Source organism: Streptomyces sp. NPDC096132, from assembly GCF_044763345.1.
GTDB lineage: Bacteria > Actinomycetota > Actinomycetes > Streptomycetales > Streptomycetaceae > Streptomyces.
In genome coordinates this window covers 168,632-225,058 of the sequence record NZ_JBIWGA010000017.1, presented here as the reverse complement: position 1 = coordinate 225,058, position 56,427 = coordinate 168,632, and the positions used below count along the sequence as shown (strand labels likewise).

The following is a 56,427-nucleotide window of genomic DNA, read 5'->3' as shown; positions in this document are numbered from 1 at the left end:
GGTCGCCACCACGGTCATCGAGGTCGGCGTCAACGTCCCCAACGCGACGGCGATGGTCATCATGGACGCCGACCGCTTCGGCGTCTCCCAGCTCCACCAGCTCCGCGGCCGAGTGGGCCGCGGCTCGGCGGCCGGCCTCTGCCTCCTGGTCACCGAGATGCCCGAGGCCAGTGCCGCCCGCCAGCGCCTCAACGCCGTCGCCTCCACCCTCGACGGCTTCGAACTCTCCCGCATCGACCTCGAACAACGCCGCGAGGGAGACGTCCTCGGCCAGGCCCAGTCGGGCGCCCGCACCTCGCTCCGCGTCCTGGCCGTGATCGAGGACGAGGAGGTCATCGCGGAGGCGAGGGAGGAGGCGGTGGAGGTGGTGACGGCGGATCCGGAGCTGACGGGACTTCCCGGCCTACGGACGGCACTGGACGCCTTGTTGGATGACGAGAGGGAGCAGTACCTGGAAAAGGGGTGAAGTGGCCCTACCCAGGGGCGCGGGGAACTGCGCGACCAGCCACACTGAACCTTAAAGCCGCCCACGACCAAGGACTGATGATGACCCGCGTGATCGCCGGCGCAGCCGGCGGACGCCGACTGGCCGTCCCGCCAGGGACCGGCACCCGCCCGACATCGGACCGCGCCCGCGAGGGCCTTTTCTCCACCTGGCAGTCCCTCCTCGGCGGCCCCCTCGACGGCGAACGCGTCCTCGACCTCTACGCCGGCTCGGGAGCGGTCGGCCTGGAGGCCCTCTCCCGAGGCGCGAGCCACACCCTCCTCGTGGAGGCCGACGCGAGAGCCGCCCGCGTCATCCGCGAGAACGTGAGAAACCTCGCCCTCCCCGGCGCCGAGGTCCGCGCGGGCAAGGCCCACCAAGTGATCCAGACGGCGCCGCCAAAGCCGTACGACCTCGTCTTCCTCGACCCCCCTTACGCCGTCACGGACGACGATCTTCGCGAGATTCTCCTCACACTCCGCTCGGGGGGCTGGCTCGCGCCCGAGGCGCTCGTCACCGTGGAGCGCAGCACCAGAGGCGGGGAGTTCCACTGGCCGGACGGCTTCGAAGCGCTCCGGGCCCGTCGCTACGGCGAGGGAACGTTTTGGTACGGTCGCGCCGCCTCTACGTGCGAAGACGCACGATGACCGGACCGGAGAGCGAGGGATCACAAGTGCGCCGCGCCGTCTGTCCCGGGTCGTTCGACCCGATCACCAACGGACACCTCGACATCATTTCCCGCGCCTCCCGTCTGTACGACGAGGTCTATGTCGCGGTCATGATCAACAAGTCCAAGAAGGGCCTGTTCGAGATCGACGAGCGGATCGACCTGATCCGCCAGGTCACCGCCGAGTACGGCAACGTACGGGTCGAGGCCTTCCACGGCCTCCTCGTCGACTTCTGCAAGCAGCGCGAGATCCCCGCCATCGTCAAGGGCCTGCGCGCGGTCAGCGACTTCGACTACGAGCTGCAGATGGCCCAGATGAACAACGGGCTGTCCGGGGTCGAGACGCTCTTCGTGCCCACCAACCCCACGTACAGCTTCCTGTCCTCCTCCCTGGTCAAGGAGGTGGCGACCTGGGGCGGCGACGTCTCCCACCTGGTCCCGCCGGTCGTTCTGGAGGCGCTCAACAAGCGCCTGCGCAAGGACTGATGGGGCTACAGTCGTCCCGTCCGTCTCCAACACAGCTGTAGAGAGTGGCGAGCAACCGGTGGACGTACAGATGAAGCTCGACGAGATCGTCACGGCGGTCTCCAGTGCCCGGTCGATGCCCATGTCGGCCTCGTGCGTGGTCAACCGCGCCGACCTGCTCGCCCTGCTGGAAGAGGTGCGCTCGGCCCTGCCCGACTCCCTCGCCCAGGCGCAGGAGCTGATCGGCGGCCGTGAGCAGATGGTCGAGCAGGCCCGCCAGGAGGCCGAGCGGATCATCTCCACCGCGCACGCCGAGCGCGGCTCCCTGATCTCCGACACCGAGATCGCCCGCCGCTCCCAGGCCGAGGCCGACCGCATCCTCGCCGAGGCCCGCAAGGAGGCCGAGGACATCCGCGCCGAGGCCGACGACTACGTCGACTCCAAGCTCGCCAACTTCGAGGTCGTCCTCACCAAGACCATCGGCTCCGTCGGCCGCGGCCGCGAGAAGCTCCTCGGCACCGGCCCCGGTGTGGACGAGCAGGGCTACGAGGACGAGGACGCCCCCGAGCGCAGCCACGACCCCGAGACCCTGCGCCGCGACGCCGACGCCTACGTCGACACCAAGCTGGGCGCCTTCGAGGCGGTGCTCACCAAGACACTGGAGGCCGTCGGCAAGGGCCGGCAGAAGCTGCACGGCCGGATCGCCACCGACGACCTCGGCGCCCTCGCCGAGGACACCACGACCTACCAGCACTCCTCCGACGCCGACTACCTCGCCGACCTGGCCGCCCTCGCCGAGCAGGACAGCACGGCCCCGGCCGCCGTCGGACAGAGGACGCCGCAGCCGTCGTACGAGGAACAGCCGGTCGGCTACGGCTACCCGCAGCAGGACGGGTACGGCTACGACCAGACGTACGCGCAGCAGGACCAGTACGGCTACCAGCAGGCGGACCCCTACGCCGTGGCGTCCTACCAGGGCTACGACACCCAGCAGACCGCCTACGACCCGCACCAGCAGTCCCAGCAGTCCCACCAGTCCCAGCAGTCCTATGCCCTCGACGAGACCAGCCTCTTCGACACGGGCATGATCACCCCGGAGCAGCTGCGCGCCTACGAACAGGGTCGCGGTCTCTAGAACCACCCGGATTGGGCTGTGGGCGAAAGCTCCAGTATCCTGGCTCTTCGGTCGCGCGTACGTCCGCGATCACCGCTGCCCGGAACACCGAAGGGCGGCGGCCCAAGAGCTCGGAAGATCGAAAGCAGGAATGGCCCTGAACGCCCGCCTCGACCACCGCAACCCTCTCGTGTTCGACACACACGAGCTGGGGCGGCGTCCTGGCGCGCTGCAGCGCCTGACCCGCGAGATCGACGCCCCCAGGGACTTCGGTATCCAGGGAGTCGTCGGAGTGCCGGAAGGCGCCCCCGTGGAGCTCGAACTCCGCCTCGAGTCGGTCATGGAAGGGGTGCTCGTCACAGGCACCGCCCGTGCACGGGCCGAGGGGGAGTGCGTAAGGTGTCTGGAGCCGCTCGGGCTTGATCTCGAAGCGGACTTCCAGGAGATGTTCTCGTACCCTGACGCCGACGACCGGGGCCGCCCCAAGGCGGAACCGGCCGACGACGCCGAGGAAGACGAGGACAGGCTCTTCATCGAGGACGGCCTGTTCGACCTCGAACCCGTGCTGCGCGATGCGGTGGTGCTCGCACTGCCGATGCAGCCGGTGTGCCAGGACGACTGCCCCGGCCTGTGCTCCCAGTGCGGAGCCCGGCTGGCGGACGACCCGGACCACCACCACGACGCCACCGACATCCGTTGGGCGGCACTGCAGGGACTCGCCGGTTCACTCGGAGACGGCGAGAAGGACGAGATGAGCGGCGCCGAAGCGGAAGCGGGCGTCGACGAGAAGCAGGAGAAGTAGCCGTGGCTGTTCCGAAGCGGAAGATGTCGCGCAGCAACACGCGCCACCGCCGGTCGCAGTGGAAGGCTGCGGTCCCCACCCTGGTTGCGTGCGAGCGCTGCCACGAGCCCAAGCAGCAGCACATCGCGTGCCCGTCTTGCGGCACCTACAACAAGCGCCAGGTCCTCGAGGTCTGAGCGGCTGGTGAGAGGCTCCATGTCTGACGCCAAGGCGGACTCGACCGCCAAGAAAAAGGCGGACACCACGGCCTCGTCCCACACGCTTCTGGAAGGGCGGCTCGGCTACCAGCTCGAGTCCGCCCTTCTGGTGCGTGCGCTGACCCACCGTTCCTACGCGTACGAGAACGGCGGTCTGCCGACGAACGAGCGGCTGGAGTTCCTCGGGGACTCCGTGCTCGGCCTCGTCGTCACGGACACGCTGTACCGCACCCACCCCGATCTGCCCGAGGGCCAACTGGCCAAGCTGCGGGCCGCGGTGGTCAACTCACGTGCGCTGGCGGAGGTCGGTCGTGGCCTCGACCTGGGCTCCTTCATCCGGCTGGGCCGCGGTGAAGAGGGCACGGGCGGCCGGGACAAGGCGTCCATCCTCGCCGACACCCTCGAAGCGGTGATCGGCGCGGTCTATCTCGACCAGGGCCTCGACGCGGCCTCCGAACTGGTGCACCGCCTGTTCGACCCGCTGATCGAGAAGTCCTCGAACCTCGGTGCCGGCCTGGACTGGAAGACCAGCCTCCAGGAGCTCACCGCGACCGAAGGCCTCGGCGTGCCCGAGTACCTGGTCACGGAGACCGGCCCCGACCACGAGAAGACCTTCACTGCTGCCGCCCGCGTCGGAGGCGTCTCGTACGGCACCGGCACCGGCCGCAGCAAGAAGGAGGCGGAGCAGCAGGCCGCCGAGTCCGCGTGGCGGTCCATCCGGGCCGCGGCGGACGAGCGCGCCAAGGCGGCGAAGGCGGCGCACGACGCCGCGGCCGCCGAAGCCGGCGCGGACCCCGAGTCCGCCTCCGCCTGATCGGAACACGACAGTACGACGCCCGCCCTTCGCCGTCCGAGGGGCGGGCGCCGCGTATCCGGGGGATCCCATGCCCGAGTTGCCCGAGGTCGAGGTCGTCCGGCGCGGTCTGGAGCGATGGGTCGCCCATCGCACGGTAGCCGACGCCGAGGTGCTGCACCCGCGTGCCGTACGGCGTCATCTCGCGGGTGCCGACGACTTCGCGCACCGGCTCAAGGGCCACCGCATCGGCACCCCCAGCCGCCGCGGCAAGTACCTCTGGCTGCCGCTGGAGGACACCGGCCAGGCGATCCTGGCCCACCTCGGGATGAGCGGCCAGTTGCTGGTCCAGCCGCAGGGCTCACCCGACGAGAAGCATCTGCGCATCCGGGTGCGCTTCGCCGACGCGCTCGCCACCGAACTCCGCTTCGTCGACCAGCGCACCTTCGGCGGCCTCTCGCTGCACGACACCACCCCCGACGGTCTGCCGGACGTCATCGGGCACATCGCCCGTGACCCCCTCGACCCCCTGTTCGACGACGAGGCCTTCCACCAGGCCCTGCGCCGCAAGCGCACCACCATCAAGCGGGCCCTGCTCGACCAGTCGCTGATCAGCGGCGTCGGCAACATCTACGCGGACGAGGCCCTGTGGCGCTCCCGCCTGCACTACGACCGACCGACGGGCGGCTTCACCCGGCCCCGCACCTTCGAACTCCTCGGACACGTCCGGGACGTGATGAACGCGGCCCTCGCCGTCGGCGGCACCAGCTTCGACAGCCTGTACGTCAACGTCAACGGCGAGTCGGGCTATTTCGACCGGTCCCTGGACGCGTACGGCCGTGAGGGCCTGCCCTGCAAGCGGTGCGGCACGCCGATGCGCCGGCGGGCGTGGATGAACCGGTCCAGCTACTTCTGCCCGAGGTGTCAGAGGGCGCCGCGCGTCCCGTCGTAGCGCTCGCGGGCGGTCAGGACGTCGTCCATGCGGCCCTCCACACAGTGGATGAGGGCCAGCAGCCGCTCGGCGACCTCCCGACCCAGCGGGGTCAGTTCGTAGTCCACGCGCGGCGGGTTGGTCGGCTGCGCGTCCCGGTGCACCAGTCCGTCGCGCTCCAGCGCGTGCAGCGTCTGGGACAGCATCTTCTCGCTCACGCCGTCGACCCGGCGGCGCAGCTCGTTGAAGCGCAGCGAGCCCTCGTACAGCGCCCCGAGCGTCAGGCCGCCCCACCGGCCCGTGACGTGCTCCAGCGTGCCGCGCGAGGGACAGGCCTTGGCGAACACGTTGTACGGGAGGTCCATGTCCTCCGTGCGCTCCTGCGTGCTGGTCATGCCGACAGCGTACGCGAAGGCAGCGCTAACCGACAGGTTGCACTAACCAAAAGTTAGTGCTTTCCTTTCGTCATCGCCGGTGAGCTGCGCTCCCGTGTGCGGCTCCCGTATCTCACCTTTCCCGAGGAGTACCTCCGTGACGACCCCTGTTCTCTCCATCGCCTACCACTCCGGCTACGGCCACACCGTCGTCCTCGCCGAGGCGGTCCGCGCCGGTGCCGTCGAGGCCGGTGCCGAGGTGCATCTGATCAAGGTCGACGAGATCACCGAGGAGCAGTGGGCGGTGCTCGACGGCTCGGACGCGATCGTGTTCGGCTCGCCCACGTACATGGGTACGGCGTCCAGTGCCTTTCACGCTTTCGCGGAGGCGACCTCCGCGCGCTGGGCCACCCAGACGTGGAAGGACAAGCTGGCGGCGGGCTTCACCAACTCCGGCTCCAAGAGCGGCGACAAGCTGCACACCCTGCAGTTCTTCCAGATCCTGGCCGCGCAGCTGGGCATGCACTGGGTCAACCTCGGGCTGCTGCCCGGCTGGAACAGCTCCACCGCCTCCGAGACCGACCTCAACCGCCTCGGTGTGTTCCTCGGCGCGGCCGCGCAGACCAACGTCGACGAGGGCGCCGAGGCCGTCCACAAGGCCGACGTTGCCACGGCCGAGCACCTGGGCCGACGGGTCGCCGAGACCGCGAAGGTCTTCCTGACCGGCCGGGCCCAGGCTGCATGATCGTTTCTGCGTACGCTCTTCCGGTCGGGGGCTAGTACCCGAAGTCCTGCGTCCACCAGGGTCCGCCGGACCCGAAGTGGACGCCTACGCCCAGCGTCTTGAAGTCGCAGTTCAGTATGTTCGCCTTGTGGCCGGGGCTGTTCATCCAGGCCTCCATGACGGCGGCCGCGTCGGCCTGGCCGCGGGCTATGTTCTCGCCGCCGAGGCTGGATATCCCGGCCTTCTCGGCCCGGTCCCACGGGGTCAGTCCGTCCGGGTCGGTGTGGTCGAAGAAGCCCCGCGCCGCCATGTCGTCGCTGAACTTCTCGGCCAGGTCCGACAGCGCGCTGTTCGCGGCGACCGCACTGCAGCCGACCTTGGCCCGCTCCTCGTTGACGAGCTTGAGCACCTCGGCCGCGGCCTGCGCCTCGGCCGAGACCGTCACCGCGGACTCGGACTTCTGCGGCGCCCTGGTGGCCGCCTTCGACTTGGACGGGGTGGTCTTCGGCTTCTCCGACGGCGTGACCTCGGGCTTCTTGGTCGCCGTCTTGCTCGGCGAGGCCGAGGCCGAGGCCTTGGAGGACGACTCGCTGGGCGAGGCCGACGGCGAGGTGGAGCGGCCGCCGTCGCGACTGGCCGACGTGCTGGAGCGGCCGGTGTCGGCGGAGCCCGACGTGCCGCCCTGCTCGGAGTTCGAGTTGTTCGGGGTGTCGGCGGCCTGCACGTTGTCGCCGGGGCCGGTGCTGCCGCCGAGCTTGTAGCTCTCGAGGCCGGGCACCACCCCGGTGGCCACCGCGACGGTGCCGAGGGCGACCGCCGCGGAGACGCCGAGCAGACCCGTCTTCACCGGGGTCGCGGCCCTCTTCTTGCGACGGCGGCGGCCCGAGCCCGGGCGTGCGGCACCGCCGTCGGGCGTGAAGCCATCGGCCGCGAACACCGTGGTGTCGGCGTATTCGCCGTCCGTCGAGTACAGGTACTCCTGGCTTCTCGCCACGGTGTCGGCGTAGGCCTCCGGGTTCAGGTACGGCGCGATGCCGAGCGTGTCCGGGCCGTCGGAGTACGAACCCCGAGGGTCGTGGCTTTCCGTGTACGAGCCGTGCGTCTGTGTGACCCCCGTGGCGCGGCCCGTGGCGGCGCGGCCGGCGGCGGAGCGTCGGTGGCGTCCCATGTCCTTGCCTTCCTCGTCCATCGGTCAACCCGTCTCATATGACCTTGGGAGTAACCCAGCTCACACGATCGAGTGAGTTTCATATGAGAATCATTGGGTGGGGACGGTACCGCATGCCGCTGGGGGCGGAAGTGCCTCGAGGGATTTTGCCGGGTTAGGTTGCACCCATGAGCGAGGATGTACGGCTGGTCGCCTGGGTGCGCGGACGCGTCCAGGGCGTGGGATTCCGCTGGTTCACGCGGGCCAAGGCGCTGGAGATCGGCGGCCTGAGTGGCTTTGCTCTCAATTTGGCCGACGGTCGGGTCCAGGTCGTCGCGGAGGGTGCCCGTGAGGGCTGTGAGGGTCTGCTGGACTGGCTCGCGGGTGACGACACGCCCGGGCGCGTGGACGGAGTCACAGAGATATGGGACACACCCCGCGGCGGATACGACGGCTTCGCGATCCGCTGAGCCTTCCGCGCCAAGGGGCCCCGCGCAACCGGAGGGTCGTGCCACCGGCATGTGCCCACAGCAGAAATGAGCAGGTGGTTGCCAAGAATCGCTTGCAGTGGCAAGCTCCGCACGCAAGGATGATCGCCACGCCCCGAGGGTCCCGCAGGAGTCGCAGCGCCGCCGTCACGGCCGCGCGCGAGCGGGTTGCCCGCCAATACGGGGCGTGATCGTGTTGACCGTCAAACTTTTTGGTGAGACGCTGAAAGCACCCCGCGCACCTAGCTGTTTGGCATGGATGAACGGCAGCACGAACAAGATCCAGTCAAGTACCGCGGGTGCGAATCCCTCACGACCCACACCGCTTCGGTCGGTCACTCAGTGTGGAGGACCATCCATCATGGCAAAGGCGCTTCTCGGTTACGTCGGCGGCTCCGACCCGCGACTCCTCGCCGAGATGCGACGGCTCCAGCAGCGCGTCCAGGATCTGGAATCCGAGCTCGGACGAATCCAGGCCGAGAACGACGCGCTCACGGCTGCCGCTTCTCACGACAGGTTCATGGAGAGCATCGACGCACACCAGGCGGAGCCTGCGCTCACCTGATCGCTGCACCGCTCCACGACAGCAAACGCAGTGGTTGGGCGACTCGTTTCAACCGCGTCGGACCGCTAAGTTGTCAGAAGTTGCAAGGGACGCTTCGGCGTCCCTTCTTTCTTTCCCCCGCGCTCCCGTGCCCGTCCCCGCCAGTCCTCCACCCCACCCTTCAGTCTTCTTAACGTGTGGTGTGCCCTGCGCGTTCATGGGTGAAACCGCGGGTTCATGGAGTGAGACACCCCCGGAAGGTAGAGTCCAGCGCCGTGCACCTCAAGGCCCTGACCCTCCGCGGGTTCAAGTCGTTCGCCTCGGCGACCACACTCCGGTTCGAGCCGGGCATCACGTGTGTCGTCGGGCCCAACGGCTCGGGCAAGTCCAATGTCGTGGACGCGCTCAGCTGGGTCATGGGCGAGCAGGGCGCCAAGTCGCTGCGCGGCGGCAAGATGGAGGACGTCATCTTCGCCGGCACCACCGGCCGCCCGCCGCTCGGCCGCGCCGAGGTGTCCCTCACCATCGACAACTCCGACGGGGCCCTGCCCATCGAGTACGCCGAGGTCACCATCACGCGGATCATGTTCCGCAACGGCGGCAGCGAGTATCAGATCAACGGCGACACCTGCCGCCTCCTCGACATCCAGGACCTCCTCTCCGACTCCGGCATCGGCCGCGAGATGCACGTCATCGTCGGCCAGGGCCAACTCGACTCCGTCCTGCACGCCGACCCGATGGGCCGCCGCGCCTTCATCGAGGAGGCGGCCGGCGTCCTGAAGCACCGCAAGCGCAAGGAGAAGGCGCTCCGCAAGCTGGACGCGATGCAGGCCAACCTCGCGCGCGTGCAGGACCTCACCGACGAGCTGCGCAGACAGCTGAAGCCGCTGGGCCGTCAGGCCGCCGTCGCCCGGAGGGCCGCCGTCATCCAGGCCGACCTGCGCGACGCCCGCCTGCGCCTGCTCGCCGACGATCTCGTACGGCTCCGGGAGGCGCTCCAGGCCGAGGTGGCCGACGAGGCCGCGCTCAAGGAACGCAAGGAGGCCGCCGAACAGGAGCTGAGGAAGGCCCTCCAGCGCGAGGGGCTCCTGGAGGACGAGGTCCGCCGGCTCGCCCCGCGCCTCCAGCGCGCCCAGCAGACCTGGTACGAGCTGTCCCAGCTCGCCGAACGCGTCCGCGGCACCATCTCCCTCGCCGACGCGCGCGTGAAGAGCGCCACCTCCGCGCCCCCGGAGGAGCGGCGCGGCCGCGACCCCGAGGACATGGAGCGCGAGGCCGCCCGCATCCGCGAGCAGGAGGCCGAACTGGAGGCCGCCCTCGAAGCGGCCCAGCACGCCCTCGACGACACCGTCGCCCACCGCGCCGACCTGGAGCGCGAACTCGCCGTCGAGGAACGGCGCCTGAAGGACGTCGCCCGGGCCATCGCCGACCGCCGCGAGGGCCTCGCCCGGCTGAACGGCCAGGTCAACGCGGCCCGCTCGCGCGCCGCCTCCGCCCAGGCCGAGATCGACCGGCTGGCGACGGCGAGGGACGAGGCCCAGGAACGGGCGTTCGCGGCGCAGGAGGAGTACGAGGCCCTCAAGGCGGAGGTCGACGGCCTCGACGCGGGCGACGCGGAGCTGGCCGAGCGGCACGAGGCGGCGAAGCGGCAGCTCACCGAGGCCGAGGCCGCCCTCACCGCCGCCCGCGAGGCGGCCACCGCGGCGGAACGCGACCGCGCGGCGACCAAGGCCCGGCACGGGGCCTTGGCGCTGGGGCTGCGCCGCAAGGACGGGACGGGGGCACTGCTCGAGGCCACGGACCGTCTCACCGGTCTGCTGGGCCCGGCGGCAGAGTTGCTCACGGTGACCCCCGGCTACGAGGTACCGCTGGCCGCCGCTTTCGGCGCCGCCGCCGACGCGATCGCTGTGACGACCCCGGCTGCGGCGGCTGAGGCTCTCCGCTTGCTGCGCAAGCAGGACGCCGGGCGGGCGGCCCTGCTGCTGGCGGGGGCACCAGAGGCGCCCGACACGGGCGCGGGGCAGCATCACTATGCGGCTCCGCCGCGGGGCGCGACCAGCCACAATGCACCCGCAGACGACCGACGACCTCTCGCGGCAGACCTCGTCCGCGGCCCCGCCGACCTGATGCCCGCCGTACACCGCCTCCTGCACGGCATCGTCGTCGTCGGCACCCTGGAGGACGCCGAGGAGCTGGTCTACCGGCACCCCGAACTGACCGCCGTAACCGCCGAAGGCGACCTGCTCGGAGCGCACTTCGCCCACGGTGGCTCAGCCGGCGCACCCAGCCTCCTCGAAGTACAGGCGTCCGTCGACGAGGCCGCCGCCGAGCTGGAAGAGCTGGCGGTCCGCTGCGAGGACCTGACCGAGGCACAGCACGCCGCCGGCGAGCGGCGCAAGGAGTGCGCCGCGTTCGTCGAGGAACTGGGGGAGCGGCGCCGGGCCGCCGACCGGGAGAAGTCGGCCGTGGCCCAGCAGCTCGGACGGCTCGCGGGGCAGGCGCGCGGTGCCGCCGGGGAGGCCGAGCGGTCCACCGCGGCGGCGGCACGGGCGCAGGACGCCCTCGACAAGGCCCTGGAGGAGGTCGAGGAACTCGCCGAACGGCTGGCCGTCGCCGAGGAGATGCCGGTCGAGGAGGAACCCGACACCTCGGTGCGGGACCGGCTCGCCGCCGACGGGGCCAACGCACGCCAGACCGAGATGGAGGCCCGCCTCCAGGTCCGTACGCACGAGGAGCGGGTCAAGGGGCTGGCCGGGCGGGCCGACTCGCTGGACCGGGCCGCGCGGGCCGAACGTGAGGCACGCGCGCGTGCCGAGCAGCGGCGGGCCCGGCTGCGGCACGAGGCCGCCGTCGCCGAGGCCGTCGCCTCCGGTGCGCGGCAGCTGCTCACGCACGTCGAGGTGTCCCTGGGGCGGGCCGGCGAGGAGCGCGTCGCCGCCGAGGCCGCCAAGGCCCGCCGTGAGCAGGAGCTGGCCGCCGCCCGCACCGCCGGGCGCGATCTCAAGGCCGAGCTCGACAAGCTGACGGACTCGGTCCACCGCGGTGAGGTCCTCGGCGCCGAGAAGCGGATGCGGATCGAGCAGCTGGAGACGAAGGCGCTGGAGGAGCTGGGCGTGGAGCCGGAGGGGCTCGTCTCCGAGTACGGCCCCCATCAGCTCGTACCGCCTTCCCCGCCCGCCGAGGGCGAGGTGCTGCCGGAGGACCCGGAGCACCCCCGCAACCAGCCGGTGCCGTTCCGGCGCGCCGAGCAGGAGAAGCGGCTGAAGGCCGCCGAGCGGGCGTACCAGCAGCTCGGCAAGGTGAACCCGCTGGCGCTGGAGGAGTTCGCCGCGCTGGAGGAGCGCCACAAGTTCCTCAGTGAGCAGCTGGAGGACCTGAAGAAGACCCGCGCCGACCTGCTTCAGGTGGTGAAGGAGGTCGACGAGCGCGTCGAGCAGGTCTTCACCGAGGCGTACCGGGACACGGCGAGGGAGTTCGAGGGCGTCTTCAGCCGGCTCTTCCCGGGTGGCGAGGGGCGGCTGATCCTCACCGACCCCGACAACATGCTCACCACGGGTGTGGACGTCGAGGCCCGGCCGCCGGGCAAGAAGGTCAAGCGGCTCAGCCTGCTCTCGGGTGGTGAGCGGTCGCTGACCGCCGTGGCCATGCTGGTGTCGATCTTCAAGGCCCGGCCCAGCCCGTTCTACGTCATGGACGAGGTCGAGGCCGCCCTCGACGACACCAACCTGCAGCGGCTGATCCGCATCATGCAGGAGCTGCAGGAGTCCTCGCAGCTGATCGTGATTACGCACCAGAAGCGGACCATGGAGGTCGCCGACGCGCTGTACGGCGTGTCCATGCAGGGCGACGGTGTGTCCAAGGTGATCAGCCAGCGGCTGCGGTAGGCAGCGCCCGGCGCTTATTCGCGCCCGCCTTATTCCTTCAATCCTTGAACTCAATCTCCTCAGTCATGCCTGTTTTCTCACATCACCCCACCTAGTGCTTTCGGAACTTGAAGGCATAGGGTCTCCATCGTTGTTCTTGCCTTCAGGCAGCGTTGCCGATGGCCTTAGGAGTTGAACGTGACGAGCACAGCACAGGCACAGAAGTCAGGAGCCGGTACGGCTCATCCCGATCATCTCGGGCACGTCATCTTCATCGCGGCGGCAGCGGCGATGGGCGGATTCCTCTTCGGCTACGACAGCTCCGTGATCAACGGCGCCGTCGAGGCCATCCGGGACCGCTACGACATCGGCTCCGCGGCCCTCGCCCAGGTCATCGCCATCGCCCTGATCGGCTGCGCCATCGGCGCCGCGACCGCCGGCCGCATCGCCGACCGCATCGGCCGCATCCGGGTCATGCAGATCGCCGCCGTGCTGTTCACGGTCAGCGCCGTCGGCTCGGCACTGCCCTTCTCCCTGTGGGACTTCGCCCTCTGGCGTGTCGTCGGAGGCTTCGCCATCGGCATGGCCTCCGTCATCGGCCCCGCCTACATCGCCGAGGTCGCCCCGCCCGCCTACCGCGGCCGGCTCGGCTCCTTCCAGCAGGCCGCGATCGTCATCGGCATCGCGATCTCGCAGCTGGTCAACTGGGGCCTGCTCAACGCCGCCGGCGGCGACCAGCGCGGTGAGCTCATGGGCCTGGAGGCCTGGCAGGTCATGCTCGGCGTGATGGTCGTCCCGGCCGTCCTCTACGGTCTGCTGTCCTTCGCCATCCCCGAGTCCCCGCGCTTCCTGATCTCCGTCGGCAAGCGGGAACGCGCCCGCGAGATCCTCGCCGAGGTCGAGGGCGAGAGCACCGACCTCGACGCCCGCGTCACCGAGATCGAGCGCGCCATGAACAGCGAGCACAAGTCCACCTTCAAGGACCTGCTCGGCGGCGGCTTCTTCTTCAAGCCGATCGTCTGGATCGGCATCGGCCTGTCGGTCTTCCAGCAGTTCGTCGGTATCAACGTCGCCTTCTACTACTCCTCGACGCTGTGGCAGTCGGTCGGCGTCGACCCGACGGAGTCGTTCTTCTACTCCTTCACCACGTCGATCATCAACATCGTCGGCACCGTGATCGCCATGATCTTCGTGGACCGCGTCGGCCGCCGGCCGCTCGCGATCATCGGCTCGGTCGGCATGGTCGTCGGCCTCGCCCTGGAGGCCTGGGCCTTCTCCTTCGACCTGGTCGACGGCAAGCTGCCGGCCGCCCAGGGCTGGACCGCCCTGATCGCGGCCCATGTCTTCGTCCTCTTCTTCGCCCTGTCCTGGGGTGTGGTCGTCTGGGTCATGCTCGGCGAGATGTTCCCGAACAAGATCCGCGCCGCCGCCCTCGGCGTGGCCGCCTCCGCGCAGTGGATCGCCAACTGGGCCATCACCGCGAGCTTCCCGTCCCTGGCCGACTGGAACCTCTCCGTGACGTACGTGATCTACACCGTCTCCGCCGCGCTCTCCATCCCGTTCGTCCTCAAGTACGTCAAGGAGACGAAGGGCAAGGCCCTGGAGGAGATGGGCTGACCGCCCGCGAACCCCGCGCCAGTCCCGGGAGTACGCCCCCGAGCCCGGGGAGAAGGGCCCGACCCCGCTGCCCCTCTCCCCGAACCCTGCCCCCGCCCCCGGCCCGGCCACCCCGGACCGGGGGCGGCGGCGTGCCACGGACGTCCGGCCGGCGCACACCTCCGCGGCTCAGCCCTCCAGCGCCGGCAGCACCCGCTCCGCGAACAGCCGCAGGCTCCGCCAGCCCTCCTCCACCGGCATGCCGCCCACCAGGGGATGCAGGACGAGGTTGTCGAGGTCCTGGGTCGCACACTCGTCCGGGGTGAGGATCCGGTAGACGCCCTCCGCCCGCAGTTCCTCGACCGTCGCCGCTGCCGAGCGGACCGCCGAGCGGATCTCGCCGGACTGCCAGGAGGCGTACGTCCGGGCCTCGTGCAGGAAGTGGTCGCCGTACCGCGCCCACGCCCGGTCCGGGTCCTCCGCGATGTGCAGCAACGGCGTCTCGGCCGTCGGCATCATCGTCCAGCCCTCCGTCCCGTACTCCACGAGCCGCTCCTTGTAATACGACTCCAGCTCCGGCAGGTACGCGCTCGGGAAGAACGGCAGTCCGAGCCGGGCGGCCCGGCGGGCGGCCGCCTTCGAGGAGCCGCCGACCAGAAGGAGGGGGTGCGGATCGGACGCCGGGCGCGGGGTGACCCGTACGGTACGGCCGCGGTACTCGAACTCCTCCCCGGTCCACGCCTTCAGCAGGGTCTCCAGCAGCTCGTCCTGGAGGCGGCCGCGCCGCTTCCAGTCGACGCCGGCGCGGGCGTACTCCTCGGGCCGGTAGCCGATCCCGGCGACCGTGAGCAGCCGGCCGCCGCTGAGCAGGTCCAGGACCGCGATGTCCTCGGCCAGCCGCAGCGGGTCGTGCAGCGGGCCGATCACCGCCGAGACGGTGACCGCCAGCCGCCGGGTCGCCCCCAGCACCGCGCCCGCGAAGGCGAACGGCGACGGCAGCCAGTTGTTCTCGACCCCGTGGTGCTCCTCGGTCTGCACGGTGGTCACCCCGTGCTCGTCGGCATACGCGGCCATCTCCAGCGCGGCCCGGTAGCGCTCGCCCAGCTCGGCGGGGGAGGCGCCGGGGGCGACGAGATTGAAACGGACGACGGTGACGGGCATGGGGGACCCCCTTCGGCGGATGTGGGAGGACCGTAGCTGACGGGCCGTCAGGTAACCAGGGGCGCGGAGACACCCGCCCCGGGGAGCCGGGCCCTCGCCGGGGGAGGGATGGATACTGGACGGGTTATGGAAACCGTCATCCTTGCTGTAGTCATCGCCGTGGTCGTGCTCGCGGTGCTCGGTGGGCTCGTCGTCGGCAGTCGGCGCAAGAAGCCGCTGCCCCCGCCGCCCCCCGCAGCGCCCGACATCACCGCGCCTCCGGCCGAGCCGCACGTCGGCGACGAGGCCGAGACGCCGCGCGACGAACCGCGCCGCACGATCGAGGAGGTGGATCTTCCCGACGGCGGCTCGACCGGAGTCGCGGTCGAGGAGCCGCCCGTCGTCGAGGCTCCCGAGATCGAGATCCCGGAGCCCACCGCAGGCCGCCTGGTGCGCCTGCGTGCCCGTCTCTCCCGCTCCCAGAACGCGCTCGGCAAGGGCCTGCTCACGCTGCTCTCGCGCGAGCACCTCGACGAGGACACCTGGGAGGAGGTCGAGGACACCCTGCTCACCGCCGACGTCGGCGTGGCGCCCACCCAGGAGCTGGTGGAGCGGCTGCGTGAGCGCGTCAGGGTGCTCGGCACCCGCACCCCCGCGGAGCTGCGCGGACTGCTGCGCGAGGAGCTGCTCAAGCTGGTCGGCACCGATGTCGACCGCACGGTGAAGACCGAGCCCGAGGACCGCAAGCCCGGCATCGTGATGGTCGTCGGCGTCAACGGCACCGGCAAGACCACCACCACCGGCAAGCTGGCGCGCGTGCTCGTGGCCGACGGGCGGACCGTCGTCCTGGGTGCCGCCGACACCTTCCGTGCCGCCGCCGCCGACCAGCTGCAGACCTGGGGCGAGCGGGTCGGCGCCCATACCGTGCGCGGCCCGGAGGCCGGTGACCCCGCCTCCGTCGCCTTCGACGCGGTGAAGGAGGGCAAGGAACTGGGCGTCGACGTGGTGCTCATCGACACCGCCGGGCGGCTCCACACCAAGACCGGGCTCATGGACGAGCTGGGGAAGGTCAAGCGGGTCGTCGAGAAGCACGCCCCGCTCGACGAGGTGCTGCTCGTCCTCGACGCCACCACGGGGCAGAACGGTCTGGTCCAGGCCCGGGTCTTCGCCGAGGTCGTCGACATCAGCGGCATCGTGCTGACCAAGCTCGACGGCACCGCCAAGGGCGGCATCGTCGTCGCCGTCCAGCGGGAGCTCGGCGTCCCGGTCAAGCTCGTCGGACTCGGCGAGGGCGCGGACGACCTGGCCCCGTTCGAGCCGGAGGCGTTCGTTGACGCCCTTATCGGAGAGTGATCCAGCTTCCGCGTCCGGGATCCGGATCCGGAGAAGCGCCCGCCCCCAGGTGCAGTCGGGGCGGGCGCTTCGCTGTGTACGTCGATGAAAGGTGCCGGGCAGGCCCTACGCGCGCGACCGGTGGGCCACGTAGGCCAGCGTCCCCAGCAGCAGCCGGGCCTCCGGCGGGCGGGTCGCCGAGTCCAGGGCCGGCGGGCGCAGCCAGTGGACCGGGCCCAGGCCGCCGCGGTCGGAGGGCGGCGCCGTGACGAACGTACCCGGGCCGAGGCCGCGCAGGTCGAGGGCTGCCGGGTCGTCCCAGCCCATGCGGTAGAGCAGGTCGGTCAGCTCGGCGGCCGCGCCGGGGGCGACGAAGAACTGGGTACGGCCCTCGGGGGTGGCGGTGACCGGGCCGAGGGGGAGGCCCATGCGCTCCAGCCGGACCAGGGCGCGGCGCCCGGCCGGTTCGGCCACCTCGATCACGTCGAACGCGCGCCCGACCGGCAGCATCACCGCGGCGCCCGGGAACTCCGCCCAGGCCCTGGTCGCGTCGTCGAGGGTGGCGCCGGCGGGGACGCGCGGGGCGAACCCCAGGGGATGCGCGCCGGGTGCGCGGCAGTCCGCGCGTCCGCAGGAGCAGACGCCGGCCGCGGCCCGGGCGCCCGGTACGACGTCCCAGCCCCACAGTCCCGTGAACTCGGCGACGGCGGTGCACTCGGACGAGCGACCGCGCCTGCGCGCGCCGGAGCGGATCTCGCGAATGCCGCCGATCGTGAAGCCCATGCCCCCTCCAACGGGTTCGACGCGCCGATGGTTACGTAACGGACGCATGTCGTAACTCTGCGTGCTTTCGCTGCCCGTCGTCCGCCTGTTCCAGGCGGCGTCCGGAAGCGCGCCGGGTGGTGTGATCGGCTGTGTGCGCCCCTGAGTGCTTCGCTCCGCTCACTCCCGGCCGTCCGGTGTCAAGTGAATCGCGTGCGAGCCGTCGCGAGTTCATTCGAAGGGGTGGCGAATGGTGGCGTTTCCGGGATCGCCGTGGCTGGAGCCGTGATCGTAGGATTACTTTGAGTGTGCGGGTCCTGGAGGCACATGCACTTGCGGGTATGCCGGAGGCAAGTCGACTTTCCGTTCGAGGGGTGACAACTACCGGACGAGGGGCCGTATTTACCGGCATTCTGATAAGGCTTGGCGCACTCAGTGACAAGTGGTCTCAGGGATGGGGGCGTTCCAGTGAGCGGCAACGACGGAAGCGGGAGCAACGCTGCGAGTGCGGACAAGCGCCCCAACGAGCTGCTCACCTCGTGGTTCGTGCGCAGCGGCTGGTCGAAGGGTGAACTGGCCCGTCAAGTCAACCGTCGTGCACGCCAGTTGGGCGCCAACCACATCTCCACGGACACCTCGCGCGTGCGTCGCTGGCTGGACGGCGAGAACCCCCGCGAGCCCATCCCCAGGATCCTGTCCGAGCTGTTCTCCGAGCGGTTCGGCTGTGTCGTCTCCGTCGAGGACCTCGGTCTGCGCGCCACGCGCCAGGCACCCTCGGCGACCGGTGTCGACCTGCCCTGGACGGGTCCGCAGACGGTGGCCCTGCTCAGCGAGTTCTCGCGCAGCGACCTGATGCTGGCGCGGCGCGGCTTCCTCGGAACCTCGCTGGCCCTGTCCGCGGGCCCGTCCCTCATCGAGCCGATGCAGCGCTGGCTCGTCCCCACGCCGCCCGCCCCGCTCCCGGAACCGGAGTCCTTCCCCACCAGCCGGGCCCGCGGCCGGCTCTCCAAGCCCGAGCTGGACCTGCTGGAGTCCACCACGGTGATGTTCCGGCAGTGGGACGCCCAGTGCGGCGGCGGACTGCGCCGCAAGGCCGTCGTCGGCCAGCTGCACGAGGTGACGGACCTCCTCCAGGAACCCCAGCCCGAGGCGACCTCCAGGAAGCTGTTCAAGGTCGCCGCCGAGCTGGCCGAGCTCGCCGGCTGGATGTCGTACGACGTGGGGCTCCAGCCGACCGCCCAGAAGTACTTCGTCCTCGCCCTGCACGCCGCCAAGGAGGCCGGTGACCGGCCGCTCGGCTCGTACATCCTCTCCAGCATGAGCCGCCAGATGATCCACCTCGGGCGGCCCGAGGACGCCCTGGAGCTCATCCATCTCGCGCAGTACGGCAGCCGCGACTGCGCGAGCCCGCGCACCCAGTCCATGCTGTATGCGATGGAGGCCCGCGCCTACGCCAACATGGGACAGCCCGGGCGGTGCAAGCGGGCCGTGCGGATGGCCGAGGACACCTTCGCCGACGCCGACGAGTGGGACGAGCCCGACCCCGACTGGATCCGCTTCTTCTCCGAGGCCGAGCTGTACGGCGAGAACAGCCACTCCTTCCGCGACCTCGCCTATGTCGCCGGCCGCAGCCCCACCTACGCCTCGCTCGCCGAGCCCCTGATGCACAAGGCCGTCCAGCTGTTCGCGGGCGACGGCGACCACCAGCGCTCGTACGTGCTGAACCTGATCGGCATGGCCACCGTCCACCTGCTGCGCCAGGAGCCCGGGCAGAGCGCCCAGCTCGCCGCGCAGGCCATGAAGGAGGCGAAGAAGGTCCGCTCCGAGCGCGTCAACACTCGTATTCGAAAGACCGTCGACACCGCCGTCCGGGACTTCGGGGACCTCTCCGAGGTCGTGGACCTCACCGAGCGGCTCGCCATGGAGCTGCCGGAGACGGCCGCAGCCGTCTGAACGACCTTGATCCACAGCTGAACCACCGAGAAAACCCTGAACCCCGGCCGCGGCCGGCCCTCCCGAAGTGCCCGACTCGGCTCCCCCATGCCAGGTCATCGGAAGGCCGCCCGCGGCCGGTTTTCCTTCCTCCAGTGAAGGTTGCGCCACGATAACGATCCGCTCCGCGCACATCAGGCAGTTCACCGAGGCGTAACGCACGAGGCGCCTTCGTCACGGCGGCGAAACAACGAGGGGCTTCCACCGAAACGGCGCTGCGTCAATCTCATGGCGCATAACCGGCCCACCCCTCATTTCCGCTTCTGGCTTCGCCCGCACGGGGCCGTACCAATCGACGAGGAGACGCCGATGGCATCAGCCGCCATCACGCTTGCCGCGGAGGCACCCAAGCTGTCGTCCGCGAACACAGGCTTCATGCTCATCTGTTCCGCCCTGGTGCTGATCATGACCCCGGGCCTCGCCTTCTTCTACGGAGGCATGGTCCGCGTCAAGAGCACGCTGAACATGCTGATGATGAGCTTCATCAGCATCGGGATCGTCACCATCCTGTGGGTGCTGTACGGCTTCTCGCTCGCCTTCGGTACCGACTCCGGCAGCGTCATCGGCTGGAACTCCGACTGGGTCGGTCTCAGCAACATCGGCCTGACGGAGCTGTGGGACGGATACACCATCCCGATCTTCGTCTTCATGGTCTTCCAGATGATGTTCGCCATCATCACGCCCGCCCTGATCAGCGGCGCGCTGGCCGACCGCGTGAAGTTCTCCGCCTGGGCGCTGTTCGTCGCCCTGTGGGCCACGGTCGTCTACTTCCCGGTCGCGCACTGGGTCTGGGGCGCCGGCGGCTGGGCCTTCGAGCTCGGTGTCATCGACTTCGCCGGTGGTACGGCGGTCCACATCAACGCCGGTGCCGCGGCCCTCGGCGTGATCCTGGTCATCGGCAAGCGCGTCGGCTTCAAGAAGGACCCGATGCGCCCGCACAGCCTCCCGCTGGTCATGCTCGGCGCCGGTCTGCTGTGGTTCGGCTGGTTCGGCTTCAACGCCGGTTCGTGGCTCGGCAACGACGACGGCGTCGGCGCGCTGATGTTCGTCAACACGCAGGTCGCCACCGCCGCCGCCATGCTGGCCTGGCTCGTCTACGAGAAGATCCGCCACGGCGCGTTCACCACGCTGGGCGCCGCCTCCGGCGCGGTCGCGGGCCTCGTCGCCATCACCCCCTCGGGTGGTGCGGTCTCCCCGCTCGGCGCGATCGCCGTCGGCGCCATCGCCGGTCTGCTGTGCGCCATGGCCGTCGGCCTGAAGTACAAGTTCGGCTACGACGACTCCCTCGACGTCGTCGGTGTCCACCTGGTCGGCGGTGTCGTCGGCTCCCTGCTGATCGGCTTCTTCGCCACCGGCAAGGGCCAGTCCACGGCGACCGGTGTCTTCTACGGCGACCACTCCTTCGACCAGCTGTGGAAGCAGTGCGCCGGTGTCTTCGCGGTCCTCGCCTACTCGCTGGTGGCCTCCGCGATCCTCGCCTTCCTCCTCGACAAGACCATCGGTATGCGGGTCTCCGAGGACGACGAGGTGGCCGGCATCGACCAGGCCGAGCACGCCGAGACCGCATACGACTTCAGCGGTGCCGGCGGTGGCGCCGCCCGTACGACCGCCGTGCCGGCCGCCGTCGGCGCCGACAGCAAGAAGGTGGACGCATGAAGCTCATCACCGCCGTCGTGAAGCCCCACCGGCTCGACGAGATCAAGGAGGCCCTGCAGGCCTTCGGGGTGCACGGTCTGACGGTCACCGAGGCGAGCGGCTACGGTCGTCAGCGGGGACACACCGAGGTCTACCGCGGCGCCGAGTACACGGTCGACCTGGTCCCCAAGATCCGCATCGAGGTGCTGGCCGAGGACGACGACGCCGAACAGCTGATCGACGTCATCGTCAAGGCGGCCCGCACCGGCAAGATCGGTGACGGCAAGGTCTGGTCCCTCCCGGTCGAGACGGCCGTACGGGTCCGCACCGGCGAGCGCGGCCCGGACGCGCTCTGACCGCAGAACAGAACAGGAGTCGCTGGGTGACGAGCACCAACGTGCGAAAAGAAGCAGAGGACTCGGGACCCAGCGGCTACGCGGCGGCCCGGCTGCGCCTCCTCACCGAGGGGGCGCGGTCCGGGCCGCCGCGCCGTGCGGCCCTCTCCGAGCTGACCGACGACTGGCTCACCGGACTGTTCGCCGCCGGCACCGAGGACATGAAGGGCGTCTCGCTGGTCGCCGTCGGCGGCTACGGCCGCGGCGAACTCTCCCCGCGCAGCGACCTCGACCTCCTGCTGCTGCACGACGGCAGTGACAGCAAGGCGGTCGCCGCCCTCGCCGACCGCCTCTGGTACCCCGTCTGGGACCTGGGCCTCGCCCTCGACCACTCGGTCCGCACCCCGGCGGAGGCCCGCAAGACCGCCGGGGAGGACCTGAAGGTCCAGCTCGGCCTGCTGGACGCCCGCCATCTCGCCGGCGATCTCGGCCTCACCGCCGGACTGCGCACCGCCGTCCTCGCCGACTGGCGCAACCAGGCGCCCAAGCGCCTGCCCGAACTCCAGGAACTGTGCGCCGAGCGCGCCGAGCGCCAGGGCGAGCTGCAGTACCTGCTGGAACCCGACCTCAAGGAGGCCCGCGGCGGCCTCAGGGACGCCACCGCCCTGCGTGCCGTGGCCGCCTCCTGGCTGGCCGACGCGCCCCGCGAGGGCCTCGACGACGCCCGCCGCCGGCTCCTCGACGTGCGGGACGCGCTGCACCTGACCACCGGCCGCGCGACCGACCGGCTGGCCCTTCAGGAACAGGATCAGGTCGCGGCCGAGCTGGGACTCCTCGACGCCGACACGCTGCTGCGGCAGGTGTACGAGGCGGCGCGCGTCATCTCGTACGCGAGCGATGTCACCTGGCGCGAAGTGGGGCGCGTGCTGCGGTCGCGCGCCGTACGGCCGCGTCTGCGCGCCATGCTCGGCGGCGGGAAGCCCGTGCCCGAGCGCTCTCCGCTCGCCGAAGGCGTGGTGGAGCAGGACGGCGAGGTGGTGCTCGCCCGCGCCGCACGCCCCGAACGCGACCCCGTGCTCCCCCTGCGTGCCGCGGCCGCCGCCGCCCAGGCCGGCCTCCCGCTCTCCCTGCACGCCGTCCGGCACCTCGCCGGCACCGCCCGCCCCCTGCCCACGCCCTGGCCCGCCGAGGCCCGGGAACAGCTGGTCACCCTGCTCGGCTCGGGCCGGCCCACCATCGAGGTGTGGGAGGCGCTGGAGGCCGAGGGTCTGATCACCCGGCTGCTGCCCGACTGGGAGCGGGTGCGCTGCCGGCCGCAGCGCAACGCCGTGCACATCTGGACCGTCGACCGGCACCTCATCGAGACCGCCGTCCGCGCCTCCGAGTTCACCCGCCGGGTCAGCCGCCCCGACCTCCTGCTGGTCGCCGCTCTGCTGCACGACATCGGCAAGGGCTGGCCCGGCGACCACTCCGTGGCGGGCGAGATCATCGCCAAGGACGTGGCCGCCCGCATCGGCTTCGACCGCGCGGACGTGGCGGTGCTCTCCGCCCTCGTACGGCACCACCTGCTGCTCGTCGAGACGGCGACCCGCCGCGACCTGGAGGACCCGGCCACGGTCCGCTCGGTCGCCGACGCCGTCGGCTCGCAGAGCACCCTGGAGTTGCTGCACGCGCTCACCGAGGCGGACGCGCTGGCCACCGGGCCCGCCGCCTGGTCCTCCTGGCGGGGTTCGCTCGTGGCGGACCTGGTCAAGCGGGTCGGGGCGGTCCTCGCCGGCGACGAGCCCGACGAGCCCGCCGCCGCCGCGCCCACCGCCGAACAGGAACGCCTCGCCATCGAGGCGGTCGCCACCGGCAGCCCGGTGCTCGCCCTGCGTGCCCAGACCGAGGCGCCCGCCGAATCGGCGGGGGAGCAGCCGCCCGGCGACCCCGAACCGCTCGGCGTGGAGCTGCTCATCGCCGTACCGGACCAGGCGGGCGTGCTGCCCGCGGTGGCCGGCGTGCTCGCCATGCACCGCCTGACCGTCCGCACCGCCGAGCTGCGCGCGCTGGACCTGCCCGACGGCGTCGACGGCTCCGTCCTGCTGCTGAACTGGCGGGTCGCCGCCGAGTACGGCTCGCTGCCCCAGGCGGCCCGGCTGCGCGCCGACCTCGTGCGCGCTCTCGACGGCTCCCTGGACATCGCCGGACGGCTCGCCGAGCGCGACGCTGCCTATCCTCGGCGCCGGGGCGTGGTCGCGCCCCCGCCGCGTGTGACGGTCGCCCCGGCGGCCTCCCGGCACGCCACCGTCATCGAGGTGCGCGCCCAGGACGCGCCGGGGCTGCTGTTCCGGATCGGCGCGGCCCTGGAGGACGCGGGGGTGCGGGTGCGCAGCATGCACGTCTCCACGCTCGGCGCCAACGCGGTCGACGCCTTCTACGTCACCGGCGCGGAGGGCTCACCGCTGCCGGCCGACGAGGCGGCGGCCGTCTCGCGCAAGCTGGAGGAGACCCTGCGGGGCTGATCCCGACGACGGGCGGGACCGGGTCTTGGCGACGACCGTGACCCGGTCTTGCCCGGCCGGGATACCCTTGAAGACGCTCACACCGCTCCCGACCCCGAGGACCGACGCCGCCGTGTTCGATACTCTCTCCGATCGCCTCTCAGCGACTTTCAAGAACCTGCGCGGCAAGGGACGGCTCTCCGAGGCGGACATCGACGCCACCGCGCGCGAGATCCGCATCGCCCTCCTCGAGGCCGACGTGGCCCTGCCGGTCGTCCGCACGTTCATCAAGAACGTCAAGGAGCGCGCCCTCGGTGCCGAGGTCTCCAAGGCGCTGAACCCCGCCCAGCAGGTCCTCAAGATCGTCAACGACGAGCTCGTCACGATCCTCGGCGGCGAGACCCGGCGTCTGCGCTTCGCCAAGCAGCCGCCCACCGTGATCATGCTGGCGGGTCTGCAGGGTGCCGGTAAGACCACCCTCGCGGGCAAGCTCGGCCACTGGCTCAAGGAGCAGGGCCACTCGCCGCTCCTGGTCGCCGCCGACCTTCAGCGCCCGAACGCCGTCAACCAGCTCAGCGTGGTCGCCGAGCGCGCGGGCGTGGCCGTCTTCGCGCCGGAGCCGGGCAACGGCGTCGGTGACCCGGTCAAGGTCGCCAAGGACTCCATCGAGCACGCCAAGTCCAAGGTCCACGACATCGTGATCGTGGACACGGCCGGCCGCCTGGGCATCGACCAGGAGATGATGCAGCAGGCCGCGGACATCCGGGACGCGGTCTCGCCGGACGAGATCCTCTTCGTCGTCGACGCGATGATCGGTCAGGACGCGGTCAACACCGCCGAGGCCTTCCGCGACGGCGTCGGCTTCGACGGCGTGGTCCTCTCCAAGCTCGACGGTGACGCCCGCGGTGGTGCGGCCCTGTCGATCCGCCAGATCACCGGCAAGCCGATCATGTTCGCGTCGAACGGCGAGAAGCTCGACGACTTCGACGCGTTCCACCCCGACCGGATGGCCTCCCGCATCCTCGACATGGGTGACCTGCTCACCCTGATCGAGCAGGCGGAGAAGACGTTCAGCCAGGAAGAGGCCCAGAAGATGGCCTCCAAGCTGGCGTCGAAGAAGGGCCAGGACTTCACCCTGGACGACTTCCTGTCCCAGATGGAACAGGTCAGGAAGATGGGGTCGATCTCCAAGCTCCTCGGCATGCTGCCGGGCATGGGGCAGATCAAGGACCAGATCAACAACCTCGACGAGCGGGACGTCGACCGCACGGCCGCCATCATCAAGTCGATGACCCCGGCCGAGCGCCAGGACCCCACGATCATCAACGGCTCGCGCCGCGCCCGTATCGCCAAGGGTTCCGGTGTCGAGGTCAGCGCCGTGAAGGGCCTGGTCGAGCGGTTCTTCGAGGCCCGCAAGATGATGTCCCGGATGGCCCAGGGCGGCGGCATGCCCGGCATGCCGGGGATCCCGGGCATGGGCGGCGGCCCCGGCCGGCAGAAGAAGCAGCCCAAGCAGGCCAAGGGCAAGCAGCGCTCCGGCAACCCGATGAAGCGCAAGCAGCAGGAGCTGGAGGCGGCCCAGCGCCGCGAGGCCGGGGCCCAGGGCGGCGCCTTCGGGCTGCCGCAGCAGGGCGGCCAGGAGTTCGAGCTGCCGGACGAGTTCAAGAAGTTCATGGGCTGACGCCCTCGCGGACACGTCACTGAGGGCGCCCTTCCCCACGGGAGGGCGCCCTCAGCGCATGCCGAGGTCCGGTGTCTGCCGTAACGTCCAGATATGAGCAATGCCGCTCCGCCGCGCAGGGCCCCCGACCAGCCATGGCGTACCGAGGGCACCCCGGACGACGGACCACGGCCCCCCGGTGGTCCCACCGGCCGCGGCAGAAGGCCACGGGGCCGGTGGTGGGGCCTCGCCGTCACCGCGGTGATCGTCTTCCTGCTGGTCTACGTCGGGCTGAACTACCTCGGCCAGGGCAACGAGCCGACGATCTCGTACACGGAGTTCAGCCGGCAGGTCGACGAGGGCAACGTCGACAAGATCTACTCCAAGGGCGACGCGATCCAGGGCCAGCTCAAACAGGCCCGGGACGACCCCGACGACGGGGGCCAGTACACCAAGTTCAAGACACAGCGCCCCGCCTTCGCGGACGACGACCTCTGGCAGACCCTGGACCGCCAGGACGTCACGGTGACCGCGCAGCCGGTCGTGCAGCAGCGCAGCCTGCTGTCCAACCTGCTGCTGTCGCTGGTACCGATCGTGCTGCTGGTCGCCGTGTGGATCTTCTTCGCCCGGCGGATGGGCGGCGGTCTGGGCGGTGCGGGCGGCATGCTCGGCCGCAAGGCACCGCCCAAGCCGGTGGAGCTGCGGCCCGGCACCGAGCGCACGACCTTCGCCGACGTGGCCGGTATCGACGAGGTCAAGGGCGAACTGGACGACGTCGTCGACTTCCTGGAACACCCGGACGTCTACCGCAGGATGGGCGCGAAGATGCCCCGCGGCGTGCTGCTGGCGGGCTCGCCCGGCACCGGCAAGACCCTGCTGGCGCGCGCGGTGGCCGGCGAGGCGGGCGTGCCCTTCTTCTCCGCCTCCGCGTCCGAGTTCATCGAGATGATCGTCGGCGTCGGCGCCTCCCGCGTCCGGGAGCTGTTCGCCGAGGCGCGCAAGGTGGCGCCGTCGATCATCTTCATCGACGAGATCGACACCATCGGGCGCGTCCGCAGCGGCGGTGCCTCGGTGAGCGGCCACGACGAGCGCGAGCAGACCCTGAACCAGATCCTCACCGAGATGGACGGCTTCTCCGGGTCGGAGGGCGTCATCGTCATAGCGGCGACGAACCGCGCCGACATCCTGGACCCGGCGCTGACCCGGCCCGGCCGCTTCGACCGGGTGGTCAACGTCTCCCCGCCCGACCGCGGCGGACGCGAGGCGATCCTGCGCATCCACACCCGCCAGATCCCGCTCGCCCAGGACGTGGACCTCACCCAGGTGGCCCGCACGACCCCGGGCATGACCGGTGCGGATCTGGCCAATCTCGCCAACGAGGCCGCGCTGCTCGCGGTCAAGCGCAAACAGCAGTACGTGACGCAGTCCCATCTGTCGGAAGCCCTGGAGAAGGTGCAGCTCGGCGCCGAACGCACCCTCGTGATGCCCGAGGAGGACCGCCGGCGCACCGCCTACCACGAGAGCGGCCACGCCCTCCTCGGCATGCTGCAGCCGGGCGCCGACCCCGTCCGCAAGGTCACCATCGTGCCGCGCGGCCGCGCGCTCGGGGTGACCATGTCGACCCCCGAGGTGGAGCGGTACGCGCACTCCGAGGAGTACCTGCGCGGCCGCATCATCGGCGCCCTCGGCGGGATGGCGGCCGAGCAGGTGATCTACGGGGTCGTCACGACCGGCGCGGAGAACGACCTCGAACAGGTCACCAACATCGCGCGCGGGATGGTCGCCAGGTGGGGCATGAGCCCACGCGTGGGCCGCCTCTCCGCCCTGCCCAGCGACGCCCAGCAGGCCTACGGTCTCGCGGCCGCCCCGGCGACGCTCGACGTCATCGACCACGAGATGCGCCGCATCGTCGACGAGTGCTACGAGGAGGCGTGCCACAAACTCCGCGACCACCGCGGCCGGCTGGACGCCCTGGCCGAGGCGCTGCTGGAGCACGAGACCCTGGAGGAGGCGGACGCGTACCGCATCGCGGGGATCACGCGCCTGACGAAGGACACGGACGCCTAGCGGGAGCCCTGGCGAGTCCGGGCGATCAGGTACCGGAAGACGTTCGGCATCCAGACCGTGCCGTCCCGTCGGCGGTAGGGGTGCAGCGCCTCCGTGAGCTCCTTGTCGACCTGCTCCTGGTCGGTCGCCGCGATCGCCGCGTCGAACAGACCCGTGGCCAGCAGGCCCCGGACGGCGCTGTCCACCCCGGCGTACCCGAAGGGGCAGGCCACCCGCCCGGATCCGTCCGGCGCGAGGCCCGCCCGCTGGGCGGCCTCCTCCAGGTCGTCGCGCAGCGCGGGACGCAGCCGGCCCATGCCGCGCGGGGGACCGTCGGGGCCGGTGGCCCGCGGGGGACCGGCGAGGCCGGTGGCGGGCGAGTGACCGTCGGGGCCGGTTGCGGGTGAGTGACCGACGGGGCCGGTGGCGGGCGAGTGACCGTCGAGGCCGGTGGCGGGTGAGTGACCGTCGGGACCGGTGGCGTGCGGGGGATCGTCCGCACCGGTGGCACGCGCCACGCCGTCCGGTCCGGCCACGGCCCGCACCACGTCCCAGGTCGCACAGCGCTCCGGCGGACCCCAGCCGACGAGCACCACGGGCGCCCCCCGCTCGGCGAGCGGAGTAGCCGCCGCGAGCAGGCCGACCAGCCCCTCGGCGTCGCCCGCGAGACAGCCGATCGGCTCGAAGGCGGTCACCAGGGTGTACGCGGGCGTCTTCGCGCCGGCCGCGCCCTCGGGCGACCTGTCGGTCAGCCGGATGTCCTCACGCGCGTGTGCCTCCCCCGCCCCGGGCAGCAGCCGCTCGCGTGCGAGGGCCAGCCGCTGGGGGGAGGACGGCTCGACACCGGTGACGGCCGCCCCTCTGGAGACCGCCATCAGCAGGGCGAGCCCGGAGCCGCAGCCGAGGCCGAGGAGCCGCGTGCGGGGGCCCACTTCCAGCCGCTCGTAGACGGCCTCGTAGAGCGGAACCAGCATCCGTTCCTGGATCTCGGACCAGTCACGCGCGCGTGCACCCAGATCCGCGCGGGGCACCGGCCCCGCGTGCGGAAGGTGCTGTCGCACGAGCACAGGTGTCATGAATTAGCGCCCCATTCCGCCGAGAATTTGCCGCAGTACCGATCAGGTGGCCCCCGTGCAGTGCGCCTCGCACTTCCCCCGTATGCCAGGTAACTCCCCCTCTGCGGCCGCGTCCAGGGGTCTCGGGCCCCTGCTTGTGGACTCGCTGTGGGAGTGGCGAGAATTCACATTCCGGCAACTTGGGCCCGTACCATCGCGCCATGACCAAGGCACCCGTTCTCACCCCGCGGGCGGACGACTTCCCCCGCTGGTACCAGGATCTGATCAACAAGGCAGAACTGGCCGACAACGGTCCGGTGCGCGGCACCATGGTCATCCGACCGTACGGGTACGGGCTGTGGGAGCGGATGCAGGCCGAGATGGACGCCCGCATCAAGGAAGCCGGCGCCCAGAACGCCTACTTCCCGCTGTTCATCCCCCAGGCCTATCTGACCCGGGAGGCCGAGCACGTCGAGGGTTTCGCCCCCGAGCTCGCGGTCGTCACCCACGGCGGCGGCAAGCAGCTCGAGGAGCCGGTCGTGGTCCGCCCGACCTCCGAGACGATCATCAACGACTACTTCTCGAAGTGGGTGCAGAGCTACCGCGACCTTCCCCTGCTGATCAACCAGTGGGCGAACGTGGTCCGTTGGGAGATGCGCCCGCGCGTGTTCCTGCGCACCAGCGAGTTCCTGTGGCAGGAGGGCCACACGGCCCACGCCACCTACGAGGACGCCCGCGCGTACGCGGCCCGCATCCACCGCGACGTGTACGGCGACTTCATGGTCAATGTGCTCGGCATCGACGTCGTGCTCGGCCGCAAGACCCCGAAGGAGCGCTTCGCGGGGGCCGTCAACACCCTCACCCTCGAAGGCATGATGGGCGACGGCAAGGCCCTGCAGCTGGGCACGAGCCACGAACTCGGCCAGAACTTCGCCAAGGCGTTCCACACCCAGTACCTGTCCAAGGACAGCAAGCAGGAGTTCGTCTGGCAGACCTCGTGGGGCGTCTCGACCCGCATGGTCGGGGGTCTGATCATGTCCCACGGCGACGACAACGGTCTGCGCGTGCCGCCGAGACTCGCGCACGTCCAGGTCGTCGTCATGGCCATCAAGGGCGACGAGGCCGTGGCGAAGGTCCGCGAGCTGGGCGACCGTCTGAAGGCCGCCGGCGTCCGCGTCCACGTGGACGACCGCGTCGACACCCCGTTCGGCCGCCGTGCCGTGGACTGGGAGCTCAAGGGCGTGCCGGTGCGCATCGAGATCGGCCCCCGTGACCTGGAGAACGGCACCGCGATGGTGGCCCGGCGGATCCGCGGCGGCAAGGAGGCCACGCGGATCGACGCGCTGGCCGACCTGCTGCCGACGGTGCTCGAGGAGGACCAGGCGCAGCTGCTGCGCGAGTCCCGCGAGCGCCGCCTGGCCCGTACCACCGAGGTGTCGACCGTCGACGAGGCCGCGGAGGTCGCGATGGCCGGCGGCTGGGCCCGCATTCCCTGGGCGACCCTCGGCGAGGAGGGCGAGGCCCGGCTCGCCGAGCACGCCGTGACCGTACGCTGTCTCGTCGCCGAGGACGGGTCGGTGCCGGACGACGGGGACGCGCCGGGTAACGTCGCGGTCGTCGCGCGCGCTTACTGATACAGCGCCCTTCCGGCGGACAGAGCGACCGAAACGCCTCTTGCGCCCCGCCGTACTCCTGTTCCCCGGCGCGCGGACACGGGGTACGCGCCGGGGCGTACGGCGAACTACGCACCACCTTGGGGTGAGCTGTGAGGCTTCTCCGCAGATCAGCGCACCCGCCCTCGTCAGGACGCATCAGCGGCAACTGACGGGTACGTGCAAATTATTTGGGATGCCCCGGAATAGGAACACAGCGGCACCCCCGCTCGTTGTCATTACGTGAGCACGACACAGACACCACCTGTTCTCGCCGCAGAGCTGGCGCAGGCGTGGGCCGACATTCAGCGGTACCACCCCGAGCTGCCGGACCTTGCCGCGCCAGAGTCCCTGATCGGGGAGTCGTCGTCCGCCTGCGGTCACGAGCTCTCCTTCGAGCGACTGCTCCATGAGGCAGTCCATGGCATCGCCGCCGCCCGCGGCGTACGCGACACCTCCCGTGCCGGCCGCTACCACAACCGCCGATTCCTCGCCATCGCCGAGGAGCTGGGCCTGGACCACCCCGAGGAACCGCACCCGAGCAGCGGCTTCTCGCTGGTCACGCTCAACCCCGAGGCCAAGCGCCGCTACCGCCCGACGATCGAGCGCCTCCAGCGGGCCCTCAAGGCCCACACGGCGGCCACCTCCGCCGACAACACCACCCGCACCTTCCGCGGTCCCGCCGCCCGCCACGGCTCCTCCGGCGGCGGCGTCCGGGTGAAGGCGGTCTGCGACTGCGGTCGCAACGTCCGGGTGGTCCCGTCGGTCCTGGCCCAGGCCCCGATCGTGTGCGGCGGCTGCGGCAAGCCGTTCCGCATCCCGGAGATCGCGGGCGCGGCGTAACGACGAAGGCCCAGCACCGGCATCTCGTGGCTGCCGGTCGAGGGCGAGGGCGGGGTGCCGGCCGGCACCCCGCCGGCGCCGGGCCGCGCACCCGACGGACGCCCCCCGCGGCGCCGGGTGCGTTTCAGGCATGCCCGGCGCACACCCCACCCCTCGGCCAAAGCCGACCGCACGGGTGTGGCACAATGGCTAGCTGTACTCGACAGCCGCACAGGACCCCTCTCTCCTCCGGCTGACGCGTCCATCGGGCACTCGGGTACCGCAACCCCACGCGGCAATCTCGCCGTGCCCAACCACGTCAAAACCAGGAGAATCCACTCCCGTGGCAGTCAAGATCAAGCTGAAGCGTCTGGGCAAGATCCGTTCGCCTCACTACCGCATCGTCGTCGCCGACTCCCGCACCCGCCGTGACGGCCGTGCGATCGAGGAGATCGGCAAGTACCACCCGACCTACAACCCGTCGGTCATCGAGGTGGACGCCGACCGCGTGGCGTACTGGCTGGGTGTCGGCGCGCAGCCGACCGAGCCCGTGCTCGCCATCCTGAAGAAGACCGGCGACTGGCAGAAGTTCAAGGGCGAGCCCGCCCCGGCTCCGCTGCTCGTTGCCGAGCCGAAGAAGGCGCGCCCGTCGTTCGAGGCCCTCGGGGGCGACGACGCGGGCAAGGGTGAGGCGATCACCCAGAAGAAGAAGGCCGAGAAGAAGGACGAGGCTGCCGCCGAGTCCGAGTCGACCGAGGCCTGAGCATGCTCGAGGAGGCTCTCGAGCACCTCGTGAAGGGCATCGTCGACAACCCTGACGATGTGCAGGTCGCCTCGCGCAACCTGCGGCGCGGGCAGGTGCTCGAGGTCCGGGTCCACCCGGACGACCTCGGCAAGGTGATCGGCCGCAACGGCCGCACCGCACGCGCTCTGCGCACCGTCGTGGGCGCCATCGGCGGCCGCGGTATCCGTGTCGACCTCGTCGACGTGGACCACGTCCGCTGACGCTGAACACAGCACCGGCTCGGGCCGGGGAGGGCCACTGGGCCGTCCCCGGCCCGTAGTCGTATGAACGGAGACCTACAGAAGTGCAGCTGGTAGTCGCTCGCGTCGGCCGCGCCCACGGCATCAAGGGCGAGGTCACCGTGGAGGTACGTACCGACGAGCCCGAGCTCAGGCTCGCCCCCGGTGCCGTCCTGGCCACCGACCCGGCCTCCGCCGGACCGCTCACCATCGAGACCGGTCGCGTCCACAGCGGCCGTCTCCTCCTGCGCTTCGAGGGCGTGCGCGACCGCAACGCCGCCGAGGCCCTGCGCAACACCCTCCTCATCGCCGAGGTCGACCCCGACGAACTGCCGGAGGAGGAGGACGAGTACTACGACCACCAGCTGATCGACCTCGACGTGGTCACCAAGGACGGCGCGGAGGTCGGCCGGATCACCGAGATCTCGCACCTCCCCTCCCAGGACCTCTTCATCGTCGAGCGGCCGGACGGGAGCGAGGTGATGATCCCCTTCGTCGAGGAGATCGTCACCGAGATCGACCTGAAGGAGCAGCGGGCGGTCATCGACCCGCCGCCCGGTCTCATCGACGACCGCGCCGAGATCGACTCCAGCGGGGACGACTCGTAATGCGCCTCGACGTCGTCACGATCTTCCCCGAGTACCTCGACCCGCTGAACGTCTCCCTCGTCGGCAAGGCACGCGCGCGTGGGCAGCTCGACGTGCGGGTGCACGACCTGCGGGAGTGGACCTACGACCGGCACAACACGGTCGACGACACGCCCTACGGCGGCGGCCCGGGCATGGTCATGAAGACCGACCCCTGGGGCGACGCCCTGGACTCGATCCTCGCCGACGGCTACGAGACCGGCGCGACGCGGCCCGCGCTCATCGTGCCGACCCCCAGCGGCCGCCCGTTCACCCAGGAACTCGCCGTCGAGCTCTCCGAGCAGCCGTGGCTGATCTTCACCCCGGCCCGCTACGAGGGCATCGACCGGCGGGTCGTCGACGAGTACGCCACCCGGATCCCGGTCCACGAGGTCTCCATCGGCGACTACGTCCTCGCCGGCGGCGAGGCGGCCGTCCTCGTCATCACGGAGGCCGTGGCCCGTCTGCTGCCCGGTGTGCTCGGCAACGCCGAGTCCCACCGCGACGACTCCTTCGCGCCCGGCGCCATGGCGAGCCTCCTCGAGGGACCCGTCTACACCAAGCCGCCCGCCTGGCGCGGCCGGGAGATCCCGGATGTCCTGCTCAGCGGCCACCACGGCAAGATCGCCCGCTGGCGGCGCGACGAGGCCCTGCGCCGGACGACGGCCCACCGGCCCGACCTGATCGAGCGCTGCGCACCCGCGGCCTTCGACAAGAAGGACCGCGAGATGCTCTCCATCCTGGGCTGGGCACCCGATCCGGAGGGCGAGCCGTACGGCCGATTTTGGCGCAGGACCGACGGCATGGAAGAATAGACCGCTGTTGTGCGCCGTCCGGCGTGCGCCCCTGCCACAGGGGGACACGACGCCCGCCCCGACGGGCACAGCAGACCTTCTCGGAAACCTAGTTCCCGCCGATGACCTGTGGCATGGGCGAAGAAAGCAGACGAAATGTCTCACCTTCTCGACTCCGTCGACGCCGCGTCGCTGCGCAGCGACGTCCCGGCCTTCCGCCCGGGTGACACCGTCAACGTCCACGTCCGCGTCATCGAGGGCAACCGCTCCCGTGTGCAGCAGTTCAAGGGCGTGGTGATCCGCCGCCAGGGCGCCGGTGTCCGCGAGACCTTCACGGTCCGCAAGGTCTCGTTCTCCGTCGGCGTCGAGCGCACCTTCCCGGTGCACACCCCGATCGTCGAGAAGATCGAGCTCGTCACCCGCGGTGACGTGCGTCGCGCCAAGCTGTACTACCTCCGTGAGCTGCGCGGCAAGGCCGCGAAGATCAAGGAGAAGCGCGACAACTGAGCTCCCTCAGTGGATCCACTGCTGATCCACTGAGAGCACTCGGGAGATCCACAGAGGGGGCGGATAGCATCTCCCCCCGATGGACACCGAAGCTCAGCCGACGACAGAGCGCGACCGCTCCTCCCACCCTGATCCTGGGGCTGCGGAGGGCCGGTCGCGTTTCTCGTTGACGGCGTGGATCACACGGTGGCTGCCGGGGGGCCGGATCAGCCTGACCCTGCTGATCTGCCTGGTGTTTTTGCTGCTCCTCAACGCTTTCGTGGTTCAACCATTCCAGATTCCCAGCGGATCCATGGAAAACGGATTGAGGATCGGCGACCGCGTTCTCGTAAATAAGTTGGCGTACCGTTTCGGTGCCGAGCCGCGGCGCGGCGATGTCGTCGTGTTCGACGGCACCGAGTACTTCGGGAACTCCGACTACGTCAAACGCGTCGTGGGGGTAGGCGGAGACCACGTGGTCTGCTGCGACAAGGAGGGGAGGATCCGGGTGAACGGCCGGTCGGTCGACGAGTCGACGTTCCTGTATCCAGGCGACAGCCCGTCCACGGTGGACTTCGACGTGACGGTGCCCGAGGGCACTCTGTTCGTCCTCGGCGACCACCGCAGCGCCTCCAGCGACTCGCGCGACCACCTCGGCTCACCGGGCGGCGGCATGATCCCCGTGGACCGGGTGATCGGCCGCGCCGACTGGATCGTATGGCCGTACGGGCACCTCGCCCGGCTGTCCCGCCCGAGTGCCTACGCGCGCGTGCCCGCCGCGGAGGGCGCCCATGGGTAACCGAGGCAAACCGCGCGGCGTGCCCACCTCCGCCGTGGACCAGCTCCTGCCCACCGGCGCCCGGCGGGCCGCCAGCCCGTCCGGCGGCCGCACCCGCGCGGAGCGGCGCAAGCTCCAGCGCAAGGTCAAGCGCAAGCGCAGGCGGTCGGCCGTCCGCGAGATACCGCTCCTGGTCGGTGTCGCCGTCCTGATAGCCCTGGTCCTGAAGACCTTCCTGGTGCAGGCCTTCGTGATCCCGTCCGGGTCGATGGAGCAGACGATCCGCATCGGCGACCGCGTCCTGGTGGACAAGTTCACCCCGTGGTTCGGCTCGAAGCCGCAGCGCGGGGACGTCGTCGTGTTCAAGGATCCCGGCGGCTGGCTCAACGACGAGCAGACGACGACGAAGAAGGAGGACCCCGTCGTCGTCAAGCAGATCAAGGAAGGGCTCACCTTCATCGGTCTGCTGCCGTCCGACAACGAGAAGGACCTCATCAAGCGTGTCGTCGGCGTGGGCGGCGACCACGTCAAGTGCTGTGACACGCAAGGGCGAGTCACCGTCAACGGCGTTCCCCTGGAAGAGGGAAGTTATCTCTATCCCGGGAACTCCCCCTCCGACGCCGCGTTCGACATCACCGTCCCCCAGGGCCGGCTGTGGGTGATGGGCGACCACCGGGCCAACTCCGCGGACTCCCGCTCCCACCAGAACACGGACTACGGGGGCACCGTCTCCGAGGACGAGGTGGTCGGCCGGGCCATGGTGATCGCTTGGCCCCTCGGCCACTGGGTACGCCTCAAGGAACCGCAAACTTTCTCTTCGGTGACCGGCTCGACCGCCACGGCGACTTCGTCCGCCCAGCCGTCGCATAGGGTTGCTCCGGACGATCCGAACGGAACGATCCGACAGCTCCCGACCCCTGCGGAACTCCCGCTCGTTATGGGAGTGGTGGGCCTGCGTCGTGCATGGGGCAGGCGGCGGCACGGAGTAAGGAGTTGGCGTGGGGGATGTGGCGGTTGGCGCACGGTCCGGGCACGACGGCGAGGAGCACCGCGGACGCCCCGTGGACACCGCCGACCCGGCTGGGGACGGCGCCGTGACCTCCGGGAATGACCCGGCGGCGGGCGGCGAGGGCCCGCCGGCGGACGAGCCCCCCAGGGGCGGCGGTGACGGTCCGGGCGGCCGGAACCCGAACGCGAAGAAGCCGCGCTCCTTCTGGAAGGAACTGCCGATCCTGATCGGCATCGCGCTCGTCCTCGCGCTGCTGATCAAGACCTTCCTGGTGCAGGCCTTCTCGATCCCGTCCGCGTCGATGGAGAACACCCTCAAGGAGGGCGACCGGGTCCTCGTCGACAAGCTGACCCCGTGGTTCGGCTCCGAGCCCGAGCGCGGCGAGGTCGTCGTCTTCCACGACCCGGACAACTGGCTGGCCGGCGAGGCCACCACCGACCCGAACGCCGTGCAGACCTTCCTCAGCTGGATCGGCCTGATGCCGTCCGCCGAGGAGAAGGACCTGATCAAGCGGGTCGTCGGCGTCGGCGGCGACACCGTTTCCTGCAAGGGCACGGGCCCGCTGACGGTCAACGGCAAGGCGCTGGACGAGCCGTACGTGTACCCGGGGAACACCCCGTGCAGCCAGGACGACCAGGGCGGCCAGTTCACGGTGAAGGTCCCCAAGGGCTACATCTGGGTCATGGGCGACCACCGCCAGAACTCGCGGGACTCCCGCTACAACCAGTCGGACAAGAACCACGGCATGGTGCCCGTCGACCAGGTCGTCGGCCGCGCCATCGTCAAGGCCTGGCCGATCAACCGCTGGGGCACGCTGCCGGTGCCGGACACCTTCGACCAGTCCGGCCTGAACAACCAGTCGGCGGCCGCCACGGCCCTGACGGTCGCCCCGGAGGGCCTCGCGGTCGCCGGAGTCGTCCCGGTGGTCCTGTGGCGCCGTCGGCGCGCGGCGGTGTCCGAGAACCGCTGACTTCGCGCCCCGCGTCCGTAAACCCTTTCCCAAGCTTCTGACCATGGCGGGGGAAGAAGGGCTGACCCGATTCGGTACCGCCGGGTAGGGTGCGGACCCATGGGCGGCGAGAGCACGACACGTACGGCCCCGCGCAGCGGCGGTGGCACCAGCAGTGGCCCGGTGGGCAGCCGGACCGGACAGCGTCTGTCCGGACTGGTCGTCGCACTGGGCCTTGTGCTGTTCCTCGGCGGATTCGCCTGGGCGGCCCTGGTCTACCGGCCGTACACGGTGCCCACCAGCTCCATGAGCCCGACGATCGAGGGCGGATCCCGGGTGCTGGCCCAGAAGGTCGACGGCGACGACGTGCGCCGCGGTGACGTCGTCGTGTTCAGCGACAAGGAGTGGGTGGAGAACGCGCTGGTGGTCAAGCGCGTGGTCGCGGTCGGCGGCGACACGGTCTCCTGCTGCACCGACGGCAAGCTGACCGTCAACGGCAAGCAGATCGAGGAACCGTATCTGGCCGAGGGCAGCTCGGCCGAGATCACCGACTTCGGGACGGTGAAGGTTCCCGAGGGCCGGCTCTTCCTGCTCGGCGACGAGCGGCAGGGCTCCCTGGACTCCACCGCCCACCTCACGGACGCGGCCCAGGGCACGGTGGCACGCAGCGCCGTCCGGGCCCGCGTGGACGCCGTCGTCTTTCCGTGGGGCGGTCTGCTCAAGAGCCCCACGGGCTTCGAGACGCTCGGCGCCGTGTCGCAGCCCGGTCCGCTGCGTACGATCCTGTGGATGATCGTCGGCGGGACCGTGCTGATCCTCGGCGGCGCCGCGTACGGCCCCGTCGCCAAGCGGACCTCCGGCCGCCGCGACCGCACCCGGCCGGAGCCCGCCGGTGCCCGCTGAGACGACGGACGCGGCCGCCGACACGTACGAGGGCGGGCTGCGCAAGGTCGCCCGGGTCGTCCTCCTCGATCCCGGGGACCGCATCCTCCTCCTGCACGGCCATGAGCCGGACGATCCGGCCGACGACTGGTGGTTCACGCCCGGCGGCGGGGTGGAGGGCGACGAGACCCGTGAAGAGGCCGCCCTGCGGGAACTCGTCGAGGAGACCGGCATCACCGACGTCGAGCTCGGCCCGGTCCTGTGGCGGCGGATGTGCTCCTTCCCGTTCGCGGGCCGCCGCTGGGACCAGGACGAGTGGTACTACCTGGCCCGTACGACCGTGACGGCGACCCGGGCCACCGCGCTCACCGAGCTGGAGCGGCGCAGTGTCGCCGGAGCGCGCTGGTGGACGTGTCAGGAACTGACCCGGGCGCATGAGACGGTGTATCCGACCAGACTCGCCGAGCTGCTGGGCAGGCTGCTTGACGAAGGTCCCCCGGCCAGACCCGTAACCCTTGACACGGAAATCGTCTAGAGGCTCACGGGACTGGCGCACAATGGGGGGATCGCACGGCTGAAGGGGAACATGCCATGAGCGCCGAGGACCTCGAGAAGTACGAGACCGAGATGGAGCTGAAGCTCTACCGGGAGTACCGCGATGTCGTCGGTCTGTTCAAATATGTGATCGAGACCGAGCGTCGTTTCTATCTGACCAACGACTACGAGATGCAGGTGCACTCGGTCCAGGGCGAGGTGTTCTTCGAGGTTTCGATGGCGGACGCCTGGGTGTGGGACATGTACCGGCCGGCGCGGTTCGTGAAGCAGGTACGGGTGCTCACGTTCAAGGACGTGAACATTGAGGAGCTGAACAAGAGCGATCTGGAGCTGCCGGGCAGCTGAGCGGCTCTCGCTCGTGTGGGTGACGGAGTTGTCCACAAGCGGTGAGTCGCGCACCAAGATCCTTTTGGTGGTGGCGGATGCGTGAGCGTGGGTGCCGGAGGTGGTGCCCACATGAGCACGAACACGGATCTGGCGCGAGGCGCACTCGGCAAGTACGGCGAGGACCTGGCCGCGCGGCGGCTGGCCGAGGCCGGGATGACGGTCCTGGAGCGCAACTGGCGCTGCGGCAGGACCGGTGAGATCGACATCGTGGCGCGGGACGGGGACGTCCTGGTCGTCTGCGAGGTCAAGACCCGCCGGGGCGGTGGATTCCAGCACCCCATGGCGGCGGTGACGCCCGAGAAGGCGGAGCGCCTGCGGGGCCTCGCCGAGCGATGGGTCCAGACACACGGAGGAGCCCCGCCGGGCGGTGTCCGCATCGACCTGATCGGCGTCCTCCTGCCCCGCCGCGGGGCGCCCGTCGTGGAGCACGTGCGGGGGGTGGCCTGAGATGGGGTTCGCGCGTACGTGTTCGGTGGCGCTGGTGGGCGTCGAGGGCGTCGTCGTCGAGGTCCAGGCGGACCTGGAGCCCGGGGTCGCGGCGTTCACGCTGGTGGGGCTCCCGGACAAGAGTCTGAGCGAGAGCCGGGACCGGGTGCGGGCGGCGGTGGTGAACTCGGGCGGCGAGTGGCCGCAGAAGAAACTCACCGTCGGACTCAGCCCGGCGTCGGTGCCGAAGGCGGGCAGCGGCTTCGACCTGGCCGTCGCCTGTGCCGTGCTCGGCGCGGCGGAACGGATCGACCCCAGGGTCCTCGCCGACATCGTGATGATCGGGGAGCTGGGGCTGGACGGACGGGTGCGCCCGGTCCGGGGCATCCTGCCCGCCGTCCTGGCCGCGGCGGACGCCGGCTATGAACAGGTCGTCGTCCCCGAGTGCGCGGCGGCCGAGGCCTCGTTGGTGCCGGGTGTCTCCGTGCTCGGGGTACGCAGTCTGCGGCAGCTGATCGCGGTCCTCGCGGACGAGCCGGTGCCCGAGGAGGAACCCGACGACCTGGGCCGCCCGGACCCGCTCCTGGCCGGTCTGCGCATGCCCGGCACGGGCGCGGCCACCGGCATGCACAGCGTCGGCGCCACGCAGCACGAACAGGGGCACGACCTCGCGGACGTGGTGGGGCAGCGCTCGGCGCGCACGGCGGTCGAGGTGGCCGCGGCCGGCGGACACCACCTCTTCCTGCAGGGGCCACCGGGGGCGGGCAAGACCATGCTCGCGGAGCGGCTGCCCGCCGTCCTGCCCCGGCTGACCAGGGAGGAGTCACTGGAGGTCACGGCGGTGCACTCGGTGTCCGGACTCCTGCCGCCGGGCAAGCCCCTGATCGACGTCCCCCCGTACTGCGCCCCGCACCACTCGGCCACCATGCAGGCCCTGGTCGGCGGCGGCCCTGGCATTGCGCGGCCCGGTGCCGTCTCGCTGGCCCACCGAGGCGTGCTCTTCCTGGACGAGACCCCGGAATTCAGCAGCCACGCTCTCGACGCCCTGCGCCAGCCTCTGGAGGCGGGCCATGTGGTGATCGCGCGGAGTGCGGGCGTGGTGCGCTTCCCGGCGCGCTTCCTGATGGTGCTGGCGGCCAACCCCTGCCCGTGCGGCCGCTTCTCGCAGCGGGACACCCTGTGCGAGTGCCCTCCCTCGGCGATTCGCCGCTACCAGGCCCGGCTCTCCGGGCCCCTGCTCGACCGGGTGGATCTGCGCGTCGAGGTGGACCCGGTGGGGCGGCAGGAACTCGCGCATCGCGGGCCGGGCGGTGAGTCCACGGCCGTGGTCGCCGACCGGGTCCGAGCCGCTCGGGAGCGCGCCGCGGCGCGGCTGGCGGGTACCCCGTGGCGGACGAACAGCGAAGTGCCGGGACGGGAGCTGCGCAACCGCTGGCACGCGGCGACCGGCGCGATGGACGAGGCCGAGCGGAACCTGGAGCGGGGAGTGCTCACCGCCCGTGGGCTCGATCGCGTCCTGAGGGTCGCCTGGACCGTCGCCGACCTCGTCGGCCACGACCGGCCCGACGTGACCGACGTCGCCCTGGCCCTGCAACTGCGCACCGGCGTGCCGCGCGGGGTGCCGATGGCGCTCGGGGCCCTGACGTGAACGGCACGGGCGAGCCGCACCCCGGCCGGCTCGCCCGAGTGCTTCTCACCCGGGCCATCGAGCCCGGGGACGAGGTCGGTGGGCGGTGGGTGCGGGAGTGGGGGGATCTGGAGGTGGCGCGGCGGTTGCGGGAGGGCGGGGAGCCGCCGGCCGGGGTGACGGCGCGGCGGTGGGAGGGGCTCAGGGCGCGGGCCGCGGGGGCCGAGCCGGAGCGGGATCTGGAGGTGGCCGAGGCAGCCGGGGTGCGGTTCGTGTGTCCCGGGGACGCGGAGTGGCCGCGCACGCTGGACGACCTCGGGGACGGCCGGCCGCTCGGGCTGTGGGTGCGGGGGCGGCCCAGCCTGCGGATGTGGGCGCTGCGGTCGGTCGCCGTCGTCGGCGCCCGCGCCTGCACCGAGTACGGCGCCCACATGGCCGCGACGCTGGCGGCAGGCCTCGCCGAGCGGGGCTGGGTGGTCGTGTCCGGCGGGGCGTACGGGGTGGACGGCGCCGCCCATCGGGGCGCCCTCGGCGCCGGCGGCGCCACCGTCGCCGTCCTGGCCTGCGGGGTCGACCGGCCCTACCCGCGCGGCCACACCGAGTTGATCAACAGGATCGCCGACCAGGGGCTGGTGGTGGGGGAGCTGCCGCCGGGGGATCATCCGACGCCGAGCAGGTTCATCCTGCGCAACAGAGTGATCGCCGCGCTGACCCGGGGCACGGTGGTGGTCGAGGCCGCCCACCGCAGCGGCTCACTGGTCACCGCGCGGGCGGCTCAGCGCCTGGGCCGGCACACCATGGGAGTACCGGGGCCGGCCACCAGCGCCCTGTCCGCCGGGGTGCACGAGCTGCTGCGCGGGGAGGCCGAACTGGTCACGGACGCCGCGGAGGTCGTCGAGCTGGTCGGTGACATGGGTGAGCTGGCCCCCGACAAGCGCGGCCCGGTGCTCCCGCGCGACCTGCTGGAACCGGGCGCCCGCCGCGTCCTGGCCGCGCTCCCCGGCCGCCGCCCGGCCCGCGCCGACGAGATCGCCCGCGGCGCAGGGACCACGCCGGACGACGCGATCGCGCGACTGTACGAACTTAGAGCACTTGGTTACGTCGAACGACTCGGCGACGGCTGGAAGTTGACACGCCAGGCGATCGTCTCCGTTCGAGGGGGCCGAGGCCCGTGCTGACCGAGCGTGTTCGGCCGTCCGGGGGAACGCCGATGTCCTTGGGAATTCCCGTAGTTGACCCCCTCCGGCGGTCACCCAGAGCGACCGCCGTGCCCCGGTGGGGCGCTCAGCGGAACGTATCTGCGTACAAGTGCCGACACGCCCTTCGCGCACCGCAACACTCCAGTCACGCTACGCTCACGAGGATTCCGGTACAGAACGGCAGCAGCGCGACTTCAGACCAGCAGGTCACCCAGGAACACCCGACTCCACGTACTTCACGGCAGAACGGCACAAGGCGACGAATGCCCCAGCACACCTCCGGGTCCGACCGGGCGGCGGTCCCCCCAGCCGCCCGCGACGGTGGCAGCGTGCGGCCGCCCGCTCCCTCGACGCTCGACGAGCTGTGGCGGTCGTACAAGGAGACGGGGGACGAGCGGCTGCGGGAGCAGCTGATCCTGCACTACTCGCCGCTGGTGAAGTACGTGGCCGGCCGGGTGAGCGTCGGTCTGCCGCCGAACGTGGAGCAGGCCGACTTCGTCTCCTCGGGGATCTTCGGGCTGATCGACGCGATCGAGAAGTTCGACGTCGACCGGGAGATCAAGTTCGAGACGTACGCCATCACCCGCATCCGGGGCGCGATGATCGACGAGCTGCGGGCACTGGACTGGATCCCGCGGTCCGTGCGGCAGAAGGCGCGCAACGTGGAGCGGGCCTACGCGACGCTGGAGGCGCGGCTGCGGCGGACCCCGTCGGAGTGCGAGGTGGCAGCCGAGATGGGCATCGCCGTCGAGGAGCTGCACGCGGTGTTCAGCCAGCTGTCGCTGGCCAACGTGGTCGCGCTGGAGGAGCTGCTGCACGTCGGGGACGAGGGCGGCGACGGGCTCAGCTTCATGGACACCCTGGAGGACACCGCCGCGGACAACCCCGTGGAGGTGGCCGAGGACCGCGAGCTGCGGCGGTTCCTGGCGCGGGCGATCAACACGCTGCCCGACCGGGAGAAGACCGTCGTCACGCTCTACTACTACGAGGGGCTGACCCTCGCCGAGATCGGGAACGTGCTGGGCGTGACCGAGAGCCGGGTCAGCCAGATCCACACCAAGTCCGTGCTGCAGCTGCGGGCGAAACTGGCGGGCTTCGGGCGTTGACCTGGCCGGACGGAAGTTCGGCGGCGGCAGTACGGGCGCAGTCACTCCCGCCGGGGGTGCGGCGTCCGTACAGTGGTCGACGTGCCAAGGATTCGAGCGGCCTCCGTGGCCGAGCACCGGTCGATGCAGCGTGCCGCCCTGCTGGACGCGGCACGCTCCCTGTTGTCCGAGGGTGGGACGGAGGCGCTGACCTTCCCCGCGCTCGCCGAGCGGACGGGGCTCGCGCGGTCGTCCGTGTACGAGTACTTCCGATCGCGGGGCGCCGTGGTCGAGGAGCTGTGCGAGGTCGACTTCCCCGTGTGGGCGGCCGAGGTCGAGGCGGCGATGGCCGCGGCGGAGGGGGCGGAGGCCAAGGTCGAGGCCTATGTGCGGCGGCAGCTGGCGTTGGTCGGGGACCGGCGGCATCGGGCCGTCGTGGCGATCTCGGCGAGTGAGCTGGACGCGGGGGCTCGGGAGAAGATCCGGGCGGCGCACGGCGGGCTGGTCGCGATGATCGTGGCGGCGCTGGGGGAGATGGGCCACGCGGAGCCCCGGCTCGCGGCGATGTTGGTGCAGGGGGTTGTGGACTCCGCTGTGCGGAGGATCGAGCTGGGGGCGGCGGAGGAGCCGGCGGTGATCACCGAGGCCGCGGTTTCGATGGTGCTACGGGGGGTTCTGGGCTGAGGTCGGGGCGGCTGGGCGGGGTGGGTGTCACTCGCCCGCGCTTGCGGGGTGCCTCCCCCACTCTCGGCTTCGCTCGAGCGGTGGGACCCCCATCGCCCACCCGTGCCGCCCCAGCGGCACGACTGCCCGCAGCCATGCGAGGGGGAGCAGACGGGACGGACCCCTCCGCAGCAGCCATGGCGGCAGTAGGTCCAGCGGATTCAGGTAGGTCTTGCCTCGCCGCAGGCCCCAGTGCACGCATGCCGTCGTGCAGTGGGTTCCCGTCGGCTCCACCGTGCCGATGATCTCGCCTGCGGCGACCTCCTCGCCTTTGGGGACCGAGGCTCGTACGGGTTCGTAGGTCGTTCTGAGATCCGTGCCGCTCAGTTCCACGGAGATCACCCCTCTGCCGGCCACCCTGCCCGCGTACGACACCCGGCCCGCCGCCACCGCTCGTACCGGTGTGCCGGTCGGCGCCGCCAGGTCGACTCCCCGGTGGCCTCGGGAGTAGGTCGTCGCCGGGGGTTCCCAGCCGCGCAGCACCGTCGGACGGGTACCCACCGGCCAGGTCCGGGCGATCGCCGGAACCGGAGGCGGAGGCGGTGTCCCCGGCGGGGGCGGGGGATCCGCCCGGGCCGCCGTCGTCGTCAGGGCGATCAACAGGAGCATCGGCAGGCACATGCGGCGTGTCGCGGTCATGGGAGAACCGTCGGGCAGCGGGGGTGATCTCGGCCGGAGGCTGTGGACAACCCTCCGGTTGTGGAGAGCGGCGTCACCCGGTGCCTCCCGGGTCCCGTACACTTCTTCTGGCGATCCGGGTCACCGGGTCGACTTCGCACGCCCCGGTATCGGGAGCCGGCCCAGGCCGGTCGACCGGTATCCGCGCCCCTCGGTCCTTCGTGGCTCGGCGCACCGCGGGCGTCAGGCGCGGGAGCCGTCCGGCACCCGCGGCACAACCGAGAAAATCAAGGAGAACGGCCATGGCCGTCGTCACGATGCGGGAGCTGCTGGAGAGCGGCGTCCACTTCGGTCACCAGACCCGTCGCTGGAACCCGAAGATGAAGCGCTTCATCTTCACCGAGCGCAACGGCATCTACATCATCGACCTGCTCCAGTCGCTGTCGTACATCGACCGCGCCTACGAGTTCGTCAAGGAGACCGTCGCCCACGGCGGCACGGTCATGTTCGTCGGCACGAAGAAGCAGGCGCAGGAGGCCATCGCCGAGCAGGCCACCCGCGTCGGCATGCCCTACGTCAACCAGCGCTGGCTGGGCGGCATGCTCACCAACTTCTCGACCGTCTACAAGCGTCTGCAGCGCCTCAAGGAGCTCGAGCAGATCGACTTCGAGGACGTCGCCGCGTCCGGTCTGACCAAGAAGGAGCTTCTCGTGCTCTCGCGCGAGAAGGCCAAGCTGGAGAAGACCCTCGGTGGTATCCGTGAGATGTCCAAGGTTCCCAGCGCCGTCTGGATCGTGGACACCAAGAAGGAGCACATCGCGGTCGGCGAGGCCCGGAAGCTGAACATCCCGGTCGTCGCCATCCTCGACACGAACTGCGACCCCGACGAGGTCGACTACAAGATCCCGGGCAACGACGACGCGATCCGCTCCGTCACCCTGCTCACCCGCGTGATCGCCGACGCCGTCGCCGAGGGCCTCATCGCCCGTTCCGGCGTCGCCACCGGTGACAAGGGTGACAAGGGCGCGGGCGAGCCGCTCGCCGCGTGGGAGCGCGACCTGCTCGAGGGCGAGAAGAAGGCCGAGGAGGCCCCGGCCGCTGCTGAGGCCCCCGCCGCTGAGGCCCCCGCTGCCGAGACGCCCGCTGCCGAGGCTCCCGCCGAGGAGGCCGCTGAGGCCCCCGCCGAGGCTCCGGCCGCGGACGCCGAGCAGGCCTGACCGTCCCAGCGTCACGGGTGACGGCGGGGGCGGCGACATGAAGTCCGCCCCCGCCGTTCACCCGTAGGTCGGCACAGAGTCGGAGAGCTACCGCCAACTGGAGTTCCCCAGACCGTGCAGATCTTCGATCTTCCAGACTTCGAGAAAGATTCACAGACTCATGGCGAACTACACCGCCGCCGACGTCAAGAAGCTCCGTGAGCTCACGGGCGCCGGCATGATGGACTGCAAGAAGGCGCTGGACGAGGCCGAGGGCAACGTCGAGAAGGCTGTCGAGGCGCTCCGCATCAAGGGCCAGAAGGGCGTCGCCAAGCGCGAGGGCCGCTCCGCCGAGAACGGCGCCGTGGTCGCGATCATCGCCGACGACAACGCCTCCGGTGTCCTGGTCGAGCTGAAGTGCGAGACGGACTTCGTCGCCAAGGGTGACAAGTTCCAGGGCGTGGCCAAGGCCATCGCCGAGCACGTCGCCAAGACCTCCCCGGCCGACCTCGAGGCGCTGCTCGCCTCCGAGATCGAGGCCGGCAAGACCGTCCAGGCGTTCGTGGACGAGGCCAACGCCAACCTCGGCGAGAAGATCGTCCTGGACCGCTTCGCGCAGTTCGACGACGGCTTCGTCTCCGCGTACCTGCACCGCACGATGCCCGACCTGCCCCCGCAGATCGGTGTCCTCGTCGAGCTGGACAAGCCGAACGCCGATGTCGCCAAGGGCGTCGCCCAGCACATCGCCGCCTTCGCGCCGAAGTACCTCTCCAAGGAGGACGTGCCGGCCGAGGTCGTCGAGTCCGAGCGCCGCATCGCCGAGGAGACCACCCGCGCCGAGGGCAAGCCCGAGGCCGCGATCGGCAAGATCGTCGAGGGTCGTCTCAACGGCTTCTTCAAGGACGCGACGCTGCTCGGCCAGCCGTACGCGCTCGACAACAAGAAGTCCGTCCAGAAGGTCCTGGACGAGGCCGGTGTCACCCTGAAGCGCTTCTCGCGCATCAAGGTCGGCATCTGAGTCCGTACCGCGATCGACGCGCGACCCCTATAGGGTCGACGTGAGTCGTCCGCGTACGCCGTCACGCACGCGTGACGGACGACAGCAGATCTGACGAGGAGGCCATTGCCGCGTATGGGTTGCCCACGACACCCCACCGGCAATGGCCTTCTTCGTATGTGCACCACGTGAAAGAGGCGGGATCTCCCATGACCACCAAGCCCCAGAAGAGCGACGACGGCAAAGTACACGGCCGGTTTATGCTGAAGCTGTCCGGCGAGGCATTCTCCGGTGGCGGGGGCCTGGGTGTGGACCCCGACGTGGTGCACAAGATCGCCCGCGAGATCGCGGCCGTGGTACGGGACGGCGCGCAGATCGCGGTCGTCATCGGCGGCGGCAACTTCTTCCGCGGCGCCGAACTCCAGGTGCGCGGCATGGACCGGGCCCGCTCCGACTACATGGGCATGCTCGGCACCGTCATGAACTGCCTCGCCCTCCAGGACTTCCTGGAGAAGGAGGGCATCGACAGCCGGGTGCAGACCGCCATCACCATGGGGCAGGTCGCCGAGCCGTACATTCCGCTGCGCGCCGTGCGGCACCTGGAGAAGGGCCGAGTGGTCATCTTCGGCGCCGGTATGGGCATGCCGTACTTCTCCACCGACACCACCGCCGCCCAGCGCGCCCTGGAGATCGACGCCGAGGCCCTGCTGATGGGCAAGAACGGGGTCGACGGGGTTTACGACTCCGACCCCAAGACCAACCCCGAGGCCGTCAAGTTCGACGCCCTCGGCTACGGCGAGGTCATCACACGCGACCTCAAGGTCGCCGATGCCACCGCCATCACGCTGTGCCGTGACAACAAGCTCCCGATCCTCGTCTTCGAGCTTCTGACAGAGGGCAATATCGCTCGTGCCGTCAAGGGTGAGAAGATCGGCACGCTGGTGGGTGAGCAGGGCGGCCGGGCCTGACCGGTGAACCCCGGTCCGTACGACAACACCTGACCGGGGGACGGACCCTGGTCGGAGGATGGACAATGTCCTGCCGGTCGGGAACCGTGCAGGAAGAAGACGCGACGCAGCCGGCCGCCGCCACCGACAGTGAACCGCAGCCGGGCCTTACTCAAGACACGCAGGAGCAAGTGGTGATCGAAGAGACCCTCCTCGAGGCCGAGGAGAAGATGGAGAAGGCCGTCGTGGTCGCCAAGGAGGACTTCGCCGCGATTCGCACCGGCCGTGCGCACCCGGCGATGTTCAACAAGATCGTGGCCGACTACTACGGCGCGCCGACGCCGATCAACCAGCTGGCTTCGTTCTCCGTGCCGGAGCCGCGCATGGCGGTCGTGACCCCGTTCGACAAGACGGCGCTGCGCAACATCGAGCAGGCCATCCGTGACTCCGACCTGGGCGTCAACCCCAGCAACGACGGCAACATCATCCGGGTGGTGTTCCCCGAGCTGACCGAGGAGCGCCGCCGCGACTACATCAAGGTCGCCAAGGGCAAGGCCGAGGACTCCAAGGTGTCCATCCGTTCCGTGCGCCGCAAGGCCAAGGACGCGATCGACAAGCTCGTGAAGGACGGCGAGGTCGGCGAGGACGAGGGCCGCCGTGCGGAGAAGGAGCTCGACGACACCACCGCGAAGTACGTCGCCCAGGTGGACGAGCTCCTGAAGCACAAGGAAGCGGAGCTGCTCGAGGTCTGATGAACGACTCTTCCTGGGGCTCTCCGCCTCAAGCCGGGGCACACGGTTCACGAACCGGGGCACAGCCCGCGTACTGGGGACCCGTCGACCAGGGGCCTGTCCAGGGGGCTGCCCCGGCGGGTTCCGCGTACGATGCGCCTGAGGCGCAGCAGACTCGCCCCATGCCCATCGTCCCCGACGGACCCGCACACGGCGGAAACCAGGATGACGACCCGGGGGCCGCTCGGACGGGCGGCCCCCTGTTCCGAGACGAGACGTACCCCTCCGGGACGCCGGACGGGACGTCGTACCGGCCCGGGACACCGGACGGGACGTCGTACCGCCCAGGTACGCCCGACGAGGCGTTCCGTGCGGAGACGTTCCGCCACGAGACCCCGTCGGCACAGCCCCACGCGGCGGTGCCGCAGAATCCGGAATCCATGCCCGACGCCCCACAGCCCGCGCCCGCCCCGCAGAAGAAGAGCGCGGGCCGAGACCTGGGCGCGGCCATAGGCGTCGCGGTCGGGCTCGGTGTGGTGATCGTCGCGTCGCTGTTCATCGTCAAGGCCGTGTTCGTCGGCGTGATAGCGGTCGCCGTCGTTGTGGGTCTGTGGGAGCTGACCAGCAGGCTGCAGGAGCGCAAGGAGATCAAGGCACCGCTCGTGCCGCTCGCGCTCGGCGGCGCCGCGATGGTCGTCGCCGGATACGTCCGGGGGCCCGAGGGCGCCTGGGTCGCCATGGCCCTGACCGCGCTGGCGGTGTTGGTCTGGCGGATGACGGAACCGCCGGAGGGCTACCTCAGGGACGTCACGGCGGGTGTCTTCGCCGCCTTCTACGTCCCCTTCCTGGCCACGTTCGTCGCCCTGATGCTCACCGCGGACGACGGGTCGCAGCGCGTCCTGGTGTTCTTCCTCCTGACGGTCGTCAGCGACACCGGCGCCTACGCCGTCGGCTGGCGCTTCGGCAAGCACAAGCTCGCTCCGCGGATCAGCCCCGGCAAGACCCGTGAGGGACTGCTGGGGGCGGTGTCCTTCGCGATGGTCATGGGCGCGCTGTGCATGCAGTTCCTGATCGACGACGGCACCTGGTGGCAGGGGCTGCTGCTCGGCCTCGCGGTCGCGGCCAGCGCCACGCTCGGCGACCTCGGCGAATCCATGATCAAGCGGGACCTGGGCATCAAGGACATGGGCACGCTCCTCCCCGGTCACGGCGGCATCATGGACCGCCTGGACTCCCTCCTGCCGACGGCTCCGGTCGTGTGGCTGCTGCTCGTGCTGTTCGTCGGGTCCGGCTGACCGGCGGTTCGTACGGGCACGTACGGGTACGTGCGCGAGGTCCGTGGGGGCCCCGTCCCGATCGCTCGGGGCGGGGCCCTTTGCCATGGCCCGGCGGGCCGCGGAGTGGGACGATTTCCTCTGGAGGTCTTTCTCCGGAGGCCCTTCTCCGGAGGTCCTTTCCCTGGAAGGGGGCGGGCGTCATGTCCGACTTCCGCGAATCGATCGACGTCGACCGCAGCCCCGAGGATGTGTGGGCGTACCTCATCGACCCGTCCCACCTGCCCGAATGGCAGGCGAGCGCGGTATCGGCCGAGCCGCTCGACCCCGGGCCGGTCGGTGTCGGCTCCCGGGTACGCGTCACCCGGCACGTCGGCCGCCGGGACATCCCGATGACCATGGAGTACACCGAATACGACCCGCCGCACGCCTGGGCCATGCAGGGCGTCGACGGCCCCATCCGCGGGCACGTCCACGGTGAGATCGACCCGCTCGACGACGGCCGCCGCTCCCGCGTGACCATGGAACTCGACTTCGAGGGCAAGGGCATCGGCAAGGTCCTGCTGCCCCTGGTCGTCCGCCACCAGGTCCGCAAGGAGTTGCCGCTCAACGAACGACTGCTGAAGAACCGGCTGGAGCACGGGATGGCGTAGACCGCGTACCGCCGGCGCGAGAGGCGGCGTGGACCGCGCACCCGCCGGGGTCGCTCCGATCGGGTCACCCGATTGGATCTGCGACACTGGTACGGCCATGCCTAAGCCCGGAGAACTCACCTTTGTCGCGCCGCGCGGAGCCAAGAAGCCGCCGCGGCACCTTGCCGATCTCTCGCCCGCCGAGCGGAAGGAAGCGGTCGCGGAGATCGGTGAGAAGCCGTTCCGTGCCAAGCAGCTTTCGCAGCACTACTTCGCGCGGTACGCGCACGACCCGGCGGAGTGGACCGACATCCCCGCCGGGGCGCGGGAGAAGCTGCGGGAGGCGCTGCTTCCCGAGCTGATGACCGTCGTACGGCATCTGTCGACGGACGAGGGCACCACCCGTAAGACGCTGTGGCGGCTGTTCGACGGCACGCTCGTCGAGTCGGTGCTGATGCGGTACCCGGACCGGGTGACGATGTGCATCAGCTCGCAGGCGGGATGCGGGATGAACTGCCCGTTCTGCGCGACCGGGCAGGCGGGGCTGGACCGGAATCTGTCCACCGCCGAGATCGTGCACCAGATCGTCGACGGGATGCGGGCCCTGCGGGACGGGGACGTGCCCGGGGGGCCCGCCCGGCTCTCCAACATCGTCTTCATGGGGATGGGGGAGCCGCTCGCCAACTACAAGCGCGTGGTCGGGGCGATCCGGGCGCTCACCGACCCCGCGCCGGACGGGCTGGGGCTCTCGCAGCGGGGGATCACCGTGTCGACGGTCGGGCTGGTGCCGGCCATCCACCGGTTCGCCGACGAGGGCTTCAAGTGCCGGCTCGCCATCTCGCTGCACGCGCCGGACGACGAGCTGCGCGACACCCTCGTCCCCGTGAACACGCGGTGGAAGGTGCGCGAGGTCCTCGACGCCGGGTTCGAGTACGTGGAGAAGTCCGGACGGCGCCTGTCGATCGAGTACGCGCTCATCCGGGACATCAACGACCAGGCATGGCGTGGGGACCGGCTCGGGCGGCTGCTGCGGGGCAAGCCCGTGCATGTCAACCTCATCCCGCTGAACCCGACTCCCGGCTCCAAGTGGACCGCCTCCCGGCCCGAGGACGAGAAGGCGTTCGTCGAGGCCATCGCGGCGCACGGGGTGCCTGTCACCGTCCGGGACACCCGTGGTCAGGAGATCGACGGTGCCTGTGGTCAGCTCGCGGCCACCGAGAGGTAATCTGGCCAGGCCATCACATCTTCATATTCCGACAGGGGAGCGCCACAGCGCTGAGAGTGCGGCAACCAGGCCGCAGACCCTCTGAACCTCGCCCAGGTCATTCTGGGTAGGAAGTTCGGTCACCGCTCAAGCTGTTGTGCCCCGCCCGGGTCGTCCGGGCGGGGCCGCGTCTCTTCCTGGCCAACCCCAGGAGGACATCCAGTGCACACCAAGACGATCGTGGCCGCGGCCATAGGGCTCGGCCTCGTCACGCTGTCCGCGTGCGGTTCCGGCGACGCGGACGCCGGGGGAGAGGGATCCGGCTCCAAGACCGTCACCCTCGTCAGCCACGACTCGTGGGCCGTCTCCAAGAGCGTGCTCGCCGACTTCGAGAAGGAGTCCGGGTACAAGGTCAAGGTCCTCACGGACGGCGACGCCGGGCAGGCCGTCAACAAGGCCGTCCTCACCAAGGACAACCCGCAGGGCGATGTCTTCTTCGGCGTCGACAACACCCTGCTGTCGCGCGCCCTCGACAACGGCCTGTTCCAGTCGTACGAGGCGAAGGGGCTGGACCAGGTCGGCAGCGAGTACCAGCTCGACTCCGGCAAGCACCGGGTCACACCGATCGACTACGGCGACATCTGCGTCAACTACGACAAGAAGTACTTCGCCGACCACAAGCTGGCCCCGCCCACGTCGTACGACGATCTGGTCAAGCCCGCGTACAAGAACCTCCTCGTCACCGAGAACGCCTCCACGTCCTCGCCCGGCCTCGGCTTTCTGCTCGGTACCGCCGCGCAGTACGGGGATGGGGGCACCTCCCGCTCGAGCGAAGCCGAGAGTGGGGGAGGCTGGGAGGGCTACTGGAAGCAGCTGAAGGCCAACGGTGTGAAGGTGGTCGACGGCTGGGAGCAGGCCTACAACGAGGAGTTCAGCGGATCCGCCGGCGGCAAGAAGGCGGGGGCCGACCGGCCGCTCGTCGTGTCGTACGCCTCCTCGCCGCCCGCCGAGGTGATCTACGGCGACCCCAAGCCGAGCACCGCCCCGACCGGGGTCGCGACCGGCACCTGCTTCCGGCAGATCGAGTTCGCCGGGCTGCTGAGCAACGCGCGCAACAGCGCCGGCGGCAAGGCGCTGATCGACTTCCTGATCACCAAGGAGTTCCAGGAGGACATGCCGCTCAACATGTTCGTCTACCCGGTGCTGAAGGGCGCGAGCGTGCCCGCCGAGTTCACGCAGTACGGGCCCGCCGCCAAGGACCCCGAGACCATGGACCCGGCGAAGATCGCCGACCACCGTGACCAGTGGGTCAAGTCGTGGACCTCGCTCGTACTGAAGTAACCCCCGCGAAGCGGCGGTCCCCAAGCGCGGCGCGGCTCGGGCTCATGGTCCTGCCCGTCGCGTTCTTCGGGATCTTCTTCGCCTACCCCGTCGCCGCGATCGTCGCGCGCGGACTGAAGGTCGACGGGGCGTGGCGGTTCGGGCGGCTGGGGGAGGTGCTGGCCCAGTCCGACATCCGGCACGTGCTGTGGTTCACCACCTGGCAGGCGCTCGCCTCCACCGCGCTCACCCTGCTGGTGGCGCTGCCCGGGGCGTACGTCTTCGCGCGCCTCGAGTTCCCCGGCAAGCAGGTGCTGCGGGCCGTGGTCACCGTGCCGTTCGTGCTGCCGACGGTCGTCGTCGGTACGGCGTTCCTGGCGCTCGTCGGGCGCGGCGGACTCCTGGACGACCTGTGGGGCGTACGGCTGGACACGACCGTGTGGGCGATCCTGCTGGCGCATGTCTTCTTCAACTACGCGGTCGTCGTACGGACGGTGGGCGGGCTGTGGGGCCAGCTCGACCCACGGCAGGAGGAGGCCGCGCGGATGCTGGGCGCGTCCCGCCTGCGGGCCTGGCGCACGGTCACCCTGCCCGCCCTCGGGCCCGCCGTGGCCGCGGCCGCGCTGATGGTCTTCCTCTTCACCTTCACCTCCTTCGGTGTGGTCCAGATCCTCGGCGGACCGACCTTCTCCACCCTCGAAGTGGAGATCTACCGGCAGACCTCCGAGATCTTCGACCTGTCCACGGCGGCCGTCCTGACGATCGTCCAGTTCGTGGCGGTGGGCGCGATCCTCGTCGTACACGCCTGGACCGTACGGCGGCGGGAGACCGCGCTGCGGCTGGTGGACGCGAACCTGACCGCGCGGCGGCCGCGCGGGGCCGGGCAGTGGGCACTGCTGGCCGGGGTGCTCGCGAGCATCGGCGTGCTGCTGGTGCTGCCGCTCGCCGTGCTGGTGCAGCGGTCCCTGGACGCACCGGACTTCGCCTACTACCGGGCGCTGACCAGCGAGGACGGCAATGTCTTCCTGGTCCCGCCGATCGAGGCGATCGGCAACTCGCTGGAGTACGCCCTGGCCGCGACCGTCATCGCGGTGGTGATCGGTGGGCTGGCCGCGGCGGCGCTCACCCGCCGGGACGCCGGACGGCTCGTCCGTGGCTTCGACGCGCTGCTGATGTTGCCGCTGGGCGTGTCCGCGGTGACCGTCGGCTTCGGGTTCCTCATCGCGCTGGACGAGCCCCCGCTGAACCTGCGGAGCAGCTGGATCCTCGTCCCGCTCGCCCAGGCGCTGGTCGGCGTCCCCTTCGTCGTACGGACCATGCTGCCCGTGCTGCGGGCGGTGGACCAGCGGCTGCGCGAGGCGGCGGCGGTGCTGGGGGCGTCGCCCTGGCGGGTGTGGCGGGAGGTGGACCTGCCGATGGTGCGGCGGGCGCTGCTCGTCGCGGCCGGGTTCGCCTTCGCGGTGTCGCTCGGGGAGTTCGGCGCGACCGTGTTCATCGCGCGGCCCGACAACCCGACGCTGCCGGTGGCGGTGGCGCGGCTGCTCGGGCGGGCCGGTGAGCTCAACTACGGGCAGGCGATGGCCCTGTCGACGATTCTGATGGTGGTGTGCGCGGTGGCCCTGCTGGTGCTGGAGAGGCTGCGGACCGACCGGACGGGGGAGTTCTGATGGCATCGGCCCTGCTGGACCTTGACGCCGCGACGGTGCGCTTCGGTGGGCGGGCGGTGCTCGACGCCGTGGATCTCGAGGTCGCCGAGCACGAGGTGGTGTGTGTGCTCGGGCCGAGCGGCAGCGGCAAGTCGACGCTGCTGCGGGCGGTCGCCGGGCTGCAGCCCCTCGACTCCGGGCGGGTGTCGCTCGACGGGCGCGACCAGGCGCGGGTGCCCGCGCACCGGCGGGAGCTCGGGCTGATGTTCCAGGACCATCAGCTGTTCCCGCAGCGGGACGTCGGCGGCAATGTGGCCTTCGGGCTGCGGATGCACGGCGCCTCCCGGAAGGAACAGGACGAGCGGGTACGGGAGTTGCTGGACCTGGTCGGTCTTCCCGGTGCCGCCCGTCGCGCCGTCGCCGCGCTCTCCGGGGGTGAGCAGCAGCGGGTCGCGCTGGCCCGGGCGCTCGCGCCCCGGCCCCGGCTGCTGATGCTCGACGAGCCGCTCGGTCAGCTGGACCGTTCGCTGCGGGAGCGGCTGGTCGTCGAACTCAGGGAGCTGTTCGGGCGGTTGGGCACGACGGTCCTCGCCGTCACCCACGACCAGGGCGAGGCGTTCGCGCTCGCCGACCGGGTGGTGGTGATGCGGGACGGGCGGATCGCGCAGTCCGGTACGCCTCTTGAGGTGTGGCAGCGGCCGGCGGACGCGTTCGTCGCCCGCTTCCTCGGCTTCGAGAACGTGGTGGAGGCGAACGTCACCGGCGAGGTCGCGGTCACGGCCTGGGGCAAGGTGCCGGTGCCGGGCGGTTCACCGCAGGGGGTGCGGATGCTGCTGGTCCGTCCTGCGGGGGTGCGGCTGGCCGGGGCGGACGAGGGGCTGCGTTGTACGGTCCTCGGGCGCACCTTCAAGGGCACGCATGTCGCTGTTCGCCTTCAGCCGGAGGGGGCGCCCAGGCTGGAGGCGGCGTGTGCGCTGCGGGAGGCGCCGGAGGTGGGTGGTGTGGTGGGGGTGGTGTTCGACCCTGCCGAGGCTGTGGTGCTGGAGGCTTCCTGAGCTAGGCGTTCTGGTGCGGGGCGGGGGTGGGGCGCGCGGCCCGGCGCTGCCGGGGTGCCTCCCCCACTCTCGGCTTCGCTCGAGCGGGGGGACCCCCATCGCCCACCCGTGCCGCCCCAGCGGCACGATTGTCCGCAGCTACGACAGTTACGGCGGCAACGACCCGCAGCTACGACAGTTGCGGCGGCTACGACCCGCAGCTGCGCGGCAGACGTGAGTGCAACCCCCAAGGGGCGCGGGGAACTGCGCGACCAGCCCACGACGACCCGCGCCCGAACGACGCCCGCGGCCACGCAGTGTGGCCCGTCCCTTGGTGGGGCGGGCCACTTGGTGTTGGGGGGTGGGTCAGCGGTTGTCGGAGCCTCGGCGGCGGAGGCCGAAGAAGACCGCGCCGCCGCCGATGACGACGAGCACGGCCGCGATGCCGGCGATCAGACCGGTGTTGGAGGCGCCGGTCTCGGCGAGGTTGGACTCCTGGGCCGCGGGCGACGGGGCGTTGCTCGCGGAGGGTGCCGCGCTGTCGCCCGACGAGTCCGACGGGCTCGGGGACTCGGTGTCGGCCGGGGTCGAGGCGGACTCCGACGGCGTACCGGACTCCGACTCCGACTCCGAGGGGGAGGCGGACGGGGAGGAGGACTCCTCGGCCTTGCATGCCTCGGCCGGGGTGGTGAGGTTGCCGGCGATGTCCGCGTCGACCAGGACCTTCTCGTTCTTGACGGCCTTGATGTGGATCCGGTAGACGGCGTTCGGCTCCCAGTTCTCGGCGAAGGTGACCGTGGTGCCCTTCTTGGAGCCCTCGACCGTCTGCTCGCCGACCTGCCGGAGGTCGGCGCCGTTGTTCTCGAGGAAGACGGTCACGACGGCCGGGACGCCCGAGGCGTCCTTGTCGGTGACGGTGATGACGCCCTTCGAGCCGTCACAGCCGGCAGCGGCGGAGAAGTCGCCTATCTCACAGGCCAGCGCGGTGCCGGCGGCGCTGAACGCGAGGGCGGCGGAGGCGGCGGTGACGCCGAGGATACGCGCCGAACGAGCGGCGGTACGGCGGGAAAGGGACACGTTTGTCCTTTACGGGAAGCGCAACTGCGGGGGGTGGAGGGGGAGATGGCGCCCCCGGTGATGCCGAGTGCGTCACCATCCCCAGCAGACTCACAGGTC

Annotated in this window: 55 protein-coding genes and 1 riboswitch (1 of these 56 running past the window's edge); of the genes, 48 read left to right on the top strand and 7 right to left on the bottom strand. The window is 70.8% G+C overall.

The features are described from left to right. The 8 genes from recG to mutM all read left to right on the top strand — a co-directional run. Positions 1-466 carry the end of an ATP-dependent DNA helicase RecG gene (gene recG, locus ACIRF9_RS34685; RefSeq protein ID WP_403830407.1) on the top strand. 1,745 nt of this gene lie to the left of the window's left edge, so only the last 466 of its 2,211 coding nucleotides appear in the window; its start codon lies beyond the left edge, outside the window; its stop codon occupies positions 464-466. An 80-nt stretch (positions 467-546) separates the two neighbouring features. Further along, on the top strand, positions 547-1,131 hold the full coding sequence (gene rsmD / locus ACIRF9_RS34680) for a 16S rRNA (guanine(966)-N(2))-methyltransferase RsmD (RefSeq protein ID WP_403830405.1): 585 nt from the start codon (positions 547-549) through the stop codon (positions 1,129-1,131). A gap of 26 nt (positions 1,132-1,157) precedes the next feature. Continuing rightward, on the top strand, positions 1,158-1,637 hold the full coding sequence (gene coaD / locus ACIRF9_RS34675) for a pantetheine-phosphate adenylyltransferase (protein ID WP_403830446.1): 480 nt from the start codon (positions 1,158-1,160) through the stop codon (positions 1,635-1,637). 58 nt (positions 1,638-1,695) lie between these two features. Further along, the gene (locus tag ACIRF9_RS34670; RefSeq protein WP_403830403.1) at positions 1,696-2,751 is read left to right on the top strand and encodes an ATP synthase F0 subunit B; all 1,056 of its coding nucleotides are present in this window, start codon (positions 1,696-1,698) and stop codon (positions 2,749-2,751) included. Positions 2,752-2,881: 130 nt separating this feature from the next. Beyond that, a complete protein-coding gene (locus tag ACIRF9_RS34665) occupies positions 2,882-3,532 on the top strand; it encodes a YceD family protein (RefSeq protein WP_403830400.1) in 651 nt (216 codons plus the stop codon). Between the two features lie 2 nt (positions 3,533-3,534). After that, complete coding sequence (rpmF, locus tag ACIRF9_RS34660; RefSeq protein WP_003951102.1) at positions 3,535-3,708, top strand: 50S ribosomal protein L32; 174 nt, start codon at positions 3,535-3,537, stop codon at positions 3,706-3,708. A gap of 19 nt (positions 3,709-3,727) precedes the next feature. Continuing rightward, entirely contained in the window at positions 3,728-4,543 is an 816-nt protein-coding gene (rnc, locus tag ACIRF9_RS34655; RefSeq protein WP_403830397.1) for a ribonuclease III, read from the top strand. Positions 4,544-4,613: 70 nt separating this feature from the next. Next, positions 4,614-5,474 carry a bifunctional DNA-formamidopyrimidine glycosylase/DNA-(apurinic or apyrimidinic site) lyase gene (gene mutM / locus ACIRF9_RS34650; RefSeq protein WP_403830394.1) on the top strand — a complete coding sequence of 287 codons (861 nt, stop codon included), beginning with the start codon at positions 4,614-4,616 and terminating at the stop codon, positions 5,472-5,474. Here the strand turns inward: mutM and ACIRF9_RS34645 are convergent. After that, complete coding sequence (locus tag ACIRF9_RS34645) at positions 5,447-5,848, bottom strand: winged helix-turn-helix transcriptional regulator (protein WP_403830392.1); 402 nt, start codon at positions 5,846-5,848, stop codon at positions 5,447-5,449. The genes mutM and ACIRF9_RS34645 overlap by 28 nt on opposite strands. Before the next feature lie 136 nt (positions 5,849-5,984). Between ACIRF9_RS34645 and ACIRF9_RS34640 the strand changes: the two genes are divergently transcribed. Beyond that, entirely contained in the window at positions 5,985-6,572 is a 588-nt protein-coding gene (locus tag ACIRF9_RS34640; RefSeq protein WP_403830389.1) for a flavodoxin family protein, read from the top strand. A 31-nt stretch (positions 6,573-6,603) separates the two neighbouring features. Here ACIRF9_RS34640 and ACIRF9_RS34635 read toward each other — a convergent pair whose 3' ends face one another. Continuing rightward, positions 6,604-7,719: a CAP domain-containing protein gene (locus ACIRF9_RS34635; protein WP_403830386.1), complete on the bottom strand. Its 1,116-nt coding sequence runs from the start codon at positions 7,717-7,719 to the stop codon at positions 6,604-6,606. Between the two features lie 167 nt (positions 7,720-7,886). Between ACIRF9_RS34635 and ACIRF9_RS34630 the strand changes: the two genes are divergently transcribed. The 4 genes from ACIRF9_RS34630 (at position 7,887) to ACIRF9_RS34615 (ending at position 14,210) form a co-directional block, all read left to right on the top strand. Then, a complete protein-coding gene (locus tag ACIRF9_RS34630) occupies positions 7,887-8,168 on the top strand; it encodes an acylphosphatase (RefSeq protein ID WP_403830384.1) in 282 nt (93 codons plus the stop codon). Positions 8,169-8,547: 379 nt separating this feature from the next. After that, positions 8,548-8,751 carry a hypothetical protein gene (locus tag ACIRF9_RS34625; protein ID WP_030793895.1) on the top strand — a complete coding sequence of 68 codons (204 nt, stop codon included), beginning with the start codon at positions 8,548-8,550 and terminating at the stop codon, positions 8,749-8,751. 254 nt (positions 8,752-9,005) lie between these two features. Then, positions 9,006-12,614: a chromosome segregation protein SMC gene (gene smc / locus ACIRF9_RS34620; protein WP_403830381.1), complete on the top strand. Its 3,609-nt coding sequence runs from the start codon at positions 9,006-9,008 to the stop codon at positions 12,612-12,614. Positions 12,615-12,791: 177 nt separating this feature from the next. After that, complete coding sequence (locus ACIRF9_RS34615; protein WP_403830378.1) at positions 12,792-14,210, top strand: sugar porter family MFS transporter; 1,419 nt, start codon at positions 12,792-12,794, stop codon at positions 14,208-14,210. 168 nt (positions 14,211-14,378) lie between these two features. Here ACIRF9_RS34615 and ACIRF9_RS34610 read toward each other — a convergent pair whose 3' ends face one another. Then, complete coding sequence (locus ACIRF9_RS34610) at positions 14,379-15,350, bottom strand: LLM class flavin-dependent oxidoreductase (RefSeq protein WP_403830376.1); 972 nt, start codon at positions 15,348-15,350, stop codon at positions 14,379-14,381. Positions 15,351-15,476: 126 nt separating this feature from the next. On the opposite strand from ACIRF9_RS34610, the gene ftsY reads away from it, so the two are divergent. Next, positions 15,477-16,682, top strand: a complete 1,206-nt coding sequence (gene ftsY / locus ACIRF9_RS34605) for a signal recognition particle-docking protein FtsY (protein ID WP_403830373.1) — start codon at positions 15,477-15,479, stop codon at positions 16,680-16,682. Positions 16,683-16,787: 105 nt separating this feature from the next. Here ftsY and ACIRF9_RS34600 read toward each other — a convergent pair whose 3' ends face one another. After that, positions 16,788-17,444: a bifunctional DNA primase/polymerase gene (locus ACIRF9_RS34600; protein WP_403830371.1), complete on the bottom strand. Its 657-nt coding sequence runs from the start codon at positions 17,442-17,444 to the stop codon at positions 16,788-16,790. 447 nt (positions 17,445-17,891) lie between these two features. Here ACIRF9_RS34600 and ACIRF9_RS34595 point away from each other — a divergent pair, with 447 nt between their 5' ends. The 6 genes from ACIRF9_RS34595 (at position 17,892) to ftsH (ending at position 27,595) form a co-directional block, all read left to right on the top strand. Next, positions 17,892-19,376: a hypothetical protein gene (locus ACIRF9_RS34595; RefSeq protein ID WP_403830369.1), complete on the top strand. Its 1,485-nt coding sequence runs from the start codon at positions 17,892-17,894 to the stop codon at positions 19,374-19,376. 348 nt (positions 19,377-19,724) lie between these two features. Beyond that, complete coding sequence (locus tag ACIRF9_RS34590; RefSeq protein ID WP_403830367.1) at positions 19,725-21,071, top strand: ammonium transporter; 1,347 nt, start codon at positions 19,725-19,727, stop codon at positions 21,069-21,071. Further along, positions 21,068-21,406, top strand: a complete 339-nt coding sequence (locus ACIRF9_RS34585) for a P-II family nitrogen regulator (protein WP_003997576.1) — start codon at positions 21,068-21,070, stop codon at positions 21,404-21,406. Before ACIRF9_RS34590 ends, ACIRF9_RS34585 begins: the two co-directional genes overlap by 4 nt. Positions 21,407-21,432: 26 nt before the next feature. Continuing rightward, the gene (locus tag ACIRF9_RS34580; protein WP_403830365.1) at positions 21,433-23,889 is read left to right on the top strand and encodes a [protein-PII] uridylyltransferase; all 2,457 of its coding nucleotides are present in this window, start codon (positions 21,433-21,435) and stop codon (positions 23,887-23,889) included. 112 nt (positions 23,890-24,001) lie between these two features. Then, the gene (gene ffh, locus ACIRF9_RS34575) at positions 24,002-25,549 is read left to right on the top strand and encodes a signal recognition particle protein (protein WP_403830363.1); all 1,548 of its coding nucleotides are present in this window, start codon (positions 24,002-24,004) and stop codon (positions 25,547-25,549) included. A 93-nt stretch (positions 25,550-25,642) separates the two neighbouring features. Further along, on the top strand, positions 25,643-27,595 hold the full coding sequence (ftsH, locus tag ACIRF9_RS34570; protein ID WP_403830361.1) for an ATP-dependent zinc metalloprotease FtsH: 1,953 nt from the start codon (positions 25,643-25,645) through the stop codon (positions 27,593-27,595). Here the strand turns inward: ftsH and ACIRF9_RS34565 are convergent. After that, positions 27,592-28,650, bottom strand: coding sequence for an SAM-dependent methyltransferase (locus ACIRF9_RS34565; RefSeq protein ID WP_403830359.1), 1,059 nt, complete (start codon positions 28,648-28,650; stop codon positions 27,592-27,594). The two genes, ftsH and ACIRF9_RS34565, sit on opposite strands and share 4 nt — an antisense overlap. 200 nt (positions 28,651-28,850) lie before the next feature. On the opposite strand from ACIRF9_RS34565, the gene proS reads away from it, so the two are divergent. From proS to ACIRF9_RS34475, 18 genes are all read left to right on the top strand, one after another. Continuing rightward, positions 28,851-30,263: a proline--tRNA ligase gene (gene proS / locus ACIRF9_RS34560; RefSeq protein ID WP_403830357.1), complete on the top strand. Its 1,413-nt coding sequence runs from the start codon at positions 28,851-28,853 to the stop codon at positions 30,261-30,263. Positions 30,264-30,524: 261 nt separating this feature from the next. Then, entirely contained in the window at positions 30,525-31,124 is a 600-nt protein-coding gene (locus ACIRF9_RS34555) for a hypothetical protein (protein WP_133915852.1), read from the top strand. Positions 31,125-31,446: 322 nt separating this feature from the next. Next, positions 31,447-31,866: a 30S ribosomal protein S16 gene (gene rpsP, locus ACIRF9_RS34550; protein WP_403830353.1), complete on the top strand. Its 420-nt coding sequence runs from the start codon at positions 31,447-31,449 to the stop codon at positions 31,864-31,866. A gap of 2 nt (positions 31,867-31,868) precedes the next feature. Next, entirely contained in the window at positions 31,869-32,108 is a 240-nt protein-coding gene (locus ACIRF9_RS34545) for an RNA-binding protein (protein ID WP_031107040.1), read from the top strand. A gap of 83 nt (positions 32,109-32,191) precedes the next feature. Beyond that, positions 32,192-32,734: a ribosome maturation factor RimM gene (gene rimM / locus ACIRF9_RS34540; protein ID WP_403830350.1), complete on the top strand. Its 543-nt coding sequence runs from the start codon at positions 32,192-32,194 to the stop codon at positions 32,732-32,734. Continuing rightward, entirely contained in the window at positions 32,734-33,567 is an 834-nt protein-coding gene (gene trmD / locus ACIRF9_RS34535) for a tRNA (guanosine(37)-N1)-methyltransferase TrmD (RefSeq protein WP_403830348.1), read from the top strand. The genes rimM and trmD overlap by 1 nt, the downstream gene beginning before the upstream one ends. 135 nt (positions 33,568-33,702) lie before the next feature. Next, complete coding sequence (gene rplS / locus ACIRF9_RS34530; protein WP_020128707.1) at positions 33,703-34,053, top strand: 50S ribosomal protein L19; 351 nt, start codon at positions 33,703-33,705, stop codon at positions 34,051-34,053. A 79-nt stretch (positions 34,054-34,132) separates the two neighbouring features. Then, a complete protein-coding gene (gene lepB / locus ACIRF9_RS34525) occupies positions 34,133-34,831 on the top strand; it encodes a signal peptidase I (RefSeq protein ID WP_403830346.1) in 699 nt (232 codons plus the stop codon). Beyond that, positions 34,824-35,921, top strand: coding sequence for a signal peptidase I (gene lepB / locus ACIRF9_RS34520; RefSeq protein ID WP_403830344.1), 1,098 nt, complete (start codon positions 34,824-34,826; stop codon positions 35,919-35,921). Before lepB (ACIRF9_RS34525) ends, lepB (ACIRF9_RS34520) begins: the two co-directional genes overlap by 8 nt. Beyond that, positions 35,809-36,789 (top strand): signal peptidase I, encoded by a 981-nt coding sequence (gene lepB, locus ACIRF9_RS34515; RefSeq protein WP_403830342.1) that lies wholly within the window; start codon positions 35,809-35,811, stop codon positions 36,787-36,789. The genes lepB (ACIRF9_RS34520) and lepB (ACIRF9_RS34515) overlap by 113 nt, the downstream gene beginning before the upstream one ends. Before the next feature lie 99 nt (positions 36,790-36,888). After that, positions 36,889-37,671 carry a signal peptidase I gene (gene lepB, locus ACIRF9_RS34510; RefSeq protein ID WP_403830340.1) on the top strand — a complete coding sequence of 261 codons (783 nt, stop codon included), beginning with the start codon at positions 36,889-36,891 and terminating at the stop codon, positions 37,669-37,671. Continuing rightward, on the top strand, positions 37,661-38,185 hold the full coding sequence (locus tag ACIRF9_RS34505; RefSeq protein WP_403830338.1) for an NUDIX hydrolase: 525 nt from the start codon (positions 37,661-37,663) through the stop codon (positions 38,183-38,185). The genes lepB (ACIRF9_RS34510) and ACIRF9_RS34505 overlap by 11 nt, the downstream gene beginning before the upstream one ends. Before the next feature lie 56 nt (positions 38,186-38,241). Further along, positions 38,242-38,550 (top strand): DUF2469 domain-containing protein, encoded by a 309-nt coding sequence (locus ACIRF9_RS34500; protein WP_005311352.1) that lies wholly within the window; start codon positions 38,242-38,244, stop codon positions 38,548-38,550. An 81-nt stretch (positions 38,551-38,631) separates the two neighbouring features. Further along, on the top strand, positions 38,632-39,039 hold the full coding sequence (locus ACIRF9_RS34495) for a YraN family protein (protein ID WP_403830336.1): 408 nt from the start codon (positions 38,632-38,634) through the stop codon (positions 39,037-39,039). 1 nt (position 39,040) lies between these two features. After that, complete coding sequence (locus tag ACIRF9_RS34490; protein ID WP_403830334.1) at positions 39,041-40,666, top strand: YifB family Mg chelatase-like AAA ATPase; 1,626 nt, start codon at positions 39,041-39,043, stop codon at positions 40,664-40,666. Continuing rightward, on the top strand, positions 40,663-41,823 hold the full coding sequence (dprA, locus tag ACIRF9_RS34485; RefSeq protein ID WP_403830332.1) for a DNA-processing protein DprA: 1,161 nt from the start codon (positions 40,663-40,665) through the stop codon (positions 41,821-41,823). Before ACIRF9_RS34490 ends, dprA begins: the two co-directional genes overlap by 4 nt. Positions 41,824-42,107: 284 nt before the next feature. Beyond that, the gene (gene whiG, locus ACIRF9_RS34480; RefSeq protein ID WP_403830330.1) at positions 42,108-42,950 is read left to right on the top strand and encodes an RNA polymerase sigma factor WhiG; all 843 of its coding nucleotides are present in this window, start codon (positions 42,108-42,110) and stop codon (positions 42,948-42,950) included. A 105-nt stretch (positions 42,951-43,055) separates the two neighbouring features. After that, complete coding sequence (locus tag ACIRF9_RS34475) at positions 43,056-43,613, top strand: helix-turn-helix domain-containing protein (RefSeq protein ID WP_403830443.1); 558 nt, start codon at positions 43,056-43,058, stop codon at positions 43,611-43,613. A 27-nt stretch (positions 43,614-43,640) separates the two neighbouring features. Here the strand turns inward: ACIRF9_RS34475 and ACIRF9_RS34470 are convergent, their stop codons facing one another. Further along, positions 43,641-44,273: a M23 family metallopeptidase gene (locus tag ACIRF9_RS34470; RefSeq protein WP_403830441.1), complete on the bottom strand. Its 633-nt coding sequence runs from the start codon at positions 44,271-44,273 to the stop codon at positions 43,641-43,643. Positions 44,274-44,572: 299 nt separating this feature from the next. Here ACIRF9_RS34470 and rpsB point away from each other — a divergent pair, with 299 nt between their 5' ends. The 10 genes from rpsB (at position 44,573) to ACIRF9_RS34420 (ending at position 55,272) form a co-directional block, all read left to right on the top strand. Continuing rightward, the gene (gene rpsB / locus ACIRF9_RS34465; protein WP_403830328.1) at positions 44,573-45,487 is read left to right on the top strand and encodes a 30S ribosomal protein S2; all 915 of its coding nucleotides are present in this window, start codon (positions 44,573-44,575) and stop codon (positions 45,485-45,487) included. Positions 45,488-45,647: 160 nt separating this feature from the next. Next, on the top strand, positions 45,648-46,484 hold the full coding sequence (tsf, locus tag ACIRF9_RS34460) for a translation elongation factor Ts (RefSeq protein WP_403830326.1): 837 nt from the start codon (positions 45,648-45,650) through the stop codon (positions 46,482-46,484). 188 nt (positions 46,485-46,672) lie between these two features. Continuing rightward, complete coding sequence (gene pyrH, locus ACIRF9_RS34455) at positions 46,673-47,431, top strand: UMP kinase (protein WP_403830324.1); 759 nt, start codon at positions 46,673-46,675, stop codon at positions 47,429-47,431. Between the two features lie 173 nt (positions 47,432-47,604). Further along, positions 47,605-48,162, top strand: a complete 558-nt coding sequence (gene frr / locus ACIRF9_RS34450; protein ID WP_093827946.1) for a ribosome recycling factor — start codon at positions 47,605-47,607, stop codon at positions 48,160-48,162. Next, positions 48,162-49,436, top strand: a complete 1,275-nt coding sequence (locus ACIRF9_RS34445) for a phosphatidate cytidylyltransferase (protein WP_403830321.1) — start codon at positions 48,162-48,164, stop codon at positions 49,434-49,436. Before frr ends, ACIRF9_RS34445 begins: the two co-directional genes overlap by 1 nt. Before the next feature lie 182 nt (positions 49,437-49,618). Continuing rightward, a complete protein-coding gene (locus ACIRF9_RS34440) occupies positions 49,619-50,068 on the top strand; it encodes an SRPBCC family protein (protein ID WP_403830319.1) in 450 nt (149 codons plus the stop codon). A 97-nt stretch (positions 50,069-50,165) separates the two neighbouring features. Next, the gene (gene rlmN / locus ACIRF9_RS34435) at positions 50,166-51,272 is read left to right on the top strand and encodes a 23S rRNA (adenine(2503)-C(2))-methyltransferase RlmN (RefSeq protein ID WP_403830317.1); all 1,107 of its coding nucleotides are present in this window, start codon (positions 50,166-50,168) and stop codon (positions 51,270-51,272) included. A gap of 23 nt (positions 51,273-51,295) precedes the next feature. Continuing rightward, positions 51,296-51,403, top strand: a riboswitch (TPP riboswitch). 70 nt (positions 51,404-51,473) lie between these two features. Then, positions 51,474-52,592, top strand: coding sequence for a thiamine ABC transporter substrate binding subunit (locus tag ACIRF9_RS34430; protein ID WP_403830315.1), 1,119 nt, complete (start codon positions 51,474-51,476; stop codon positions 52,590-52,592). Beyond that, entirely contained in the window at positions 52,568-54,238 is a 1,671-nt protein-coding gene (locus ACIRF9_RS34425; protein ID WP_403830312.1) for an ABC transporter permease, read from the top strand. The genes ACIRF9_RS34430 and ACIRF9_RS34425 overlap by 25 nt, the downstream gene beginning before the upstream one ends. Next, the gene (locus ACIRF9_RS34420) at positions 54,238-55,272 is read left to right on the top strand and encodes an ABC transporter ATP-binding protein (RefSeq protein WP_403830309.1); all 1,035 of its coding nucleotides are present in this window, start codon (positions 54,238-54,240) and stop codon (positions 55,270-55,272) included. The genes ACIRF9_RS34425 and ACIRF9_RS34420 overlap by 1 nt, the downstream gene beginning before the upstream one ends. Before the next feature lie 345 nt (positions 55,273-55,617). Here the strand turns inward: ACIRF9_RS34420 and ACIRF9_RS34415 are convergent, their stop codons facing one another. After that, positions 55,618-56,328: an LAETG motif-containing sortase-dependent surface protein gene (locus tag ACIRF9_RS34415; RefSeq protein WP_403830306.1), complete on the bottom strand. Its 711-nt coding sequence runs from the start codon at positions 56,326-56,328 to the stop codon at positions 55,618-55,620. Positions 56,329-56,427: the final 99 nt, after the last annotated feature.

Excerpts from the sequence above, each read along its gene's own strand:
- ACIRF9_RS34665 (WP_403830400.1), top strand. The coding sequence starts at position 2,882 with ATGGCCCTGAACGCCCGCCTCGACCACCGCAACCCTCTCGTGTTCGAC.
- mutM (WP_403830394.1), top strand. The coding sequence starts at position 4,614 with ATGCCCGAGTTGCCCGAGGTCGAGGTCGTCCGGCGCGGTCTGGAGCGA.
- ACIRF9_RS34625 (WP_030793895.1), top strand. The coding sequence starts at position 8,548 with ATGGCAAAGGCGCTTCTCGGTTACGTCGGCGGCTCCGACCCGCGACTC.
- tsf (WP_403830326.1), top strand. The coding sequence starts at position 45,648 with ATGGCGAACTACACCGCCGCCGACGTCAAGAAGCTCCGTGAGCTCACG.
- rnc (WP_403830397.1), top strand. The coding sequence starts at position 3,728 with ATGTCTGACGCCAAGGCGGACTCGACCGCCAAGAAAAAGGCGGACACC.
- ACIRF9_RS34610 (WP_403830376.1), bottom strand. The coding sequence starts at position 15,350 with ATGCCCGTCACCGTCGTCCGTTTCAATCTCGTCGCCCCCGGCGCCTCC.
- ACIRF9_RS34445 (WP_403830321.1), top strand. The coding sequence starts at position 48,162 with ATGAACGACTCTTCCTGGGGCTCTCCGCCTCAAGCCGGGGCACACGGT.
- ACIRF9_RS34440 (WP_403830319.1), top strand. The coding sequence starts at position 49,619 with ATGTCCGACTTCCGCGAATCGATCGACGTCGACCGCAGCCCCGAGGAT.
- pyrH (WP_403830324.1), top strand. The coding sequence starts at position 46,673 with ATGACCACCAAGCCCCAGAAGAGCGACGACGGCAAAGTACACGGCCGG.
- trmD (WP_403830348.1), top strand. The coding sequence starts at position 32,734 with ATGCGCCTCGACGTCGTCACGATCTTCCCCGAGTACCTCGACCCGCTG.
- rplS (WP_020128707.1), top strand. The coding sequence starts at position 33,703 with ATGTCTCACCTTCTCGACTCCGTCGACGCCGCGTCGCTGCGCAGCGAC.
- ftsY (WP_403830373.1), top strand. The coding sequence starts at position 15,477 with ATGGAAACCGTCATCCTTGCTGTAGTCATCGCCGTGGTCGTGCTCGCG.
- whiG (WP_403830330.1), top strand. The coding sequence starts at position 42,108 with ATGCCCCAGCACACCTCCGGGTCCGACCGGGCGGCGGTCCCCCCAGCC.
- rsmD (WP_403830405.1), top strand. The coding sequence starts at position 547 with ATGACCCGCGTGATCGCCGGCGCAGCCGGCGGACGCCGACTGGCCGTC.
- ACIRF9_RS34545 (WP_031107040.1), top strand. The coding sequence starts at position 31,869 with ATGCTCGAGGAGGCTCTCGAGCACCTCGTGAAGGGCATCGTCGACAAC.
- ACIRF9_RS34600 (WP_403830371.1), bottom strand. The coding sequence starts at position 17,444 with ATGGGCTTCACGATCGGCGGCATTCGCGAGATCCGCTCCGGCGCGCGC.
- ACIRF9_RS34470 (WP_403830441.1), bottom strand. The coding sequence starts at position 44,273 with ATGTGCCTGCCGATGCTCCTGTTGATCGCCCTGACGACGACGGCGGCC.
- ACIRF9_RS34635 (WP_403830386.1), bottom strand. The coding sequence starts at position 7,719 with ATGGGACGCCACCGACGCTCCGCCGCCGGCCGCGCCGCCACGGGCCGC.
- ACIRF9_RS34590 (WP_403830367.1), top strand. The coding sequence starts at position 19,725 with ATGGCATCAGCCGCCATCACGCTTGCCGCGGAGGCACCCAAGCTGTCG.
- ACIRF9_RS34420 (WP_403830309.1), top strand. The coding sequence starts at position 54,238 with ATGGCATCGGCCCTGCTGGACCTTGACGCCGCGACGGTGCGCTTCGGT.
- rlmN (WP_403830317.1), top strand. The coding sequence starts at position 50,166 with ATGCCTAAGCCCGGAGAACTCACCTTTGTCGCGCCGCGCGGAGCCAAG.
- lepB (WP_403830344.1), top strand. The coding sequence starts at position 34,824 with ATGGGTAACCGAGGCAAACCGCGCGGCGTGCCCACCTCCGCCGTGGAC.
- ACIRF9_RS34490 (WP_403830334.1), top strand. The coding sequence starts at position 39,041 with ATGGGGTTCGCGCGTACGTGTTCGGTGGCGCTGGTGGGCGTCGAGGGC.
- ACIRF9_RS34565 (WP_403830359.1), bottom strand. The coding sequence starts at position 28,650 with ATGACACCTGTGCTCGTGCGACAGCACCTTCCGCACGCGGGGCCGGTG.
- ftsH (WP_403830361.1), top strand. The coding sequence starts at position 25,643 with ATGAGCAATGCCGCTCCGCCGCGCAGGGCCCCCGACCAGCCATGGCGT.
- ACIRF9_RS34645 (WP_403830392.1), bottom strand. The coding sequence starts at position 5,848 with ATGACCAGCACGCAGGAGCGCACGGAGGACATGGACCTCCCGTACAAC.
- lepB (WP_403830346.1), top strand. The coding sequence starts at position 34,133 with ATGGACACCGAAGCTCAGCCGACGACAGAGCGCGACCGCTCCTCCCAC.
- ACIRF9_RS34500 (WP_005311352.1), top strand. The coding sequence starts at position 38,242 with ATGAGCGCCGAGGACCTCGAGAAGTACGAGACCGAGATGGAGCTGAAG.
- ACIRF9_RS34585 (WP_003997576.1), top strand. The coding sequence starts at position 21,068 with ATGAAGCTCATCACCGCCGTCGTGAAGCCCCACCGGCTCGACGAGATC.
- lepB (WP_403830340.1), top strand. The coding sequence starts at position 36,889 with ATGGGCGGCGAGAGCACGACACGTACGGCCCCGCGCAGCGGCGGTGGC.
- proS (WP_403830357.1), top strand. The coding sequence starts at position 28,851 with ATGACCAAGGCACCCGTTCTCACCCCGCGGGCGGACGACTTCCCCCGC.
- rpsB (WP_403830328.1), top strand. The coding sequence starts at position 44,573 with ATGGCCGTCGTCACGATGCGGGAGCTGCTGGAGAGCGGCGTCCACTTC.
- ACIRF9_RS34630 (WP_403830384.1), top strand. The coding sequence starts at position 7,887 with ATGAGCGAGGATGTACGGCTGGTCGCCTGGGTGCGCGGACGCGTCCAG.